The sequence below is a fragment of the Paenibacillus sp. NPDC058367 genome, assembly GCF_042723305.1.
GTDB lineage: Bacteria > Bacillota > Bacilli > Paenibacillales > Paenibacillaceae > Paenibacillus_AQ.
Window position 1 is genome coordinate 1,765,462 of the sequence record NZ_JBHXIZ010000001.1, and the last position, 57,671, is coordinate 1,823,132.

Annotated in this window: 45 protein-coding genes and 1 pseudogene (2 of these 46 only partly in view); 15 read left to right on the forward strand and 31 right to left on the reverse strand. The window is 43.2% G+C overall.

All coding sequences use genetic code 11. The features are described 5' to 3' along the window. On the forward strand, nt 1–605 hold the 3' end of the coding sequence (locus tag ACFWMP_RS07620; protein WP_379422854.1) for an amidase family protein. 2,548 nt of this gene lie to the left of the window's left edge; only the last 605 of its 3,153 coding nucleotides appear in the window; the start codon falls outside the window, past its left edge; it ends in the stop codon at nt 603–605. Nucleotides 606–1,395: 790 nt separating this feature from the next. Here the strand turns inward: ACFWMP_RS07620 and ACFWMP_RS07625 are convergent. Next, nucleotides 1,396–2,460, reverse strand: a complete 1,065-nt coding sequence (locus ACFWMP_RS07625) for a GntR family transcriptional regulator (RefSeq protein WP_076219034.1) — start codon at nt 2,458–2,460, stop codon at nt 1,396–1,398. Nucleotides 2,461–2,723: 263 nt separating this feature from the next. Between ACFWMP_RS07625 and ACFWMP_RS07630 the strand changes: the two genes are divergently transcribed. From ACFWMP_RS07630 to ACFWMP_RS07650, 5 genes are all read left to right on the forward strand, one after another. Next, nucleotides 2,724–4,061: an ABC transporter substrate-binding protein gene (locus ACFWMP_RS07630; RefSeq protein ID WP_042185834.1), complete on the forward strand. Its 1,338-nt coding sequence runs from the start codon at nt 2,724–2,726 to the stop codon at nt 4,059–4,061. A gap of 85 nt (nt 4,062–4,146) precedes the next feature. Further along, nucleotides 4,147–5,043, forward strand: coding sequence for a carbohydrate ABC transporter permease (locus ACFWMP_RS07635; protein WP_379422857.1), 897 nt, complete (start codon nt 4,147–4,149; stop codon nt 5,041–5,043). A 16-nt stretch (nt 5,044–5,059) separates the two neighbouring features. Beyond that, nucleotides 5,060–5,893: a carbohydrate ABC transporter permease gene (locus ACFWMP_RS07640; protein ID WP_042193441.1), complete on the forward strand. Its 834-nt coding sequence runs from the start codon at nt 5,060–5,062 to the stop codon at nt 5,891–5,893. Nucleotides 5,894–5,922: 29 nt separating this feature from the next. Further along, the gene (locus ACFWMP_RS07645) at nt 5,923–6,912 is read left to right on the forward strand and encodes a glycoside hydrolase family 43 protein (RefSeq protein WP_339245950.1); all 990 of its coding nucleotides are present in this window, start codon (nt 5,923–5,925) and stop codon (nt 6,910–6,912) included. Between the two features lie 408 nt (nt 6,913–7,320). Beyond that, entirely contained in the window at nt 7,321–8,886 is a 1,566-nt protein-coding gene (locus ACFWMP_RS07650) for a histidine kinase N-terminal 7TM domain-containing diguanylate cyclase (protein ID WP_076125377.1), read from the forward strand. Nucleotides 8,887–9,249: 363 nt separating this feature from the next. Here the strand turns inward: ACFWMP_RS07650 and sigK (ACFWMP_RS07655) are convergent, their stop codons facing one another. From sigK (ACFWMP_RS07655) to ACFWMP_RS07695, 9 genes are all read right to left on the reverse strand, one after another. Then, nucleotides 9,250–9,780, reverse strand: a complete 531-nt coding sequence (gene sigK, locus ACFWMP_RS07655) for an RNA polymerase sporulation sigma factor SigK (RefSeq protein ID WP_379422860.1) — start codon at nt 9,778–9,780, stop codon at nt 9,250–9,252. A gap of 137 nt (nt 9,781–9,917) precedes the next feature. Continuing rightward, nucleotides 9,918–15,527 carry an S-layer homology domain-containing protein gene (locus tag ACFWMP_RS07660; protein ID WP_379422862.1) on the reverse strand — a complete coding sequence of 1,870 codons (5,610 nt, stop codon included), beginning with the start codon at nt 15,525–15,527 and terminating at the stop codon, nt 9,918–9,920. A 194-nt stretch (nt 15,528–15,721) separates the two neighbouring features. Next, the gene (locus ACFWMP_RS07665; protein WP_379422864.1) at nt 15,722–18,001 is read right to left on the reverse strand and encodes a GH32 C-terminal domain-containing protein; all 2,280 of its coding nucleotides are present in this window, start codon (nt 17,999–18,001) and stop codon (nt 15,722–15,724) included. 14 nt (nt 18,002–18,015) lie between these two features. Further along, a complete protein-coding gene (locus ACFWMP_RS07670) occupies nt 18,016–20,466 on the reverse strand; it encodes a PfkB family carbohydrate kinase (protein ID WP_379422866.1) in 2,451 nt (816 codons plus the stop codon). 28 nt (nt 20,467–20,494) lie between these two features. After that, nucleotides 20,495–22,120: an ABC transporter substrate-binding protein gene (locus ACFWMP_RS07675; RefSeq protein ID WP_379422868.1), complete on the reverse strand. Its 1,626-nt coding sequence runs from the start codon at nt 22,118–22,120 to the stop codon at nt 20,495–20,497. Nucleotides 22,121–22,226: 106 nt separating this feature from the next. Further along, nucleotides 22,227–23,123 (reverse strand): carbohydrate ABC transporter permease, encoded by an 897-nt coding sequence (locus ACFWMP_RS07680; protein ID WP_379422870.1) that lies wholly within the window; start codon nt 23,121–23,123, stop codon nt 22,227–22,229. A gap of 13 nt (nt 23,124–23,136) precedes the next feature. Beyond that, entirely contained in the window at nt 23,137–24,105 is a 969-nt protein-coding gene (locus ACFWMP_RS07685) for an ABC transporter permease (protein WP_379422872.1), read from the reverse strand. A 223-nt stretch (nt 24,106–24,328) separates the two neighbouring features. Beyond that, nucleotides 24,329–25,297, reverse strand: a complete 969-nt coding sequence (locus ACFWMP_RS07690; RefSeq protein WP_379422874.1) for a LacI family DNA-binding transcriptional regulator — start codon at nt 25,295–25,297, stop codon at nt 24,329–24,331. 251 nt (nt 25,298–25,548) lie between these two features. Further along, nucleotides 25,549–26,271, reverse strand: coding sequence for an NADPH-dependent F420 reductase (locus tag ACFWMP_RS07695; RefSeq protein WP_379422876.1), 723 nt, complete (start codon nt 26,269–26,271; stop codon nt 25,549–25,551). Between the two features lie 130 nt (nt 26,272–26,401). On the opposite strand from ACFWMP_RS07695, the gene ACFWMP_RS07700 reads away from it, so the two are divergent. Then, the gene (locus ACFWMP_RS07700; protein ID WP_379423554.1) at nt 26,402–26,767 is read left to right on the forward strand and encodes a winged helix-turn-helix transcriptional regulator; all 366 of its coding nucleotides are present in this window, start codon (nt 26,402–26,404) and stop codon (nt 26,765–26,767) included. A 1,050-nt stretch (nt 26,768–27,817) separates the two neighbouring features. On the opposite strand, the gene sigK (ACFWMP_RS07705) is transcribed toward ACFWMP_RS07700, so the two are convergent. Beyond that, entirely contained in the window at nt 27,818–28,519 is a 702-nt protein-coding gene (sigK, locus tag ACFWMP_RS07705; RefSeq protein ID WP_042125228.1) for an RNA polymerase sporulation sigma factor SigK, read from the reverse strand. A gap of 481 nt (nt 28,520–29,000) precedes the next feature. Here sigK (ACFWMP_RS07705) and nrdI point away from each other — a divergent pair, with 481 nt between their 5' ends. Genes nrdI through nrdF form a run of 3 tightly spaced genes read left to right on the forward strand, consistent with a single transcriptional unit; the run spans nt 29,001 to nt 32,431 of the window. After that, nucleotides 29,001–29,360, forward strand: coding sequence for a class Ib ribonucleoside-diphosphate reductase assembly flavoprotein NrdI (gene nrdI, locus ACFWMP_RS07710; protein WP_042185827.1), 360 nt, complete (start codon nt 29,001–29,003; stop codon nt 29,358–29,360). Further along, a complete protein-coding gene (gene nrdE, locus ACFWMP_RS07715; RefSeq protein ID WP_379422879.1) occupies nt 29,347–31,431 on the forward strand; it encodes a class 1b ribonucleoside-diphosphate reductase subunit alpha in 2,085 nt (694 codons plus the stop codon). Before nrdI ends, nrdE begins: the two co-directional genes overlap by 14 nt. A gap of 40 nt (nt 31,432–31,471) precedes the next feature. Then, entirely contained in the window at nt 31,472–32,431 is a 960-nt protein-coding gene (gene nrdF / locus ACFWMP_RS07720; RefSeq protein WP_042185822.1) for a class 1b ribonucleoside-diphosphate reductase subunit beta, read from the forward strand. Between the two features lie 64 nt (nt 32,432–32,495). On the opposite strand, the gene ACFWMP_RS07725 is transcribed toward nrdF, so the two are convergent. The 5 genes from ACFWMP_RS07725 to ACFWMP_RS07745 all read right to left on the reverse strand — a co-directional run bounded on the left by ACFWMP_RS07725 (nt 32,496) and on the right by ACFWMP_RS07745 (nt 37,369). After that, entirely contained in the window at nt 32,496–32,855 is a 360-nt protein-coding gene (locus ACFWMP_RS07725) for a hypothetical protein (protein WP_042185820.1), read from the reverse strand. 467 nt (nt 32,856–33,322) lie between these two features. Beyond that, complete coding sequence (locus tag ACFWMP_RS07730; RefSeq protein WP_042185818.1) at nt 33,323–34,096, reverse strand: SDR family NAD(P)-dependent oxidoreductase; 774 nt, start codon at nt 34,094–34,096, stop codon at nt 33,323–33,325. A gap of 302 nt (nt 34,097–34,398) precedes the next feature. Then, nucleotides 34,399–34,629, reverse strand: a complete 231-nt coding sequence (locus ACFWMP_RS07735; RefSeq protein WP_379422882.1) for a hypothetical protein — start codon at nt 34,627–34,629, stop codon at nt 34,399–34,401. A gap of 5 nt (nt 34,630–34,634) precedes the next feature. Then, entirely contained in the window at nt 34,635–35,858 is a 1,224-nt protein-coding gene (locus ACFWMP_RS07740) for a Ger(x)C family spore germination protein (RefSeq protein ID WP_379422884.1), read from the reverse strand. Beyond that, the gene (locus ACFWMP_RS07745) at nt 35,855–37,369 is read right to left on the reverse strand and encodes a spore germination protein (protein WP_379422886.1); all 1,515 of its coding nucleotides are present in this window, start codon (nt 37,367–37,369) and stop codon (nt 35,855–35,857) included. Before ACFWMP_RS07745 ends, ACFWMP_RS07740 begins: the two co-directional genes overlap by 4 nt. Before the next feature lie 144 nt (nt 37,370–37,513). On the opposite strand from ACFWMP_RS07745, the gene ACFWMP_RS07750 reads away from it, so the two are divergent. Next, nucleotides 37,514–38,617: a GerAB/ArcD/ProY family transporter gene (locus tag ACFWMP_RS07750; RefSeq protein ID WP_379422888.1), complete on the forward strand. Its 1,104-nt coding sequence runs from the start codon at nt 37,514–37,516 to the stop codon at nt 38,615–38,617. A gap of 79 nt (nt 38,618–38,696) precedes the next feature. On the opposite strand, the gene ACFWMP_RS07755 is transcribed toward ACFWMP_RS07750, so the two are convergent. Further along, nucleotides 38,697–39,110 (reverse strand): zinc ribbon domain-containing protein, encoded by a 414-nt coding sequence (locus ACFWMP_RS07755; protein WP_076286297.1) that lies wholly within the window; start codon nt 39,108–39,110, stop codon nt 38,697–38,699. 287 nt (nt 39,111–39,397) lie between these two features. Between ACFWMP_RS07755 and ACFWMP_RS07760 the strand changes: the two genes are divergently transcribed. Both ACFWMP_RS07760 and ACFWMP_RS07765 read left to right on the forward strand, forming a co-directional pair. Further along, complete coding sequence (locus ACFWMP_RS07760) at nt 39,398–39,616, forward strand: PspC domain-containing protein (protein WP_042185808.1); 219 nt, start codon at nt 39,398–39,400, stop codon at nt 39,614–39,616. A gap of 47 nt (nt 39,617–39,663) precedes the next feature. Continuing rightward, nucleotides 39,664–40,341: a PspA/IM30 family protein gene (locus ACFWMP_RS07765; protein WP_379422891.1), complete on the forward strand. Its 678-nt coding sequence runs from the start codon at nt 39,664–39,666 to the stop codon at nt 40,339–40,341. A gap of 36 nt (nt 40,342–40,377) precedes the next feature. Here the strand turns inward: ACFWMP_RS07765 and ACFWMP_RS07770 are convergent, their stop codons facing one another. From ACFWMP_RS07770 to ACFWMP_RS07785, 4 genes and pseudogenes are all read right to left on the reverse strand, one after another. After that, entirely contained in the window at nt 40,378–41,082 is a 705-nt protein-coding gene (locus tag ACFWMP_RS07770; RefSeq protein ID WP_076286299.1) for a DNA alkylation repair protein, read from the reverse strand. A gap of 22 nt (nt 41,083–41,104) precedes the next feature. Further along, nucleotides 41,105–41,722: a DNA-3-methyladenine glycosylase family protein gene (locus ACFWMP_RS07775; RefSeq protein ID WP_339245914.1), complete on the reverse strand. Its 618-nt coding sequence runs from the start codon at nt 41,720–41,722 to the stop codon at nt 41,105–41,107. A 179-nt stretch (nt 41,723–41,901) separates the two neighbouring features. Beyond that, entirely contained in the window at nt 41,902–42,597 is a 696-nt protein-coding gene (locus ACFWMP_RS07780) for a vWA domain-containing protein (RefSeq protein WP_042193439.1), read from the reverse strand. Nucleotides 42,598–42,684: 87 nt separating this feature from the next. After that, a pseudogene (locus ACFWMP_RS07785) lies at nt 42,685–43,203 on the reverse strand (TerD family protein); the annotation flags it as partial. A 113-nt stretch (nt 43,204–43,316) separates the two neighbouring features. On the opposite strand from ACFWMP_RS07785, the gene ACFWMP_RS07790 reads away from it, so the two are divergent. Further along, the gene (locus ACFWMP_RS07790; RefSeq protein WP_076286301.1) at nt 43,317–43,955 is read left to right on the forward strand and encodes a 3'-5' exonuclease; all 639 of its coding nucleotides are present in this window, start codon (nt 43,317–43,319) and stop codon (nt 43,953–43,955) included. Nucleotides 43,956–44,340: 385 nt separating this feature from the next. On the opposite strand, the gene ACFWMP_RS07795 is transcribed toward ACFWMP_RS07790, so the two are convergent. Then, nucleotides 44,341–45,297, reverse strand: coding sequence for a 3'-5' exoribonuclease YhaM family protein (locus tag ACFWMP_RS07795; RefSeq protein ID WP_042185798.1), 957 nt, complete (start codon nt 45,295–45,297; stop codon nt 44,341–44,343). Between the two features lie 199 nt (nt 45,298–45,496). Continuing rightward, nucleotides 45,497–47,788 (reverse strand): FMN-binding protein, encoded by a 2,292-nt coding sequence (locus ACFWMP_RS07800; protein WP_379422894.1) that lies wholly within the window; start codon nt 47,786–47,788, stop codon nt 45,497–45,499. Nucleotides 47,789–48,281: 493 nt separating this feature from the next. Between ACFWMP_RS07800 and hemH the strand changes: the two genes are divergently transcribed. Then, on the forward strand, nt 48,282–49,295 hold the full coding sequence (hemH, locus tag ACFWMP_RS07805; protein ID WP_379422896.1) for a ferrochelatase: 1,014 nt from the start codon (nt 48,282–48,284) through the stop codon (nt 49,293–49,295). Between the two features lie 92 nt (nt 49,296–49,387). Here the strand turns inward: hemH and ACFWMP_RS07810 are convergent, their stop codons facing one another. The 8 genes from ACFWMP_RS07810 to uraD form a co-directional block, all read right to left on the reverse strand. Beyond that, nucleotides 49,388–49,840 (reverse strand): IDEAL domain-containing protein, encoded by a 453-nt coding sequence (locus tag ACFWMP_RS07810; RefSeq protein ID WP_042185792.1) that lies wholly within the window; start codon nt 49,838–49,840, stop codon nt 49,388–49,390. 321 nt (nt 49,841–50,161) lie between these two features. Next, nucleotides 50,162–51,973 (reverse strand): adenine deaminase, encoded by a 1,812-nt coding sequence (locus tag ACFWMP_RS07815; RefSeq protein WP_379422899.1) that lies wholly within the window; start codon nt 51,971–51,973, stop codon nt 50,162–50,164. Between the two features lie 237 nt (nt 51,974–52,210). Further along, nucleotides 52,211–53,443 (reverse strand): pyridoxal-phosphate-dependent aminotransferase family protein, encoded by a 1,233-nt coding sequence (locus ACFWMP_RS07820; RefSeq protein ID WP_379422901.1) that lies wholly within the window; start codon nt 53,441–53,443, stop codon nt 52,211–52,213. Between the two features lie 132 nt (nt 53,444–53,575). Beyond that, on the reverse strand, nt 53,576–54,832 hold the full coding sequence (locus tag ACFWMP_RS07825; RefSeq protein ID WP_379422903.1) for a M20 family metallo-hydrolase: 1,257 nt from the start codon (nt 54,830–54,832) through the stop codon (nt 53,576–53,578). Beyond that, nucleotides 54,829–56,223 (reverse strand): allantoinase, encoded by a 1,395-nt coding sequence (locus tag ACFWMP_RS07830; protein ID WP_042185787.1) that lies wholly within the window; start codon nt 56,221–56,223, stop codon nt 54,829–54,831. Before ACFWMP_RS07830 ends, ACFWMP_RS07825 begins: the two co-directional genes overlap by 4 nt. Before the next feature lie 33 nt (nt 56,224–56,256). Further along, nucleotides 56,257–56,631 carry a hydroxyisourate hydrolase gene (uraH, locus tag ACFWMP_RS07835; protein ID WP_042185785.1) on the reverse strand — a complete coding sequence of 125 codons (375 nt, stop codon included), beginning with the start codon at nt 56,629–56,631 and terminating at the stop codon, nt 56,257–56,259. Continuing rightward, on the reverse strand, nt 56,631–57,581 hold the full coding sequence (gene pucL / locus ACFWMP_RS07840; protein WP_379422906.1) for a factor-independent urate hydroxylase: 951 nt from the start codon (nt 57,579–57,581) through the stop codon (nt 56,631–56,633). Before pucL ends, uraH begins: the two co-directional genes overlap by 1 nt. A 35-nt stretch (nt 57,582–57,616) precedes the next feature. Then, nucleotides 57,617–57,671 carry the final stretch of a 2-oxo-4-hydroxy-4-carboxy-5-ureidoimidazoline decarboxylase gene (uraD, locus tag ACFWMP_RS07845; RefSeq protein ID WP_379422908.1) on the reverse strand. The gene runs 458 nt beyond the window's last position, so 55 of the gene's 513 nt are visible here — the last part of the coding sequence; its start codon lies off the right edge, out of view; it ends in the stop codon at nt 57,617–57,619.

Consider the following 57,671-nt stretch of genomic DNA (forward strand, 5'->3'; position numbering starts at 1 on the left):
GAGGAGGTACACCTCCAGCAGTAACAACGCCTATAGAAACAACGGCACCTGCAGAAACAATAACACCAGCAGATAAGCCGAAAGTTGTTAGTTTTGTAGATACAATGAATCATTGGGCAAAAGCAAGCATTGACGCACTAATTGCTAAGGGATTATTGACCGGTTATTCCGATGGAACATTCCGTCCAAATTCAGGTTTGACTCGTGCCGAAGCAATTAAAGTAATTGCAACTTACATGGGACTTGAAGGACAAGAAAGTAACTTTATAGATGTATCTCCAACTCATTGGGCGAATAAGTTTATTGGTGCAGCTGCTGGATCAGGCTTGATGAACGGATATAGTGACGGAAGATTCCGTCCAGATGAGAAGATTAGTCGTGGTGAATTAGCGACACTAATCACTCGAGCTTTTAAGCTAACAGGTACTGGAAACACATCATTCAAAGATGTTACAAGAAATGCATGGTATTATGATTCCATTGATGCACTCGCATCCAATAATATTATTACAGGTTACGCAGACAGTACATTTAAGCCTGAAAAAGATATTACTAGAGCAGAGTTTGCAGCAATTGTTTCCAGATTACTAGGAACTATTAATTAAAAGAAATTCAATTAAAAATGACAGAGTACTCGAGTAACCACGTTTACAGAAAGGGCCATCCCGAAAGGGATGGCCTTATAACTTGCCGTTACAGATAGTGCGATGAACCGTACCACAAGTAGAACGAAAAGACTTTTTTTCGGATTATGGAAAGACGGTCTCGTTTATAGCAGAAGTTCCCTCTGTAAGTCGTTTGTTCCTAGCGGGACTATCACTTTTTATGGCGGAAAAGTAGAGTTAGGGACTGTATACCAGGGGACTAGCGGTCTATGAGGCGTCAGATCTTACGGTTGGTAATCACACTATTACTGCAAGCTACAGCGGCGATAATCACTATAAAGATTCTACAAATAGTTGGCTACAAAACGTGAATAAAATATGGTCTCAAATCAGTATGAATATCTTACAATCTACTATGGTGGGGGCTCGGTCGATGTACAAGTCGGTACACTCGGCATGTCATCCCTACTCGATCTTACTCCATCCAGCGCCTAGAAAATTATTTGCTCATATAAACATTTTCATATTTATTTCCTCATTGAGTTCCTGGAGACATTTGAATATTCCTTCATGATCATCATGCTCTGAGATTCCTTGACACTCACTCCCCGACCCGAAGATCGGTTTCATCCGTATGAATCAGCGGTTTTCGTAACAAAGTGGAGCGAATCTCCCGTTTTGGCCGCTAGCACCTTTATGATATATTGTTATACTCTATGCGCTGGAACGCAAAAGAAGACAACTTCTACTGAAGGTGCTCCTAGAGTGTCGATAAAGTCCAATGAAATAGTTAGGGGAAGATGAGCTGCACGGGAATGACGGCATTCTTAGGTGAATATATATTCTCTATTTGTTCAAGTAACAGCTTTACGGCTGTACGTGCCATTTCCTGTTCATCCTGCTGTACATAAGCTACGAATGAAAGATGTGGATTATCGAAAGATAGCAAATCGATATTTGAGTGATTGTTGAGACGGCTGATAGCGGCCGATGTAAGGCGTGCGGTTTCTTCGGTTAAGGAGAAAGCTGCCGAAATTCCACTATGCCCCTGCAAGAAGTCGCTTACATAGTCCAATGCTTGCTTACCGCGTAGAATGTCGAGAGGGATGTGACACCACAAGCTCTTGTCGATTGATATACCTCGATCTGTGTACGCCTTCTCGAAGCCGAGCGTGCGATCCTCGATGGCTGTATTGGCATTCTCAGGTGAGATGAGCGCAATCTGATGATGACCCTTGGATAGCAAATGAGAGACAGCCTTATACGCACCGCCGTAATTGTCTGATGTAATCGTGTATGTCTCAATGTTGCGCAGGTAGCGGTCGATGAACACACATGGGAATTTATCGAGCGACAGACGCAGTAGTGATTCGTTGTACTTCTCATCTTCTGTTGGAAAAACGATCAGTCCCTTCACACCGAGCCCCGTTAGTGTACGAATGGCGTTCGATTCGATAGAGGAGGACTCTCGCGTGATGCTTAGTACCATGCTGAGGCCAGCTTCAGACAGGAATTGTTCCGTGTAGTCGACGAGCTTCTGAATGACACGGGTTACCATCGTCGGAATAATGAAGCCGATGAGCGGCAAGGACGACGCGCTGTGTGGAGATAATGGAGAATCAATGCTAGAAATATCAAGACTAGAAGAGACGAATGTGCCTTTGCCTTGTACGCGTATAATTAATCCTTCGTCAGCTAGCTGGGTTAAGGCGTTTTTGACGGTTATTTTACTTACTTTGAATTCGTCCATTAATTCTTGTTCAGAAGGGACGCGGTCCGTTGGCCGAAGCTGCCCAGATTTAATTTTCTGTACAATATCTTCTTGAATTTGCTTGTAGAGCACCAGCTTTTTCAAATAAGTACATCTCCCTTAAAATTTAATGATTTTTATAATCAATTGGTTATATAAAATATATTACGTATATATTATAATGCAATTTATAAAGCGCTTACAATACAGAATTAGGAAATTTATTACGAAGGTGTCTTTTCATTGAAAGGTTAGAATCATGTTAAGAAGGTTGGTAACGAGACGTATTGAAACCGCTTAAATTAACAGAAGTGACCAGTCACCCAGCATCTCAAATGAGTAACAAAAAAAGAGAGGATGACGAACAAATGAAAAAACGCATTACATTAATCTCCATCGTTACAATCCTTATGATGTCACTAGTTTTGTCGGCATGTAGTAAGTCTTCCAGTTCATCAACGGAAACACAGCAGTTAGGCGCTGATGCCGGTGAGAATGCAACAGAAATGTCATTTTGGACATTCGTAGATTTGCATGGCAAGCATTTGGATAAAATGCTGGGGTTATGGAACCAACAGAATCCAGACAAACAGATTAAGTTGAATGTAACGGTTATGCCTTACGATGATATGCACAACAAGCTCTTATTGGCAGTTACAAGTGGAAAAGGTGCTCCTGATATTGCGGATATCGAGCTTGGTCAGTTCCCTAAATTCTTGGAAGGGGACAACGTTCCACTGGAATCTTTGAATGATGTATTTGCACCATACAAAGACGTTGTCGTTCCCTCACGTGTCGATATTTACTCCAAAGCTGACCAGGTTTATGGCTTTGATTATCACGTAGGTGCTACGCTTGCTTTCTACAACACGGAAATTCTCGAACAAGCAGGTGTTGACTACAAGATGATCAAAACTTGGGAAGATTACAATCAAGCAGGTATCAAGGTTTATGAAAAGACTGGTAAGTACTTAGGTACTGCTGATACATCCGCTACGTGGCAAGCCTCGCTGTTACTTGCTCAGCAAAACGCTGATTTTACAGATGAAAATGGCAATCCAAAAGTTAACTCACCTGAGATGATTAAAGCGTTTGAAATGTTAGTTGACCTGCAGAAGAATAATGTTATTCATACGATCCCAGGCGGACAACCCGACACAGAAGAAGCAAAAGGCGAATACAACAAAGGCAACTACGCAAGCGCATTGATGCCTGAGTGGTACATGTCCCGCTTTGTAAACGAAATGAAGGACCTTAAAGGTAAGTATGCAATTGCTCCATTGCCTGTATTCGAAGAAGGTAATCCTCGTTCCGTTGGCTTAGGCGGTACTGGCACAGTTGTTACTAAGACTGGTAAAGACGTTCAGTTGGCAAAAGAGTTTGTAGCTTTTGCTAAGCTTTCGAAAGAAGCTACTACTGAAATCTGGAATACACTTGGATTTGACCCAATCAATATGGAAGTATGGAAAGATGAGGCTGTAACGAAAAACCCTGATAACGAATACGTCCAGTATTTTAAAACAAATGCATTTGATACTTTGAATGAAATCAAAGACGAAATTAGAGCTATCAAATCCGTAAAAGCTTCACCGACGATCGGCAATGTGCTCAATACGGTTACTCTGAATGCGATCTTTGAAGATGGCCAAGACGTGAAGGAAGCTCTCGATGAAGCACAGGCAGCAATTGAACAAGAATTGAAATAAAAATAATAAGTAAATGGTTATGATTAAGCCTGTCGGCAAGAATGGTGCTCGGCAGGTTTAGTCATAGTCAAGGGAGAGTGGGATTATGATAAAGAAATTTGTATACTCTCAAAAGGTTGCACCTTATGTATTTGTGTTGCCATTCATAATCATATTCTTGATATTCTGGTCTTATCCACTTGTAAATTCATTCGTAATGAGTTTTCAAGATAGGATGTTGGGACAGGATCCAAAATGGGTTGGTGAAGCGAATTATTCGAAGTTATTCACAGATAAAGTGTTTTTGATGGCTATTAAAAATAGCGTTGTATACATGCTAGGAACCTTAGTGCTGTTAATCCCTTTCCCAATGTTATTTGCAGTTATGATAAACAGTAAGTTAATGCTGGGGAGGGAGTTTTTTAAATCTTCGTTCTTTCTTCCTGCATTGACATCTGTCGCAGTGGCGGGTACTATTTTTCGCCTAACATTCGGCGAAATGGATGGTTCATTAATGAACAGTTTTCTAGGTCTATTTGGTGTAGAGCCTACTAAATTCTTGAAAGATGCAGATTGGAGTATGGCTGCACTATTAATTCTTGCATGTTGGCGATGGACAGGTGTTAATATGCTGTACTATCTATCTGGTTTGAAAAACATTGACAATGATTATTATGAGGCTGCTTCAATTGACGGGGCATCTGCTTGGCAGAAGTTCAGATCGATTACAATGCCATTATTGAAGCCGACCACGATATATGTTACGACAATTAGTGTTTATGCAGGTTTGGCAATGTTTACCGAGAGCTTAATGATGTTTAACGGTAACAATTCACCGAAAAATATTGGCCTAACTATAGTGGGATATTTGTATAGACAAGGAATTGAGAAGAATAAGCTCGGTTACGCTGCAGCAGTTGGTATCGTTCTATTAGTCATTGCTATGATTATCAATTTAACGCAGTTGAAATTTAGTGGAATGTTCAAAAAGGAGGAGGATTAAAATGGACACTAGTCAGATGAAGAACAACTTAATTGCTAGAATAGTCATAATTAGTACCTTTATTATACTATTCGTTATAATTATGGTTCCATTCTATGCAGTGGCCCTCTCTTCCTTTAAACCAGGTGAAGCTTTAATAAGATATGGTCTTAACTTAAGTTTGAATTTTGAAATAATGAGTTTTGATAATTTTATCTATTTATTTACTGGACAACATGATTATTTTGTATGGTTTTGGAACAGTATGACGTTAACAATCATTCAGGTTGCTTTAACACTGTTTGTAAGCGCTTTTGTTGCATATGGTTTTGCAGCGTATGATTTCAAAGGTAAGAACTTCCTCTTTATATGTGTGTTGCTCATTATGATGGTGCCATTTGAAATATTACTGGTTCCTTTGTACAGCTTAATAAATGATTTGCAAATGGTGAATAGCTATTCGGCAATCATTCTGCCGGGTATAGCTAATGCCGGGACGATATTCTTCTTTAGGCAATATCTCAGAAGCATACCAAAAGAAATTATTCAATCTGGGCGAGTTGATGGAGCAAACGAATATGCGATATATTTCAGAGTGATTATGCCGATTATGAAGCCTTCCTTTGCGGCAATGGCCATTCTGAATGGTATGAATAGCTGGAATAATCTATTGTGGCCATTCATGGTGTTGGGAGATCAAAACAAATATACACTGCCAATCGGTTTAAAAACATTGTTAACTCCTTATGGGAATAACTATGACCTTCTGATCGTGGGCTCCTTCTTCTCCATCATTCCAATCTTCATATTGTTTATCGCTTTCCAGAAATATTTCATTGATGGTATGACTGCGGGTGCTGTTAAAGGTTAGTATCTATTACTTATGAAATAGGTGATAAGATGGGAGTCCAACAAGAGGAGTTACGCGTCATTAAACCATTGATCGAGCAACGAGCTGATCCTTTTATATGCCGACATTCAGATGGTTATTATTATTTCGTGGCCTCGGTTCCAGAGTATAATCGGATTGAAATCCGTAGGGCACAGGACCTTGAAGGGCTTATTACATCAGCTCCTGTAGTGATCTGGAGAAAGAGAGAGACTGGCATTCTTAGTGCCAATATTTGGGCGCCAGAGCTGCATTTTATTGATGGAAAATGGTACGTATATTTCGCTGCCGCGCATACGTCGGAAACGACAGAAGGCTTGTTTGACCATCGGATGTATGTACTGGAGAATGAAAATGCAAATCCGCTCGAAGGCAGCTGGACGGAAAGAGGACAGGTTCGTACCGCGTGGGAAAGCTTCTCCCTCGATGCCACTACCTTTGAGCACAATGGTAGCCTCTATTACGTATGGGCACAAAAGGATCCGGAAATCGAAGGCAACTCTAATCTCTACATATCTAAAATGAGCAATCCGTGGACGTTGATTGGGGCGCAAACGATGATTACGATGCCCGAATATGACTGGGAGATCATCGGGTATAAAGTGAACGAAGGCGCGGCATTTGTTCGCAAAGATAATCGGGTATTCCTCACTTACTCTGCTAGCGCTACTGATTTCAATTATTGCATGGGCTTGCTTGAAGCCGATGCGGACTCGGATTTGCTCGATGCTGCCTCATGGCGCAAGTCGAAAGTACCGGTTCTCACGACTGATGAGAGCATCTCGATGTATGGTCCTGGTCATAATAGTTTCACGGTGTCAGAGACTGGCGATAAGACGCTGTTTGTGTTCCACGCAAGAACGTATAAACATATTGTAGGAGATCCGCTATACGATCCGAATCGCCATACATTTGTAGCGGAGCTGTTGTGGACGGATGACGGCAGACCTGATTTTCGCGGCTCTGTTGCGGCACTTGCACGTTCTGTACAATACGAATAGATCTGCAACGCCTTACAAAATTCTAAATGGATTTAGTTGACTTATGTCGTACATGGGGAAGCCTTTATAATTAGAAATAAAAACAAGTACCCATCCAATCGATGGGTACTTGTTTGCAATGCAATAGAAGTGATGAATTACGTAATGTTGTACTAACTATTTGGTGATCGGTATAGACGAAATAGTAATCATAGCATTACTGATTGGCTAAATGTGTTGCTACTGTCATGAGTGTCATGCTAAGTTAAAAACAATCTATTTCATGAAGCAATAATCAATACGATGTGGGTAGTACAGACATAATAGTGATGTGGACGGAATCCTGTAAATGGTTCAAGGAACAAATCAACATCTTATATTAATCGTGTTAACGTAAATATATGTATTGTATGAAAGTGGGTATACCTATTGGATTCGAAGCTAGCAGCATATATAACATTAGTTTGTACTTCGGCTGTTCTGAATTTGTCTATACTTGTCTTTACTTATTGGAGGAGACATTATTATACAAATATTGCTAATTTGTTCATGTGGAATACATTAACTTCAATGATTTATTGCTTTGGTTATGCCTTTAGCTTAACATCGACTTCGTTAGAACAGCTTAGATTTTGGAATATTGTACAGTATGCAGGGATGCCATTTTTCCCTCCGTTAGGATTAATGTTTGTCATGCAATATTTGGGTTATAAAATAACGAGAAAAAGAATAATCGCGCTACTTACAATGCCTTGTATTACTTTTCTCATCAATGTAACTAATGAATCCCATCATTTTTACTATAGAATATATGATATCCATTCGGTGCTCGGGGCTCCATATAGTGAGATTGAGTATGGGGCATGGTTTGCCGTACATAATATTTACATTTTCTGTTGTATGTTAGCTGCGCTCTTATTGCTGCTTTCACGCTGGAAGGAAACCGTTAGTGTATATCGATCTCAATTATTTGCCCTCATCTGCGGTCAACTGCTTCCAATAATGACTGCATTTTTATTATTCATAGGAGTGACACCCGATGGTATCGATCCTGTACCCATGGTTATTTGGTTTTCTTCTGTTTTGTACCTTTGGTCTATTACCTCCTCTCGAATGTTATCAATAATGCCAATTGCAAAGGAAACGATCTTTAATAGTATGAACGATGGTGTCATTGTGCTTAATGATACCTATCAATTAATCGAATATAATCAAGCTTGTAAAAGTATGTTTAGTGAATTGGATCGATCAACGTTAGGGCAGCCATTTGATCAAGTTTGGTATATGCTAACGGATCAATCATTCCCTGTTCAATTAGATACGATCTCAGATAAATTGAATGTTACGATTCATCAAGGTAATTATATATATCAGCTACGTATTTCTATGCTTCAACAATCTAATAATAACTCTGGCTTACTAATTATATTTACGGATATAACAGAGCTACATACATTACAACAAAAGTTAGAGCATCAAGCCTATTATGATGATCTTACACAAATATACAATCGTCGTGCCTTTTTCCAGAAAAGTGAGCAAAGCTTAATGAAAGCAAAGGGTGAATTATCATCCTTTGTGATTATTCTATTTGATATTGATTTTTTCAAAAAAGTGAACGACACTTATGGGCATCAAACCGGAGATCAAATGCTAGTACATGTGGCTCAAATATGTAAGGCTGAGATGGGAGAACATATACTATTTGCTAGATATGGTGGTGAAGAATTTGTACTCGCTTTACCTGGTTATACACTAGCGGAAGGGGAAAACTTCGCTAATCACCTTAGATTTTGCATTGAACAGAAGCCTCTAGTTGAAAATGAAAAATTGGTAACGATTACCTCTAGTTTTGGGGTATCCGTAACGACAGGAGCTGTGGAGGAAACAATCCATCAACTTCTTCATAAAGCTGATGAAGCACTTTATGCTGCCAAAAGAGCTGGTCGAAATCAAGTGCGGGTTTTTAATGAAAAGTACGAATATGTGGAATAGTACAGCAAATTAAAATAGAGGCGTACATCGGAGCCGTGCTTAGTTTAGTAACTTGGTGGATTGAGTGCAAAATGCCTATCAAGAAGAAATATACTTATGAGTGACTGTTTCAACAGGATATAACAGTCAGTTATTCTGATATTGAAGGATCATATGCTAGTGATGCTATTAGGCAATTTACAGAAAGGGGAATTGTAAACGGTATAGGTATGAGAATTACCTGTATTTCGCTCTATAGATGTTACGGTGAACCGTATCATAAGTAGGGTGAACCCTATCTACACAAAAAACGACTCATCCTTAGACAAGTCGCTTTTCAAGTTTTATTATTAATGGATTATTACTGTGTAATTGTCATCAGTCTTACCGCTTCGCCTTATAAAACTCATGATACAACTTCATGAGCGCCCTCTTCTCTATCCGCGAAACATAACTCCGTGAGATCCCAAGCTCCTTCGCAATCTCCCGCTGCGTCCTCTCTTCTCCACCTGTATCCAATCCAAATCGCCCAACGACAACCTCTTTTTCCCTATCATCCAGAATATCAAGATTACGATAAATCTTGCTCTTCTCGATCTTAAGATCGACCTCTTTAATGACATCATCTGCTTCGGAGCCTAGGATATCGATGAGTGTAATTTCGTTACCTTCCTTGTCTGTCCCAATCGGATCGTACAAAGATACATCTTTACGAGTCTTCTTCAAAGATCTTAAGTGCATCAGAATTTCGTTTTCGATACATCGGGCAGCAAAAGTGGCCAGCTTTGTACCTTTGTTCGGGCGATAGCTCTCTATGGCTTTAATCAGGCCGATCGTGCCGATGGAGATCAGATCCTCTATGTCTTCCCCAGTATTATCGTATTTTTTGAGGTTGTGGACACAACACGATGTCATTTAGTTAAAGAGTTTTTTGGTGACATCAAAGGCGATTGAGAAAAATAAAAATGTATGTTGATAATACAACAAAGAAAGCCGGAGTCATGGCGAAGGCTGACATCACCTTACTCCCCCGGCTTTCCTTTAGCAGTTATTTATTTGACTTTATCAAGCAATAGCGAGATGACTTGAGCACTTTCTGCACGATTTACATTTTCATGCGGCATGAACAATTGGTTCCCACGGCCGCTGATTAGGCCAAGCTCCTGTACAGCAGCGACTGCATTTGCAGCCCAGACGCTGATCGTATCGGCATCCTTAAAATTACTCATGCGGTTAACTGCAGCGTTCTGTCCTGTATGAAACAGATACGCTTTGTAAATCATGGCCGCCATTTCTTCACGGCTTATGGTTTCCTCCGGCGCAAAAGTATCTATACTTCTTCCGGAAACAATTCCCGCTTCGAATGCTGCAGCGATGGAAGAAGCGTACCACTTCGTGGATCCCACATCCTTGAATGTAGCTGAATTCGATGCTTTTATTCCCAGTGCACGAGTGATCAAGGAAGAGAATTCAGCTCTGCTCACATTTTTCTTCGGTGCAAATGCCGTCTCACTTACACCTAAAATAATTTGCTTCGCAGCCATCTTTTTAATTACTTCATTGGCCCAGTAAGATGAATTAACATCTTCGAACGATTTGTCATAGGTAAGAACGGAAAAATTACTAGAATGGCTCACATTTGCCGTCCATTTATCACCTGAAAAGGTTCCACCAACATACTTCAAGCTGCCGTCATCCGCGATGTAATAAATGCCAGTCAGATCCTGGCGAGAATTCTCCTTTACATTCATCTTGATGGTGACGGGTTTGGAGAATTTTTCAAGCGATAACACCGTTCCATCGGCCTTTACAATAGATAATTTGAAGCCGTAGATTTTTCCGGTTGCAGAAATGTTTGCGTGATTTTTTCGTCCAGTTCGTTCAAGCAGTTCTTTGCTTTGCTCTACAGATAAAGCTTCCAGTTCAAAAGATATTTTCGCTTGTTCAAGCTCGCTGCCCATAACCAGCGCTTGTAATTCCTTCAATATCTCTGCGGGAACTTCGATCTCCACATCTGTGTTTTTAACCTTTAGCGCATTCTTGCCGTCATTTGCTGCCAAGGTTACCGGAAAGAGTACCTTCCATTCTCCCTTTGCCAACTCGAATGACAAGCTGCGCTGACTATCCGGTTTGCTTGCAGGAATCGCAGACTGACTCGGAGGATCAGTTGGATTAGTGGGATTCGTCGTATTCTGCATCTTAACCGGCACATTAAAATCATCAACATTAATATGTCCGAAGCCGCCTATAGATTGGTCAACCACCTTGATATAAAGCTCCTGACCAATATACTGTGATGCATCCCAGATCTTTCGTTGATACTCCTCATAATTAGTTGCAGTTTCTTTAAATAGTTCTTTTCCGTCTGATGCCCGGACCAGCGCAACATACAGTTTATCGATATCACGCCCTCCGCTGACTAAGAAGTTGATCTTTCCATTCCCGCCAAGAACAAAACTCTGCGATTTCAGCGTTCCAGTTAAGCTATCACCACCAGCTTGCTCGTTGAAGCCCCACAAATGATAGCCACCCGGAATTTTATGCGACGGATTGAAGTAGATCGTTTCCCAGAAAAATTGGGCATCGGTCACATGAGCATCCTGGAAAGCGTCTCCTTCTGCAGTCCAGCCTGTTAAATCGCCTGTGGCAAAGTCATGGTTAGTCAGTTCCGTAATATCGGTATACACGGAGTTATCCCAATTGTCAGGTACATCGACCGGAGCAGCCGGTTCACCCGTCAAGGCATTCATATTCCATACTTCCATCGACTTGACCGTAATATTGTTGTCGGCCCAGACCTGCAACCCCAAGGAATCGTATCTTCCTACGTAGACACGTGTGGTCAGTTTTTTCTTGTTATTGGCAAAGGCTTCGACCACTGAACGGTCCAGGAAGATATGCAACTTCAGGTTCTCTCCGTCCAGATCCACATATCCGCCTTGGATGCCATCCACGCGAACATCCGGATCAATGCTGCTCTTAGTCCGGTCCACATTGAAGGTCCCGTCCATCTTATCATAGTAAATAAGCGTTTCCTCCTGGCCGTTATCGGAGCGTCGCACCTTAAGACCGAATTTCTGGGCTTCACCAGGATTAATTTCCATCACAATCTCCAGCATGTCACCTTTGATATTCTGGATCAATTGATTGGCAGTCTGCAAATTTTTGTCTGTAAAATCAACTAATTTTGTGCCTCGTAAACTCTGCAATTCTTGAATCGGCTCAATGCGTAATTCATCATGCTCATCCAGACTTAATGATATCGGCAGTGCCAGATTATGAGCCCATCCAGCTTGATATTCAGCCTGAGGCGTTCTTACATTCTGCACCATGGAATAAACAACCGTTCTTCCGTCGGGGGTGACCATACCGCTCTCTGCAGTTAAATAGCCGTCGCCTACATCCATTTTGGAAGGTGCGTCCTGATCAGGTATAAATTTATAGTTATCCCGGTCCCAGGTTCCAATCCAGTAAAAAACTTCAACATCTCTTTGTACATCGTTTGCCGGCGGTACTTGCTCTGGCTTTTCATGTGGATTGATCATGAAGATATACTTTTGTTTGCCCAAACTATCCTTGCCTAACGGCAGGAGTACCGGCAGTTCCCATACCGTGCCAAGCTCTGGGTACAAGCTTCTGTCACTGACGTATAAAGGTCCTTTATACTCCCAGTTGTACATATCGTCGGATACATATACCAAAGCTGTACCGCTGCTGAAGTCTTTAAGACCGGATGTTACTAGCTGATACCACTTGTCTGTTTCTTTGTCATACCAAACAAACGGGTCCCTGAACTCGTTATGAATACCGTTTCCGTTTTGCTCAGTTACAGGTTCAGGATATTTTTTCCATTCTTTCAAGTTAGGGTCTGACAAATCAGCCGGAGTTGCCAGCCCTGTTCTTTGATTCGGCGACAAAGAATCGTTACCGGCGGTATAGAAAAGAACAGGGTTTCCGTTGCGATCATATGCTGCACTGCCTGACCAAGCGCCATCCGGATCAAGGGTACCCGCTTCTGGTGCAAGCGCAGGTCTCACATTTTCCCAATGCACCATATCATCGCTCACCCAATGCCCCCAATGAATTTGATGCCAGTATGGGCCTTGCGGATTATGCTGATAAAATAAATGATATTGGCCGTTATAATAAATCGGTGCGTGAGCCTCATTCATCCAGTTTTGCGGAGGCATCGCATGATATTGCGGACGATGCTGATCACCGTCAAACACACTGGGGTCCTCATCAATATCCTCATTTGGAATTAACGGAACTGTGCCACCGTGAAGCGTCTTTACACTCTCATATTCAGTAAGAATTTCTTGACCTGTGAGTGCTTTGTTCTGCAGTTTAACTTCATCAATAAGTCCACTGAACATATTGTAAGAAAACAGACCTGCCAGCTCTACAGGTTTATTATTTTTTCCGATAACCAGGCTTGCTGTAGATGATGTGATTGGAACATTGAGGGGGGTTGCCTGAGAAGCTACTTCTTCACCGTTCAGGTACAATTTAATCTGTCCATCCTTCTTGTCGAAGGTAGCAGCTATATAATTCCATTTGTATTTCTCGAGCGGATGATCATTAACCCATACTTGAATCCACTGGCCACCAATCCCTACCTGCATGGACCACGCGCCGTGCCGGTACATCCCAAGGGAGAAGCCTTCAGCCTTATCCTGATCAGACTGATTCAAAATTGCAGACAGCTTATTGCCGTCTCCCCATTCATAGCTGCGCGGAGCAACCCATGCTTCGATCGTTAGCGCATCGCTTACTGGAATCGTATCCTTTGCATTGACCTCAATATCATTCGAGTATCCATCAAACAGAAGTGCGCCGCCTTTTACACCGCGCTGAGTCCATCTAGGATCCTTGGAGGCCATATACCTTGCGTCGCTAAACACATAATTCACATTATGTTGAACATTTTGCATTTCCTCAAGCGCCTTCTTTCCTGCGCCTTCATCAAATTTCATATGAAAAATGTTACCCGTACCATTTGCTTGAAAAGCATCAACGGAGATACTAGCCTGATCAGATTGATCGACAACCTTGATATAAAGCCTCTTATTATAATATTTTTGCATTTCCCAAGAAATCTTCTCATTGGAACCGACAGCCCCAGTTTTTGCAAGTTGGGCGTTGGTGGTAGCATCATATAACGCGACATAGGCATCCTCCGGATGAACGATATCTACAACGGTGAAAGTAATCGTTCCATTCCCCTGAAGTGTGAAGGCACTGGAAGTTAATGAGCCCTCCCCTTCCTTGCTGGACTTGGCATAGTAGCTGCCTTCTTTGCCGGATCCACCTTCATCTGTCACTTGAAATGCATCTCCCTCAACCGTCCAGCCCTCAAAATTTCCGGTTTCAAAGCCGTGATTGGCAATTTCGGTTGGGATGATGTTATCAGCCATAACCCCTTCTTCCGGTACAATTTCATTAAAGGTATTGAAGGCATCCGCAAATATCACCCCCCAATCCGATTGTGCATGGTCGACGATCTCTACATACAATTTCTTGCCGATATACTTGGATAGGTCAGCTTTATACTGCTCCATATTCGCGAGTCTCAAGCCCTGTGCCGGATCTGGGAACCCGGAATCATTAAATTCGCTGTTGCCGTATCTGGCAATTAAGTTTCCTGTATCCGCATCAATGATGCTGACATATGCCTGATCTGTATGCTTGCCTCCGCCTATTCTGAAGGTTATCCAGCCAGTACCTCCTAACTCAAAGGTGCTGGAACGAAGCACTCCTGTTGCCACTTCGTTGTATTTCCAGCCGTTTAGATGGTAAACGCCTTCCTGATTATACGGAATTTGTTCTGCCCACCAGGTGCTTTCGTCTGATACACTGTCTGGTCCAAACGCCTCACCTTCCACTACGGTCCACCCGGTCAAATCCCCTGTTTCAAAGCTTGGATTCTCGATTTGATATCGCTTGAAATCCGGCTTGATATCAGTGGCAATGATCCCTTCGGCAGGCTCGGAATCATAATACATAAAGAATGCATCTGCAAAAATCAATCCCCAGTCCGAGGTCGCATTATCTACTATCTCCACATAAAGCTTGTGCCCCAAATAATTGGACAGATTCGCCTTGTACTGCTCCATATTGGCAAGCCGCATACCCTGAGCGGGATTCGGAAAGCCTACGTCTGTAAATGCCTTATTTCCATATCTGGCAATCACTTGACCTGTATCCGCTTCCACGATATTTAAGTATACCTTGTCAGGATTTTTTGCACCACCAAGCTTAAAGCTGATCCAACCGCTGCCTCCCAGCTCAAAAGTGCTGGACCGGAGCACTCCTGTAGTAGCCTCGTCATACTTCCAGCCATTTAAATGATAAGTGCCTTCTTGGTTATATGGGATTTGTTCTGCCCACCATGTGTTCTCATCCGATACGCTGTTCTCACCAAACGCTTGACCTTTAACAACCGTCCAGCCAGACATATCCCCGTTTTCAAATCCTGGGTTCTGAATTTGATAGACTGCATCCGAAACGGACGATTTTATGTTTGCTTTTGAAATAGTTTCTTCTACCACTGTAGGACCTGGCTCAGCTGCAGCCGAGATACTAGGAGCAACAAGCTGAAGTGCCATAACCCCTATCAGCAATCTGGATATCCAAGGTTTTCTGTCTTTAACTTCTCTCATTCAAAAACCTCCTTCATAATTTTTTATTCATGCCGCTTCGATACCTATTTTCGCGATGTCCCTTGTGCAAGGATGAATAGTCAATGATGATGAAGGGAGAGGAATTAATTAAAGCGCTTTCAGTCAGAGGATTGCAAATCTTATTAATCATTCATTCTTTGAGCCAAATGACAAGAAGCGCCAAGGCGCTTCTGTTACCATATGGATTGCATCTCCCATATTTCTAAATTTTTGACAAAGGGTTCTCCATCTCCCCATATCTCTAACCCCAAAGCATCCTTACGGCTTGGATACACCCGGGTCGTCAGGCTTTTCAACCCGTTGGCATAGGCCTCGACCATGGAGCGGTCTAAATAGATGTGCAGCTTCAGATTCTCCCCTTGCAGCTCCAGCTTACCACCTTGAATTCCGCTACACTTTTCACCAGGGTGCAGTGTCGTTTTCGTACGGTCTACTAAGAGATTGGCTTCATTAAAATCATAATAAAGAAGTGTTTCTTCTTCTCTATCCGGTGTACACCGAACTTTGATTCCTAGTTGTGTAGCATTGCAGGGTTCTAGTTCCACTTGAATCTCAAGCATGTCCCCTTGGATATCACTTAGTGACAGATTAGCTTCAGCCAAAGACTTATCCCGAATCGACAGCAGTTTCGTACCTCGCAGGGACTGAAGTTCCTGAATCGGCTCAATTCCCAGTCGTCCGTCTTCCCTCTGATAGACACTTAGAGGCAAACCACCATTATGAGCCCAACCCGATTGATATTCGAGTTCAGCCGTCCGGTCGCCTTGAGCTATGGTAAATATGATCTTTCGTCCAGTCTTCGGATCTACCATTCCACTCGGGCCGGTAAAATGGAAATCACCTACGTCAATCAGTTCCGGCTCCTCTTGATCTGGAATAAATGAAAGATTGAGTTTATCGAGCTGCCCAATCCAATAGAATACCTCGACATCTGCTCCCTTTCCTACTGGACTAACCAATAGGAGATGTTTATGTTGGCCCGCTTTGTCTGTTCCCAGAGGGAGAAGCACAGGAAGCTCCCAAATAGGTCCAAGATAAGGGAACTTTTGAATATCCGCTTGAAAGAATGGCCCTTTATACGTCCAGTTCAGCATATCGGGTGACGCAAACCCTAGCGCTGCTCCACCTTCACCTTCGATCCCCGAACCGACCAGTGCAAACCAACTGTCACCTTCCTTCCAGACAAAAGGATCACGAAAATCTCCGAATGCACCCATGCCCTTCTTCTGTACAATGAGCGGCTCCGGATGTTTGACCCACTGAATCAGATCCGGGTCTTTATCATGAGAATAAGTGCTCCGGGCAAGAGCAACACTCTGATTTGGTGAAGCACTGTCATTTCCCGCTGTAAAGAATAAGACAGGCAATCCGTCTGCATCATAAGTAGCGCTTCCCGACCAGATTCCGTCCGGTGCCAGCTGATCCTTTTCAGGTGCCAGGGCTACGGGAAGATCACGCCAATGGACCAAATCCTCACTCACCCAATGGCCCCAATGAATATGATAAAAGAATGGTCCTAACGGGTTATGCTGGTAGAACAGATGATACTGGCCCTCAAAATAGATCGGCGCATGAGGTTCATTCATCCAATGTGCGGGTGGAGTAACATGGTACTGCGGTCTGTGTCGATCTCTCAGCAGAGGTGTCCGGTCCAGCTTGATTTCGTCAACATGCAGTTGTGGCTTGACGCCTCCGTGCGTAGAATCTAGCACATGCTGATAAGAAGCGGCTACTTCCTCTGCACTTAAGGCCCGGTTATAAATCTTCAGATCATCAATAATCCCACTGAACATCTGAAGGCTGAACACTTCGATCAGCAAGCTACTGTGATTATTCTTGCCAATGAGTAGATCCGTCTCTGCTGCCTCAGCAAGACGGGAACCGCTCGGCACGTCAGTCGAGGCGATTTCAGTGCCGTTGAGAAACAGTTTAATTTTCCCTTGGGTTCCATCAAATACAGCGTTCACGTATGACCATTCATTCTTGGGCAATTCATAGCCTTCAGGAGACCAAAGCTCCTGCCAGGTTCCTCCTTCTAGCCCAATCTGGAAGGACCAAGAGCCGTGCCGGAACATACCTAGCAGATAACCCTGCTTGCGGTCCATATTGTGACGGTTTACAATAGCAGTCAGCTTACCTTCATGACCTAAGTCATAGGAACGCGGTGCCACCCATACCCCAATACTTAGTGCTGACAAGAATTTTTGATCACAGTTTGTGTCTTCTTCTTTAAACGAATGGGTAATAGAAGTAGAGTAACCATCGAACAGAAGTCCTCTCCCCAATACGCCTTCTCTCCACTGCGGACCCATCCGTTCGGTAAATTCCGCTTGATTAAATACTGACTCAATATCATCACGGATCTTGGATACACTCTCCAGAACACTTGCTCCGGTGCCTTCATCAAAGGCCCAGTGCATCATCAGTCCTTGTTCGCTGTTTATGAGACGCATGCATCATTCCTCCCTTATTTCTGTTCTGAGACAGCATCCGGTATATGAATGGATTTAAGCGTATGGATCTGCAGCGAATCCAATACAACTTGCCCAGATGGAGTACTTACTTCAACTCTATCCATTGGAGCATCAGGGAAGATTTGATCTGTCAATGTAACCAAGCCATGATCTGCATACACTTCAACCGCATTGCGATCCAGCCAGATTTGTAGCTTGATCTTCCCGCCATTCGAGACTAATCTTGCACCATGCTTGCTTGCGAATGAAGGATGGAAATCAGTCACACCTGATTTCGAACGGTCGATGAACAGCCATTGCTGAACAGGATCATATCCGATAACAAGCTCACTCAACCCAGAGGATTTCAGCACTATATGAAGCTCTTCACCGGACCGGATATCGATATCTGCTTCAATTTTCAGCAGATCCTCATTCATTTTCTGTAGGAAAGGTGATGCAGGAGTAACGGTGATTCCATTCCAAACCATTGATTCTTTACGCAACTGCTCTATTTCCCGGACAGGCATCTGGGTAAGCACGACACTTCCGTCCTTGCTGGTCAGGGACAAGGTGCGGGGCAGGGTCATAGCCCCCCTCCAGGAACCGGTAGGCGTCTCATTTGCATACTTCCAGTTACTCATCCATCCAATGATTACGCGACGTCCATCCTGTTCAGGAATATCTGACCAGGTAACTCCCGCATAGTTGTCTCTACCATAATCCAGCCACAGGATATGTTCGGCCGGATTGTCATTAATGAACGTCTTTCCATCGAACTCTCCAATGAAATATTGCGTACGCGACCCTTCTGGACAATTGGGATTATCACCGATGCTGATGATAAGAACCCATTTGGAACGCCCGGTGTCATCTACCGGTAGCTGAAACAAATCTGGACATTCCCAAACGCCGTCATGTGAGCCTTCTTCTCTGCCGAATCTACCAGTCAGTGACCATTCACGCAAATTGGCGGATGCATAGAAACGTACATGATCTCCCGCGACAATAGCCATAATCCACCGCTTACTTTGGGCATGCCAGAACACCTTCGGATCCCGGAAGTCTATCAAATCATTCTCGGCGAGCACCGGATTCCCGTTATACTTTTGCCAGGTTTGGCCTTTATCACTGCTGTAAGCCAGGCTCTGACGCTGGCGCGGTTGCCCCGTCTCCGGATGGGTATCGGCATGCGTAAAGATCGCGACGAGTCCATCTGAATCTTCGAATAAGCCGCTGCTGTTATTCCAATCCACTACACAGCATCCCGAAAAGATCGCTCCATGTTCATCCGGGAATAGAGCAATCGGCGCGTGCTCCCAGTGAATCAGGTCATCACTTATAGCATGGCCCCAATGCATCGGACCCCATTTATTACTGTAAGGATGATATTGATAGAAAAGATGATAGCTTCCCTCATAATAAACTAATCCGTTCGGATCATTCGCCCAGCTCGTGGGAGGTGAAAAATGAAAACCCGGTCTGAAACGATCGGCATTAACCTGTTTTTTGGACTCGGTTTCTATCATGTGGTTAATCTCATCTGTCGTAGGCATAGACCCAAGAGCCCCTTTCCGTGTTGTAACTAACGCTCCACCGGCATTAGCAAATGTTAGTATGTTTTGCAGATTAGTAAGATCACGCAAAGAACTTCCGGTTTCCAGGATTTTATATAATAAACAGCCAAGAAAAGCATCGCCGGCACCTGTTGTGTCAATGACCTTGACTCTAAACCCCGGTACATATCCATCTTGACCAGCTAAACGGTAATAGCAACCCTTTTCAGCTAATGTGACTACGATTAACGTGATTTCAAATTGTTGCTGGATCTCCAGAGAACCTTTTTCAACATCGTTAGTACCAGTTATAAAGGAAAGCTCCTCTTCCGATATTTTCAGGATATCGGCATAATTCATGCCCCAGGTAATATTCTGCCTGGCTTCCTCCTTACTTTCCCATAATGCAAACCGGATATTTGGATCAAATGAGAGCAAGACTCCTGCTTCCTTGGCCTTAAGCACTGCCGTCTTTGTTGCCGTGCGGGCAGGCTCATGAGTCATAGACAATGAACCAAAATGTAGAACTTTACAGCTATCAATCCGATCAAGTGGGACATCCTTCGAGTGCAGGAAGGTATCTGCTCCCGGCTTTCGGAAAAAGCTGAATGATCTGTCTCCCTGGTCATCCAGATGAACAAAAGCCAACGTTGTACTCGCTTCATTCGTAAATGAAATTTCCGACACATCAACACCGCTACTTTGCAAGGTACTATGAAGCAAAGAACCGAATTGATCCTCCCCAAGCTTACTAATAAGAGCAGATTTAGCTCCTAACCGGGATAGCGCAGCGGCTACATTAGCTGGAGCGCCTCCTGGGTTGCATTCAAACTGTTCATTCCCCCCAGTAGAACGCCCTGCCGGCGTAAAGTCTATCAATACTTCTCCTATTGCGATAACATCAAGCACAGTTTCTCCCCACCTATTATCTATTTATTTATTTTTTTAGATTTGCGTTATAACGATCCAGACCAGTTTGATAGATCTCCATTAGTTCTTTCAGACCCATTTTGTCCAGTGTCTTCAGATAGCCGTCCCATGCCGCATCAATACCGCCATCAACAATAAATTTTCCTCTTTGGGTATTTACATACTTAATCAATTCAGGCTCAATTTTATTGATTCTATCCAATTCCTCTGGTTCAAAGAAAATACTAGGATAGTTTTCCTTCTCCATATATGGATTGTAATATTGCTCCAAATCGTTAGCACGCTGCTGAGCCCGAGGCTCCATATCTACAATTTTTCCGAATTCATCGAAAGTAATGACACCAGGTGCACCCGATCCCGGAGCAACCTTTTGACGGAATTCACCTGCAGAGGCTCCTTCAGGAAGTGGTAAATTCACCAACTTTCCGGTCTCATCCTTCTTGTACACAATATCCAGCGGACCCCAGTGGATTTGAGCAGCCATATAAGGTTCAAACTGTTGGTCGATCCAACGCATGGTGATTTCCGGATTGCTGTTCGCTTTGGTGATTACAAAAGATCCGCGTCCTGGGCCACCGCCATTAGAGCGCCCTATCGTTTGATTCCCATCCGAACCTTTGAGCGGAGACAACAGTACATAATCCTTGGCACGTTCGGTTCCTACGACTTCTTCAACTTCCCACCAAACGTAAGATCCCAGCGTCTCATCTGTTGTTTTACCCTTAGCCAAATACTGTGCTGCATCCTGAGTGAAGGATTCCGGATCAATCAGACCCTGCTTATACCATTTTTCATGGAAATAATTTAAAGCTTCTTTATATTCAGGCTGAGTCGCGGTAAAAATCACCTTCCCGTCACGAACAACACGGTGCTCCAGATTATCTGGAAGACCAAAAGCCCCGAATAGTCCCGCAATATCCATACACCATTGCATGTGCATGAAGCTTAGGGGGATCTCATCCTGCTTCCCATTGCCATTTGGGTCTTGCGTTTTAAAGGCTAGCAGGGCCTCAGTGTATTCATCCAGTGTTTGCGGTACTTTCAGCCCGAGCTTATCCAGCCAACTTTTATTAATGACGTGGAAGAAGGGATTGGTTCCTAGGTTATTTTCTTCAAAAGATGGCAGTCCATAAATGTGTCCATCCGGTGCTGTAATAGAGGATTTGATATCAGGCCGGCGGTCGAGAAGCGCTTTCAAATTAGGTGCATACTGTTCAATTAAATCTTCTAGCGGAATAATGGTTCCATCTTTACCGTAATTAATTAACTCGTAATCAGTGAATCCGGCTGTATAAAAGGCATCAGGTAAATCACCGCTCGCGAGCAGCAGGTTTTTCTTTTCTGTATAATCGGTGTCAGGAATGTTCTCCCAGTTAATCTTTACGTTGGTATCCTTTTCCAGACGCTTGAAAATTTCCATTTCCGAGAATTTAGGTGCTAATGCAGCCTTCGGGGATACCATTCTTAAAGTCACTGCTTCGTTAACAATCGGAAGACCGGTTTTATTAAAAGTTGCTTCCTGATTCTGATTGGCAACTTGATTATTTGATCCGTTACCACTTCCCGAACATCCACTCACTGCAAATGCTCCAGCCAACATTACAATTCCCGCACCTTTAAATAAAGATTTCATTCTACATAACCTCCCCTTATTTTGTCCCACAAGCGAAAATCATATATTGCTTTTCCTCAGTCATCCTCTGATCCTGTGCATTCCCCCCTTCAAAACCCTATCCGCCTCATCCCTTGATCGAGCCGATCATTACACCTTTAACAAAGTACTTTTGTAGGAAAGGATACAAAATGAGCAGCGGCAGACTGGATACCATGATGACACCGTATTTGATCAGTTCTGTAACGCGCATCTTAGCTGCATAGGATTCCACATCGATCATCATTCCCGAACTGACCTGATTCTGAACAAGAATGTTGCGGAGCACCAATTGTAGAGGATACTTGCTCTCATCATTCAGGTAGATCAAAGCGTCGAAGAAACCATTCCAGAAACCGACCACATGATACAGCACCATCACCGCCAAGATAGACTTAGACAAAGGTAGGACAATGCTCCAGAAGAACCTCGTGTTGGAACATCCGTCAATCGATGCTGCTTCCCATAATTCATCCGGGATAGAAGACTGAAAAAAGGTTCTAACAATGATAACGTTGAATACACCACCTGCCCCTGGAATGACTAATGCCCACATCGTATTCAGCAGGTGAAGATCCTTGATCAGCAAATAGGTTGGAATCAGCCCACCGCTAAAAAACATAGTGACTAGTAAAAACCACATAATCACAGACTTCCCGGCCAAATCTCTGCGGGCTAACGGGTAAGCCGCAAACACAGTCACGGCTACTCCGATTAATGTCCCGAAAGTCGCATAAAGAATTGAATTTCCATATCCGATCCATATGGAGGAATCAGCAAATATTCGCTCATAACCATCCAGAGTAAAGCCTTTCGGAAACAGCCAGACCTCACCTGAGTAGATATAATTGGGGTCACTGAATGATGCTACCAGAACAAAATACAAGGGATATAATACAAGCAGCATAATGATGGTCAACAAAAAGTAGTTGATTATGTCAAACCATACATCCCCACTGCTCTTTCGCTTCGTTAATTGGTTCACAATAAGCTCCTCCTTACCACAGACTAGTTTCTGTCATCTTTTTGGCGATCCGGTTAACAGTGAAAATTAGGATAATATTGATTAGTGAATTGAACAGACCGACTGCCGTAGAAAAGCTATATTGAGCCTTCTGAATCCCCATTTCATATACATAAGTCGGGATAATATTGGAGGTGGCATAATTTAAATCACTCTGCATTAGGAATGCCTTTTCAAAACCAATGCTCATAATGTTGCCGAGAGCTAGGATCAGCAGGATAACGATCGTCGGTAAAATGCTTGGAATATCCACATACCATACACGCTTCCATTTACTGGCTCCATCCATAATTGCAGCTTCATGAAGTTCGGGATTGACACCTGCAAGAGCAGCAAGGTAGATAATGGTGGCGAAGCCTGTTTCCTGCCAGATGCCTGACAGTATATACAAAGGTCGGAACCAGCCTGAATCGGCCATAAACAGAATGGGATTTCCTCCGAACAAGGTGATGACGTGATTTACAATTCCGCTATTTGGAGACAGAAAAACATTAAGCATGCCGATTAGCACAACGGTTGATATAAAATGTGGTGCATAGATTACTGTCTGAACAAATTTCTTGTATTTTTTCCCCATCATCTGATTTAGCATAATAGCAATGATGATTGGAGCCGGGAAGCCAAACAACAATGAAAGGAAACTGAGTGAGAGCGTGTTCTTGATAATTGCCCAAAAGTTATAGGTATTGAAAAAGTCTATAAAGTGCTGGAAGCCTACCCATTCACTTCCCCAAATGCCCTGACTTGGCGAAAAATCCTTAAATGCAATCTGCACTCCATACATCGGGTAATACTTAAATACGAGATACAGAATAATAATCGGTAGTAAAAATAGGTACAGTTCATAGTCGCGCTTAAACCTGCTCCAGGATTTACGTTTTGGCTTGATCATGGAACGATTTGCCCCGCTAGTAGTTGAATTCACGCTTAATCTCCCTTTCATATAAAAGCATCCTTTTTTGAAACGTTTCCAATTTAGGTTGTGGATAACCTTAGTGAGTCGATCTATACCAATAAACATCCTAATTTGCTGATGTTTTAACAAATATTATATAAGAGCTATGCATTCCTAATTATTTTTGAAACGTTTCCAATTTTATAAAGAAAAACATCAGTTAATAGATTTCTTACACAGGATGCTCTGAAGTTTTTCGATCCAAATGGGATCAGGTAGTTTCACCTTGCTTGAATATAACAGGAATACGATACACTTGCTTATCTAAAGCTACGCCATCAATCTTGTCATAGAGTAGTTTGATTGACATGCGTGCCATCTCTTCCACCGGCTGCCTGATCGTTGATAAGATAGGATGAAAATAAGGATTATCCTGTATGCCGTCATAACCGATGACCTTAACATCTTCTGGAATACGAATGCCCTGCCTGCGTGCTTTGTCTATGTAGTTGGCAGCCAACATATCAGTAATAGCAAAGACACCATCTACATCTTTATGCTCGTTGAGAAACTCGTTAATATAAGCACTGTCATCCACAATGGGATCAGGTTTCTCGTAGATCACATAATCGATTCCTAAAGATTCCGCTTCATGAATGAATCCTTGTCTCCGGTTCATGGTTTCGCTGAAAACCGAAGTGACGCTTCCCATAAAAGCCGGTTTCCTAGCCCCAGCTTTCACAAGCTCCCTTAAAGCGATACGTCCGCCCTCATAATTATCTGAAGTTACACAGGTAATCTTCTTGTTAAAGTGTCTATCGATGCTTACAATCGGAATATCATTGCTCACATTGTTCTCGATATCGTTGTAAGTTATGCCAACAATACCAGCCACTTTGTTCTGACGGAGCATTTCGAGATAATATAACTCCTTTTCGGGTTTCCCACCGCTATTGCATAACATAAGCTTAAAGCCCTCGCGGTCCAGTTCATCCTCAATGTAGTATGCAAGCTCAGAAAAGAATGGATTCCAAATGCTTGGGAGCAGCAGAGCTACCATCTTGGATTTTTGCATCTTAAAATTCCGGGCCACTTCATTAGGAAAATAATTCAGTTCTTGTATGGCTTCCTCCACTTTTATGCGTGTCTTGGGTTTTACAGCCCCAGAGTTGTTAATGACTCTGGACACGGTTCCAACAGCAACGCCCGCTAAGTTAGCTACATCTTTAATGCTTGTCATTTAACACCCCCGAACTCTCTATAAAAATTATAATAGCACCAAGTTGGAAACGTTTCAATATCTTTTTTTGAAACGTTTCCAACTTGATGTCAAACCAACTATTTGGAGGGAGGATATCCCTAAAAAACATTCTCATTTATCCCTTCAATATATGGACAGCTACCGTACTACTGGCTCTATTAAGCTATCCTGTCTCATTAGTGAAAAAATCAATGTATATTGCTCTTTGCTAGTTCGAAATGCCCCCTGAATTAGGAGTTATAAGTTTCTCTGTTTAGCTTCACAATATCTTCATGTGTAAATTCAGTTGAAAAATTTCCTAATACTTTATCCCGTAGGAACGGGGATTTCTCTTTGTTTGCCCTTTTCAAAGCTTCTGTTAGCTCCTCTTTTGTTAGTTCTGTACAGTATGCAGGAGTTCCTGGCTGTTGTCTCCACGAATCACTTAAAGAACCACTATCTATTGGGTCGAAGCCTAGCTCGTTTACTACATCCATAATGATTTGTTTTTGTGATAGATCATTACCAGCAATCGCCATGGCAATGCGATCACTATTACCTTCGAGGGTTCCTTTATTCTCAAGAGTATAAGCTAATTGATTATTGAAAGCTTTGATAATAGGTCTACCTAATTGATTTTCAACCCACACACTTTCAACCTTCCCGGCCTCAATTTCTTCAACTTTATTGTCCCTAAAAGGATAATAATTTGAAGTGTCTACAACAATTACTTCCTTACCAGCTTTATCTACAATACTACGAATGCTTGGCATTGCATGAAAAGGGATAGATACGATCAGAACATCAATATTTTTAATTACATCTTCTACACTCACAGGTGTTCCAGCAATCTCTTTTCCTTCTAAACGTTCAATTCCTCGAGCATCCGCAATTTTGACGTTATGTCTATTCATAAATAGTTTATTAGCTATCGTTGTCCCTATTGGTCCTGCACCTATAATTCCAAATCTCATTATTATTCCTCCAGATTGTGTTTTTAAAATATAGATCATATACTAAGCTCAATACTCTAATTTTTGAAGTAGGCAATAAAAATTGCTGTAGTACACTTTTTCGTACTATAGAGAACATAAAGGTGATATGATGGCTAGAATTTGTAAGGATGGCTATGAATTTGAAAAGGATTTTATTAAAGAAAATAGAGAAGTCTACGGAATTTCTTATACTCAAAGTATTCTATCGGGTCGTTGGAAATGTCTCATCCTTTGGTTTCTAAAATCAAAAGAATATCGTTACAATGAAATTAAAGCTTTTTTATGGGATATTTCACAAGGCTCACTTACAAAACAACTTCGAGAGCTAGAAGCTGATGGTTTAATTGAACGTAATGTGTTTCCAGAGGTACCTCCACGCGTCGAATATTCATTAACACCAAAAGGGAAGGAATTTATTCCCATACTTGATTTGATGGGGGATTTAGGGAATAAATACGGAGAAAAAATAGAATAATAAGCCTGAATAAACTGCAGACCTTGTATCCATAAAATTTCTGATGTAACGTAAAAGAGTCGAATTCTTATAAGCAAAGAATTCGACTCTTTTACGTATATATTTTTCCAACATGTTGGCATTTCAATCATAAGCGTGATGGAATAAGCATTTATTAGCTGTATAAAAAACAATATCTTTCAAATAAATATTTTGAGTAAAGCGGGTATAAATCCTTATCAAACTAACTCTCACTGAGAACAATTGCATCACATAGTCAATATAATTCACCTCACACAGGGATTCCTCTGTATTAAGGAATACGCAGTTGTATTTCATAACCCTAGCCATCGCTTGTCGCATTTATAAAGCCAATTGGGTGTATTAAATATTTTTAACATGTTAACCACCCTCTCTATTTCGAAAAAGGCGATAGCTTACTTATTCATATTCAATCTTCTAATTCAAGACTTATTTCAGATTTGACTTTATTCGATTTTTCAAATGATCTATAAAGATTTGTTTAGGTTCAGATGGATCATTTTTTTGTTAACGGCTTTATGAATTGAATCTATTTCTTTAGCAAAATTGTAAACATTGGGGCCAACCCCCAACTTCTCTTTAATGGTTTTTGATGAGAATTTTCATAGCCTTATCTTTCTCATAGCAAATCCAGACATCATTTAAAGTATTCTTCTGAACACCACTTTATCTTTATTTTTCTACTTTTTCCATGGATTTTAAATAGCTGATTTAAAACAAAAATACGTTGAACTATATCTTCGGCTATAAAAAATTGTCTCTTGCAATAATTTATTTGTGTCTGATATGCACCTTGATATTTCTCATTTTTTTCATATACATGTAACAGTTGAACATGGAGATCATAAATTTCTTAGTATCTCATTGTAGCACTCCTCTAATAGCTAGAAAGTTATTAAACTTCTTGTTCTTATGTACTATTTAAGTAACTTTCCCAACATGATAATGAAAAAGCAACTTTTCCGTAGAAAAGTCGCTTATACACTATCATGCTTCTGCCGATCTAAATTAATTTACTCTATCTTGAATTTATCGCTTCGCCTTATAAAACTCATGATACAACTTCATGAGCGCCCTCTTCTCTATCCGCGAAACATAACTCCGCGAGATCCCCAACTCCTTGGCAATCTCCCGCTGCGTCCTCTCTTCCCCACCTGTATCTAGCCCAAATCGCCCAACGACAACCTCTTTTTCCCTATCATCCAGAATATCAAGATTACGATAAATCTTGCTCTTCTCGATCTTCAAATCCACTTCTTTAATAACATCATCAGCCTCGGAGCCAAGTATATCGATGAGTGTAATTTCGTTACCTTCCTTGTCTGTCCCAATCGGATCGTGCAGAGATACGTCTTTACGTGTTTTCTTCAAGGATCTTAGGTGCATCAGAATTTCATTTTCAATACAACGAGCCGCAAATGTGGCCAGTTTTGTCCCTTTGTTCGGACGATAGCTCTCAATAGCTTTAATCAGGCCGATCGTGCCGATGGAGATCAGATCCTCCATGTCTTCCCCAGTATTATCGAATTTTTTTACTATATGGGCGACAAGTCTCAAATTGTGCTCGATAAGCAAATTTCGGGCTTTAGCATCCCCTTCAGCCATCATGCCTAAGTATTTGCTTTCCTCCTGCTCCGAGAGCGGCTGTGGAAATGCGTTGTTCCTTACGTAGGATACCAGCAACGTCAGTTCTTTGATTAGCAACGCGATCGTACTTAAGAATCCAGGCAACTTGGCGACACCTCCCGCACTTGTACAATGAAACCGATCTGTTAGCCTTACGGGTTCATGGTCATCTTATTGTATGTGGGTAGATGCCTAGAAGTGCATGTACGGGGGAAATTATACAAACCCATTGTTAGTCTCTCCGCTTTAGCTTCATTAATGATCTCATCCATCTGCTCCCAGTTCTGCTCAACGGAGCGACGCTAATTAGTCATGATAAAAATGATGCAGCAAGATCCAGAACGAAAAACAGTACAGCTGCCTTAGCAAACCGCTCCAGCCTGCGTATTTTCGGGATATCAACACTTTAATAGAGCGTTTACTAGACCAGTTTCCAACTAGTTAGGAAGCACTTTTCATGTTGACTTTTCAACATATAGTGATTAAAATAAACAACGCACACTAAATATAGTATGCATATGTTTTTCCAGTATTTATAGCTTATCTATTCAATCTTTACAGTAATATATACAGGGGGAGAGACTCCATGCTAGTCGCATACGATTCAAAAACCGGAAACGTCAAACGCTTCATTGGTAAGCTTAAGCTGCCAGCTGTGCAGATTGAAGAGCATATGACCATTGACGAGCCCTATGTGCTTATTACATATACCACCGGCTTTGGACAGATTCCAGAGAAGGTGTCTACTTTCTTGAAGAACAATTATTCCAATTTGAAAGGCATCGCCGCCAGCGGCAACAAGAACTGGGGCGAGCTGTTCGCGCATAGCGCAGACTTGATTGCAGATCGGTACAATGTACCAGTTATCGGTAAATTTGAGCTGTCGGGCACATTTGGTGATGTGGAACGAATTAAACAGGAGGTGAGCCGAGTTGCGGCATATTGAACTAAACAACATGTTGATGAAGAGAGACGAAAGTGGTTTCTTTCAATTGGATAAAGACCTTGAGGCAGTAGCCGAATTTATGCGGGATGTAGAACGGCGGAGCTTGGTTTTTGAGAATACAAAAGCCAAGGTTGATTATATGATTGAACAGGATTTCTACGAAAATTTTTACGAACAGTACAGCTTGGCTGAGATTGAAGATGTCTACCAAATTACCCATTCTTACAACTTCAGCTTTCCATCCTATATGGCTGCTTCGAAGTTCTATACGGATTACGCTGTAAAAAGCAATGACCGCAAGCAATATCTGGAGCATTATCCGGACCGTGTGGCGGCAGTTGCCCTTCACCTAGGGCGCGGGAACGCCGCTACTGCTGGCATGCTTGCCCGTTCGATGATGGAGCAGCGTCTGCAGCCAGCGACCCCAACCTTCTTAAACGCCGGCAAGAGTCGTCGCGGTGAGCTTGTCTCCTGCTTCCTTATCGAAATGGACGACTCGCTTAATTCGATCAACTATGTGCTCAATACCTGCATGCAGCTCTCGAAGATCGGCGGTGGCGTGGCTGTCAACCTGTCCAAGCTTCGTTCCCGCGGTGAGACAATCAAGGGTGTCGAGGATGCGGCTAAGGGCATTATACCTGTGCTCAAGCTGATGGAGGACGGCTTCTCCTATGCTGACCAGATGGGTCAACGTAAAGGTTCTGGAGCCGCCTACTACAATATTTTTGGATGGGATGTTCTTGAATTTCTCGACAGTAAGAAGATCAACGCCGACGAAAAAACAAGACTCAAAACCCTGTCCATCGGCCTGATCATTCCGAATCACTTCTATAAGCTGGCGAAGGACAATGAACCGCTCCATGTATTTGCCCCTTACAGTGTGTACAAGGCTTATGGCACGCATCTTGATGACATGGATTTGGATGATATGTACGATAAGCTGCTAGCCGATCCACGTGTCAAAAAGAGAAAGGCCATGAGCGCACGGGATATGCTGACCAAAATCGCCATGATCCAGCTGGAATCTGGCTATCCATATATTATGAACAAGAGCAACGCTAATGCGGCCCATGCCCTGAAAAATGTCGGACAGATCAAAATGTCCAACCTCTGCACAGAAATCTTCCAGCTGCAGGAGACCTCAGAAATTGCTGACTACGGACAGGAAGATACCATCCGCCGTGATGTAAGCTGCAATCTGGCTTCCTTGAACATTGTCAACGTGATGGAGCATGGCAAAATCCGTGAATCGGTACATGAAGGCATGATCGCCTTGACTGCAGTCAGCGATATGACCAGCATCTCTAATGCCCCAGGCGTAGCCAAAGCTAACAAAGAGATGCACTCCGTCGGTCTCGGCGTCATGAATCTGCACGGCTATCTGGCCAAGAACAAGATCGCTTATGAAAGCGAACAGGCTCGCGATTTTGCCCGGACCTTCTTCATGACCATGAACTACCATTCACTGGAGAAAAGCATGGAGATCGCTGCTGCAACCGGCCGGTCTTTCCATGGATTTGAGGCTTCTGATTATGCTACAGGAGCTTATTTTGAGCGTTACCTGACTACGGATTACCGCCCTGTAACGCCAAGAGTACAAGAGTTGTTCGGAGATATTTTCATCCCATCCCCTACGGACTGGGAACAACTGCGGGATGCAGTAAAAGCAAATGGCTTGTACCATGCTTACCGTTTAGCAATTGCGCCAACAGCCAGCATTTCCTATATTCAAAATGCTACTTCAAGCGTTATGCCTATTGTAGAGCAGATTGAGACACGGACTTATGCTAATTCGACGACTTACTATCCGATGCCGTACCTGCGTCCAGACAATGTATTTTTCTATAAATCGGCTTACCAAATGGATCAGTTCAAGGTGATCGATTTGATCGCGGAAATTCAGCCCCATATCGACCAGGGCATCTCGACCGTTCTGCATGTGAACAGTGATGTCTCAACCAGAGAACTGGCCCGTTCCTATCTGTACGCGGCGCATAAAGGCCTGAAGTCGCTGTATTACACCCGGACCAAAAAGCTGTCCGTTGAGGAATGCCTCACCTGCTCGATCTAACTGGAAGGCTAATAGCCGCAGAAAAGGAGATTGCCATATTATGACCGCTATCCAAGCCGTTAACTGGAACCGTCCTGACGACGATTTCTCATTGATGTTCTGGAATCAGAACATTATGCAATTCTGGACGGACGATGAAATTCCATTATCCGATGATAAAATGTCCTGGCTCACGCTCAGTGAGCAAGAAAAGGACTCCTATATGAAGGTACTCGGCGGACTCACACTGCTGGATACGATTCAAGGCGGAGTAGGTATGCCGCAGATTATGGAGCATGTCGAAGGTCTTCAGCGCAAGGCTGTGCTTGGCTTTATGGGCATGATGGAACAGATTCACGCCAAATCGTACAGTAGCATTTTCACCACTTTGTCCTCCACAGAGGAGATTGACAGTGTGTTCCGCTGGGTTGAAGAGAACCCTTATCTGCAGTTCAAGGCAGAGACCATATCACAATATTACAAAAAAATAGATTCACCCAAAGATCTGTACCTTGCCATGGCAGCCTCAGTGCTGCTCGAGAGCTACTTGTTCTACAGTGGCTTCTTCTACCCGCTTTATCTAGCTGGCCAAGGCAAAATGACATGCAGCGGTGAGATCATCGACCTTATTCTGCGGGATGAGAGCATCCATGGCGTATATGTCGGTGTGCTGGCGCAGGAGATCTTTGACGGGCTACCAGATGACGAGCAGCGTGAGCTACACCAGAAGCTGGTAGACCTCCTTAGACTGCTACATGAGAATGAAGAACGTTATACCGAGCAGATCTACGCTCCCATCGGACTGGTGGACGAGGTCAAGACCTTCCTTAGATACAATGCTAACAAAGCCATGATGAATCTGGGGCATGATCCGCTATTCGACGAGGAAGAGATCAACCCGATTGTTCAGAATGGCATCAGTACCCACACCAAGCAGCATGATTTCTTCTCGAAAAAAGGTAACGGATACGTCCGGGCGCTTAACGTGGAGCCGCTGAAAGATGAAGATTTTCAATTTTAAATATAGATAAAGCAAAAAAGTGCGGAGAAAATTCTCCGCACTTTTTGCTAACTGTAAGATTAGATTATTGCAAGCTTTTCAGGTATGTTCTAGCTTCTTCGTAGGTATCGTAAGCATCTGCAAAATCTCTACCAAAAATACGTTTCAATTGCATCTTCCAAATTGGGTTTTTAGTTACATAAGCCCATCCTGCTTGACCAGCTTCACTCGCCATAGCACCTGTAGGGGCTAGCATAGCTGCAACCTCAGGAGTAAGTACACTTTTAGAATCAGTTACATCAGTTGTTCCTGTAAATTTAGGTTTAACAAGCTTCATGATATTTTCAAAATCTTTCAGGTATCCTGGAACATCTTCAGCTGAAAAATCAATAGATACTACATCGATATGGTTCTCATTTTGGTTGTACTTAATTGTGTATGACATAATTATTTTTCCTCCAAGTTTTAACGTTATTTTTTTAATAATAGAGATGAAATGTATGTAACTTCACAGACAAAAAATACCCACCCCATGCTTTTTCAGGGCGACGACATCTACTTCCTGTATCGTTTTTATAACAACACCCTTTCTAGAATATTAACTAATACATATTACCTATATTATTATCGACAAATTTCTTTTTTTATTTATATTAAAATACAAATTTCTACAAATTCCAACATATCCATGGTCATATTTTCCTTAATTCATTCATTTTTGTGTATCTACTGTCTCTTGCAGCCATTCATTTTGCCAACATACGAAGAATCTATTTTTTTAGACAACTAAAAAAGGCTCTGCGTGCGACTTCCGATTCCAATCCAGTCATCCTTCAGGTTTTTGGAATCAGAATACGCCGCAAAGCCTTTAATAATATATATTAGTTGTTATATAAGTAAATCAATCCGTGATTACTTTGTTGCGGAATAGCCCCCGTCAATCACATGTGCTGTACCTGTAATAAACGAAGCCTCATCACTTAGTAGGAAGCATGCAAACGCAGCTACTTCCTCAGGCGTACCGTATCTACCCAGAGCCGTTCCAGAAGCGATAAGAGATTGAAGCATCTCTACATCATCAGACAACAGCTTTTCATATCTGTTCATGGTTGGTGTAGGGATAGGTCCTGGGCAAAGGGCATTTACTCTAATGTTACGGTGACCCACTTCTTTGGCAACCGATTTAGTCATCCCCACAATAGCATGTTTACTTGCTGAATAAGCTGCATCATTGGCCATCCCGATAAAAATACCATGCAAAGAGGAGCAGTTTAGAACGGAAGCTCCAGATTTCATATGAGGTAATGTATAATGCAACATGTAGAATTGGCTAGTGAGATTTGTCTGAATCACTTTTTGAAACAACAACGGATCATAGTCTATAACATCCGTATTGTCTCCTGTAATTGCTGAGTTATTATATAGGCAATCAATTTTTCCATAAGCCGCTAATGTTTGATCTACGATATTTTTGCAGTCTGCTTCGAGAGAAACATCTGACCGAACAAACATCGCTTCCCCACCTAGAGCCTTAATTTCCTCAACTGTGTTAGCGCCGGCATCTGATCGATTGGCAACTACTACAATACCGCCCTCTCTTGCTACTCTTAAGGCTGTAGCTTTTCCGATTCCGGTACCTGCACCTGTAATAATAACTACTTTGTTCTCAAATCTGTTGCTACTCATATGCGCACCACTTTCTTATGTCTTTTTCAGGAGGAGGATTCGAACCTCATAGACCCTAATATCGCCTGATGCAATATGGATTGGAACATTTTTGCAGAAAAATCGACAAAATTATCCTCTATATGACAACTTTATTGTATTTAATTGTATATAGCAATGAATATTTTAATCTGTTTTTACAACAATTGAGAATTTGGTTTTGATCGTCATAAAAAAATACCCCTTAGAATTTCATCAGATAAACCAGAAGTTTTATCCGATGCTTATTCTAAGGGGTTTGATAATTTGTAAATCCGTCGTTGTTAATGAAACCACACTCCAAATAAATTATTTATTGGCTTATAGATAAGAATAATCAGAAACAGAGGACTCGGAATGTTCAATTTTAACAACGCACATACGGTCGCGCCAAGTCCCAAAATCCAAAATATAAAATATACGCTAAGATCACGTACTCGGCGCTTTCGCATTAATTTAGGCAAATCAAGTGCCATACAACCTAAAGCAAGCGCCAAAAAAAACAATAACACCATTAGACTCACTCCTTGATTTTTTCAAGAAAAGAATTATCAGTTAGACCTACGCGGTTAATAACTACTGAGGCACTATAATGGATGGGCAATGATTTAAGGTAATCGTCGCCCTTTTTTTGCTGTAGCTTTGTCCAAGCTTTAGGACTGGCATGGTAGATCGATTGTCCAAATCCCATAATATCAACATTGAAGCGATTAGTTACTTGCTCCACAGTGTTTTGCATCCGCTCTATAATCCGTTCCTCTGTTTCCTTTTCCAAACGTTTTATGGTGCTTTCCGATTCCAAATTTTCTGTACTTTGCACTTCTTCAATGTTGCAAAGCGTCTTAACGTCAAGGTAAATATGCGGCTCCCCATCAATAATTTTCACTTTGCGTTTGGTTGAAGCCTGGATCGCTTCGATAACAATAGGCTTTTCGTCTTCCCCTGCTATCGCGCCAGAATGTGAGGTTACCTTATCATTGATATAATTGTAACCAATCGTTTCACCCTCGTTTAGCCAACCGATCAGTTTGTCTTTTTTGAACACAGCTACAGTATGGTATTCCAATCTCGCCTTAGGCATTGTTCGCTCTACATTGCTTTTATCTCCCCCCTCTTTGGGATCTCCCATAACTTCCACTCCGGTCAGTACAGGATGTTCACCTTCAGCCAATAAATTTTCAATAAAATCATCCAGCGTGACAGCGACTGTTTTTGCTGAATCTTTATAAGAATTATCTAGGGAACTAAATAATTTGTTCGCTGGTAATTTATCCATAGGTGTAAGGACATTCAAGACATCGCTGGCGGTTGTATCTCTGGCAACCATGACGTAGAAATCCATTCGAGCTTCCCGACTTCTTTTAAATACGTCGAGTATCTCGCCCACTCCGGAGCGTGCAAGTTCCTCTCCAATCACTAACACCCGGATATGACCAAGATAACTCGTCCTGGAACTATCCAAATTCAACATACGTTGTGCATCATAAAACGTAGGTACCGTAAATTTATAAACAACCACTGGGACTCCAGTGCCTCCCCCTCCTCCATTCGATTGTGAGGAAATCGCAGATGGAATAACGACTTGCATCGAAACTGTATAACCAGTTTCAGCCTTGTCGATCCCTATCCCCAGGACAAAGGCTACCTCATTTAGCTCCTTTCTTTCCCAACAGCCACTTAGCACTAAAGTAAATTGGAGAGCTATCATCAATCGGAGAGCGCCTCTAACTAATTTTTTATTCATTGTGTCGATTCCTCATCACTGGATGTGCTTTGACGAAATAGGTTCTGCGTCTTGTTCTCAGCAGGTCTTGTCTTTAAAAAAGGCCACGGAAAGCGAAAGATAGAGTCTTTTAAGTCTTTTGAATTATAAGGTCCGAGCGGACTCATATAAGGCATTCCGAAAGAACGCAAACTCGACAAATGCAGTACAATGATAAAAATACCGAATAGAATTCCATATAATCCGATAAATCCGGCTAAAGCTATAAGCACAAAACGGATCATCCGCGCAGCTATTGACATTCCTGTCTCCGGAATAACAAAGCTAGAAATGGCTGTAAGCGATACAATAATGACCATTGCAGATGAAATAAAACCCGCTGCAACCGCTGCTTGTCCAATCACCAACGTTCCGACAATGGAAATTGCCTGTCCAATATTTTTAGGTATCCGCACCCCGGCCTCCCGCAAAATCTCATAAGTCATTTCCATGATCAGCGCCTCGACAAAAGCAGGAAAAGGGACACTTTCCCGCTGGGCAGCTAAACTAATTACAAGATTGGTCGGTATCATCTCCTGATGATACGTAGTAATCGCAACATACAATGAAGGTGCAAGCAAAGTGATAAAAAACGAAATAAAACGAACTAATCTCAGCAATGTTCCAATATCGGCCCTTTGGTAATAATCCTCAGCAGACTGAAAAAATGCTACAAAAAATGTGGGTACCAAAAGTACAAAAGGAGTTCCATCAACAATAATGGCCACTTTCCCTTCCAAAATACCTGCTGCAATCGTATCTGGACGATCACTGTTGTATACGGTAGGAAATGGTGTAAATACCGTCTCTTGAATAAATTCTTCAATATATCCACTCTCGAGAATACTGTCCGTATCAATTTTATTCAGACGGCGTTTTACTTCTTGCACCAACTCCTTATTCGCGATGTTGCTTAGATACATAATGGATACGCTGGTTTGAGTTACCCTTCCGATCTGAACGGTTTCCAGCCATAAATGGCTATCTTTTATTTTCCGCCGAACCAGTGCCGTATTCGTCCGTAAATTCTCAGTGAATCCTTCCATTGGACCTCGAACAACCGATTGGGAACTGGGCTCCCCTACATTGCGATCTTCCCAGCCTGGTAAGCCGATTCGGAGAGCGGTGGATGTCCCATCGAGCAGCAGCATTACACTACCGGACAGCAATTCGTGTACGAATTGGCTGTAATCAACGATAACGGTTAGATCACCGGCTATTAATATCTGTTTCTTAATAATCTCAATCTTCTGCTCGGGCTCAAGCTTTCCCAGCTGTTCATAAGGAATATGTTCCTGCAAAGAATACAAAATTGAATTATGCAGTACCTGAGTATCCACAAGACCATCTATGTAAATCAAAGAAATATTAGTATTTTCTTCTATCTGCAACTCTTTTATCACTACATCAGAACTTCCGCCCAGCAATCCGTTCAACTGATCAATATTGGTTTTCAATCGCTTTGATAGTGTACCCGTCTCCGAACTTTTCACGATGTAGCCTCCACTTCACTTAGATTAATGAGTATAGTTTGATGTTAATTTTGATAATTATTCCTTTCTGATTAAAATTCGGAATGGCATAATTCTGGTAACTACAACCATACTAAAACTAGTCCAATAAATTTGAGGGGGTATATGCATTTGGAGAAAGATCGAATTAGTACCAATCAAATGATTATACTCGGGCTATTCACATTTATTGGGGATATGGCGCTTGTATATCCAGCGTTAATGATATCAGGAGCGAAACAAGATGCATGGATTGCTGCTTTGATTAGTATTCCCTTGGGCCTAGCGACCATAAAACTGTTGCTCTGCTTAGCAGACATTGAACCAAACAAGAATATTATCGAGCTTAGCCTACAAATTCTAGGAAAATGGGCCGGAACTGCTGTAGCCTTGTTCTATTTAGTGTTCTTCCTGATTGCCGCTTCCACTTACATAAGAGAAATTGAAGATTTCATGTGTACACAGATTTACGAGAAGACACCCGGTGGGGTTATCCGTTTTATGGCCATTTTCCTGCTGGTATATGGTGTACGACTGGGTCTGGAAACATTGGGACGGGCAGCTCAGCTTTTTTTCCCTTTGTTTGCAATTTTTTTGATCGGTCTGCTGCTTCTGCTGACTCCCGATGTCAAAATGGAACGTTTATACCCCATTATGAACACACCAGTACCGGACATGCTCCATACTTTGATGTATGGTGTTTTTTATCCTTTTGGTGAATTATGCGTGTTTCTTATGGTATATCCTTATGCTCAGAAGAATAGCAAAACAAGCCGGGATATTTTCATAGCCCTGATCATCGGAGCTCTCGGACTTAACCTCATCTTATTTTTTTCCCTTACCGTTCTTGGTGTTTACGCTTCTGAACATCAATTTTATGCCGCATATATTCTTGCTCAAAAAATTAATATTGCTAATTCTCTACAACGTATCGAAGCGCTTATGGCTACAGCATGGATTATCAGCACGTACTTTAAAACAGCCATTTATTACTATGCTTTAACATTAGGTACAGCCCAATTATTTAAACTCAAAAGCCACCGTCCTCTGATCCTACCCACTGGATTTTTGTTATTTGGTATGTCACAACTGATTGCCAAAGACATCATTTTTTATGTAAAGGAAATCCCCACCTACTGGGTAGATTGGGATTTCACCTGTGCATTTGTTCTGCCGCTTATGTTGCTAATTGTGTATTATTTAAAAAAACGTTTTGCTGCCAAGGTTTAAACGACTTCTCTCCTAAAAATAAAAAAAGGACAGCTATTAAGCTGTCCTTTTGTTCATGAATTTCTTACATGCAGTAGCTTTATTCCTTCTTATCCAAAGTAATCGACGATGGTGTTACATCACGAATTGGCTCTTGAGCCACTTCAAAAGTTGATCCGCAACTCGGACAAAAGCGAGCCTCGATTGCCACATTGCCACCGCACGCTTTACACTGCTTCACATCAGACAACCCCGCAATTTGTTGCAGATTAACCTCAATCTCCGATTTCAGTTCAAGAATACGGGAAATATTCTTCTCGATCTGCTCACTCGGCAATGGTCCTGCTCCTTGTGTTACAGCTTCAAACAACAGTTTACCCATTACCTGATACTGCTGGTCAATGTCATTCTGCTTGCTGTTGTTCTGTAATTTCAAACGATTGATCTCCACCACTGTCTTTGCTTTATTGCCAGCCTCGCTCACGCCTGCCTTTACCTTGTTAAAAAAGCTCATGTTCAGCCCCCTATTCCGTAGTAGTCATATATAAGCATATTTCGACACCACCACAAGTATTCCTCTCTTTATTGTACCTAACTTCAACCGGGATTTGTAGTTCATCCACAATCATGAACTTATTTCCCCCGCCTTCCTGCGGGAACGAACCTCGACTCAGGTCTGGTATATAAAACCGCCTTCAGGCCGTTTTGCCGCATTTAAAAAGACTATACAATGAGTACATAAGCAAGCGGGTTGCAAGATTTAAACACAATTACCCCCATTAGAGAGGATGACAATAATAAATGAAAAAATTATATCGTTCCAGAAGTGACCAGAAGATTAGTGGTGTATGCGGAGGTCTTGCCAGTTGGTCAGGCATCGATGCCACAATTCTCCGTCTCGTAACTGTTGCCGCAGCACTTTTCAGCTTCGGTACCGTACTTATCTTTTACTTTATCGCCAGCATCATCGTCCCTAAAGAACCTTTTGGCAGCTTTTCGGATGGACATGATTTCTATTAACAGATCGTCCTTTCATACCAATCAAACATACTAAGGAGAGATATAATATGAGTTTATTTAAAAGAATTTCCACCCTTACTAAAGCTGCCCTACACGAAGGTCTGAACAAATTAGAAAACCCAGTGCTACTGACGGGTCAGTATCTACGCGATCTTGAGAACGAAATAGCTACGGCAGAACGCAATGAGCGGGATTTAAAAGTTACAGCGAGTGTATTGGAACGCCGTAAGCAAGAATATACTCAGCTGATAGAGCAGAGCGAAGCTGAAGCCGTTCAGGCGGTTGAGCAAGGAAATGAAGAAAGAGCACGCCTTGCACTCATGGCCAAGCTGCGGTATACAGAACAGCTGGATGAGAGTATCAATAGTCAGGCACAAACTCAGCAATCCCTGGCAGAGCTGGAGATCAACATCGCTAGAGCTAAAGAAGAGCGCGAACATCTTAAAGCGAAAAGAACTGAGCTTATCGCTCGTGCCCAGCAAGCTACAGAAACACTAAGCTCGGCTCCTCATAGCAACAGTGTAAAAGGACCGAATGTGGGTACCGCTTCACGTGGCTTCGAACGAATGGAAGAGAAAATTTTCGAGTGGGAAGCATTGGCGGAAAACTCCAAGTATAAATCCAACTCAAGTGCAGGCTCGTCTATTGATCCCAACCTACGTAGTGCTGTTGATGATGAAATTGAACGTATCCGCAACCGGAAAATCAATACCGACAAAAAATAAATATAATAACAGGTCCCTTATTTCTCAGCTACTGAGCTATATAAGGGGCTTGTTTTTTCTGTTCCTCTTCATCCCGCGAATCATTTTTTTCGATTCCGGATCTACTCGGTAAGACTCTGTGATTTTCTGCAAAGCTTTGTTATAGGTGAAATCATCTAAAGTGTTAGTTCTCAAATAATCTATCGTAGCCGCAGGCAGCTTCACATAACACATCGATAGCGCCCAAGAAACCGCCATTTTCACATAATACCCCTCATGTCTGACCTTATCGAGTAGTTGTAGAATCCGACTGATGTACGCTTCTTCAATAAAGAAATTAAGCATCATTACTACCGCAAATCGAATCTCATATTCTTTGTCAGATAACAGATACGGCACTATAAAGTCCCACATCTGCTCTTTATTCTTCAAGGTAAACTTCAGCCCTGTGCAAAAGCTATCACATACCGACCAGTTATCGATTTTAGGAATAAAGTCCGCAATATAATGCAGAATTTCTTCAGGATCTGCCTTCACATAACCAAGTACCATACCTTGCAGCATTACCTCTTCAAAAAAATCAGAGTCGGCGTGCTCCAAATAGGCTCTCCAGTCACCCTTTGCAATGGTTTTGGCGAGTTTACGCAGCTCCGGTAGCCTGACTCCTATCACATTATCGATCGTCGGAAGTAAAGCCGCAGAAAACTTCTGGTAGTCCGCATCTGCCAACTCCACTAGCTGTTCCTTTATTGTTTTGTCCACTATAGTGCTCCCTACGTATTAATTATTGAAATGAAATCTCCCATAAATATATGGAAGCTACCGAACCATGTGGTGAGTACCTGAGACGGTATTGTTCGAATTGCTTTTTGGTAAGCGTATCAAGCCCATACAGCTTCATCATGCCGCGACGAATGGCGATATCTCCCCAACTGACTACATCTGGGCGCTCCATACAATTAATTAACATCATCTCTGCTGTCCACTTACCAATACCTTTTAACTTCATGAGTCTTTGAATAACCTCTTGATCGGACAATCCATATAATTCCTCCAGCTTAAACTCTCCATCAGCAATCAGCTTGGAAATGTCATGAATACAAACCGCCTTTTTCATCGTCATACCGCAACCCTGAATCTCATCTGCTGTGTGTATAGCTAGCTGCTGCGGAGTTATTTCTCTGAATTGAACCTGCATTCTTGTCCAGATAGTTCGAACCGCTTTGACTGATATTAGCTGACCTACTATGGCATAGATAAGTGCAGTGAAAAGATCCGGAATAATCACACGTTCCACTTTCCCCATTCGCGCCATCGCCGCACCTAGCACTGGGTCCACACTTCCGAGGTAATCGATTTCTGCTTGCCCATATTCAAAAAATTTAGTGATTACAGCTCCCAAAGTATTTCCTCCCGTATCTGAGCTTAACAATAATATACAACATCTATTTTGCAGTGTACGGATTCTTGAATAGGATAGCAAGATAACGAAACTTGAAAAAGCCACAACACTTCTACTCGGGTAGATGGTTATGGCTCCATGTATAGTGTCCGATTATTCTGTTTAGATTTTTTCATTATTTATGCTCGAATAATTCGCTTTTCCTTTGCTGCTTTTAGCCATGTGGGAAATTCATTTAGTAGCTGATCGTAAAGCTCTTCATCCGTCACTTGTTCAATCCGATCCAGATGAATAAAATTAGCGTTATCCACCAAACGCCCCTTCATGGTATCAAGTTGCATTAAGACTTCGAAATCGGAATTTCCAATCCCTACAAACTGCCAGAAAATCGGTTGAACAGAAGCCGCCATAATCACCTTCTTAGTAGGCTTCACGACACCACCATCGTTGATGAAAATAATAAATACCGGTGTAGAATCCGGCTCTTCTTCTGTGTATTTTTTAATGATATCCTCCATTACTGGTGGTTCATTATTACGGCCAAATTTATGGATTGTATTATTATTCATAATATGTGTAAACACATAACTTCCTAATTCCTGCTCTGTCACAGGTGGTAAGCGACTGAACTCGGTATCGTAGACCCATACATCCAGTGACTGGTTATCATCGAATTTACAGGCAACAGCTAAAATACGCTCTACCACTTCTTGCACTGTCCCATTCGCATAAAGGCTTCTCATCGAGCCTGTAATGTCCAGTACGATTCCTACTCTCGCTGTTACACCAGTCAATTTCTTTTTTTCTAAGGTGATCTGGACAATCTTTTTTCGTAAGTCAATGTTGGATAGCACGTTCTTCTCTTCCGAAAGAATCGGTACTAAAGGAATTGTTAACTCAGGAGTAGCAGCTACCTCATTACTTCCCTCGGCTTCTTCAATATCTAACCCATAGTGGGTGCATAATGCAGCCAATCCCCCATCAAATCCACTAGCAATAGCACTAAATTTCCACTCTGATCCATACCGATAAAGTTCTCCTACTACAATCGCTGTCTCCTTGGAAAGATCAGAACCGTAATCGAAAATGAACAATTCCTCATCACTGTCACCATCTACTAAACGTAGATAAGGAGCAGAGACTTGCTTCATAGAGTGCCCTGATTGTTCTCCTTCATAAATCGTTAATGTTAAAGCTATTCTAGTAATGTCCACAGGAAGCCCGGAGAGCGTTATGACGATAGCTTCTTTATCAACTCCTTGTTGTAAGACTGAGTGACTTACCGCTTCGTCTATAGACACCGGATTTCCGTAAAAGATAAAGTTCTCATCGCGTTCGCAGCGATTCCGATCAGACAACAAAAAGGCAGCCGCATCTATGCTAATCCTAGCATCAGCGGTCATCCAACCAAACTTCAGTTCCAGCTTGTTTACACTTCGCCCTTTCGTGAGATCCACCTTTTGTCCTTTTATAAGCCGCAATCTCTCATCTCCTTATTATTAACTCAACTACTATATGTAACTTGTACTAGATTGTATTTATCATTTTACTACTTTAATATAAATGTATATATGATAGATGAGGAGCTTTACGAATGGACTTTATAGCAATTGACTTTGAAACGGCGAATTCCAGTCGATCCAGCGCCTGTGCTTTGGGACTTGTGGAAGTTAAAGATGGCGTAATCACGGCAGAACATTCTTGGCTGATCGATCCGCAACAGCGGTTTGACGGCATGAACATTTCGATACATGGCATCACCCCCTCCATGGTAATCGGTCAGCCTACTTTCCACGAATTGTGGCCCACCGTTGAACCTTTGCTGCACGGACGAATCGTTGTAGCGCACAATGCCGCTTTTGATATGAGTGTACTGCGGTATTGCCTCGATGGGATGTCCATAAGCTATCCGAGCTTTCAATACTTATGTACTTATTTACTAGGCAAAAAAATGCTGCCCGAGCTTCCCTCTCATAAACTTAATGTAGTCTCCGAGCATTTCGGAATTGAGCTGAAGCACCATGACGCTCTCGATGACGCGCGCGCAGCTGCCTTGGTTCTATTAATGCTTATGGAGCGAGAATCACACCTTGACCCGCTTTTGCTCTCCAGCAGCCAAGGATATACTAGCGGAACAATGTTTGCTGGTGGATACACTCCTTTTTCTGCTCGAAAGAGTAAACCTGCTAAGAAACCTGTGAACAATCAAAGAACGAAAAACTTCTATTTGTAAGAAACTATTAAGTTATTTAGCAAAAAACACCCAACAGGCTCATTACAGCTGGTTGGGTGTTTTGCATAGATGGAGGAATATAGCATACAAGTCGATTCATTCACTACGAAGAAATCTGACCTTGCTGGTCATTATAGGGAATAGCTCCCTGTAATTCTACATTTAAGCTCTATACGACAGAGTTATAGGGAATTTATCCCTATAATTCATAAGGTTCGGGTGTAAATGAAGCATTTCATAAAAATTATAAGGAGAAATTCCGTATAATGACTTCAAATAGACCCTTATCGTGCTAATTATAGGGAAGAATTTCATATATTTTATCAGCGATCGGTGAACATCCCATCGGTTCATCCAGATCACCAACCAAGATCAACACAACACGCTAGATCTTCATCCGATAAACTGCTTTGTTCTCCAGTCCTCTGATGAATGGCGTCCATTCTTCCGTTTCTGGTGTGGTATCCAGCGCATCCTCGACCATCTGCAGCTTCGCATCCATCGCATCAATATGATGCAGCGCTACGGCCTCAGCCGTTTGCGGCTGAACAGGACTGCCCCATTCGCCCAGGTTATGGTGTGATAATACGAGATGCTGTAACGCCAGAACCTTCTCCGAATTCAAATCAATGTCTAAGCGGATGGCCGCTTCTGTAATCCAGTTAGATGCCATCGAGATATGACCAATCAACTTCCCCTGAACGCTATATTCTGAGACAATTCCGAGCTGAGAGATCATCTCCTCCGGCTTCGCGATATCATGCAGAATAATTCCAGCCTTCATTAAATCTGGATTCAGGAACGGACGCTGCTTGCACAGAAAATCCCCGATCTCCAGCATGCGAACCATATGATAAGCAAGTCCGGCAAAATAAGCATGGTGATGCGTTTTGGCAGCCGGATAATGCATCAATTTCTCTTCCACTTTGCTTACACAAAAGGAGACAATCGAGGCAATCTCCGGATCTGTGATGCTTGCCATCACCCCTTTAATCGTATGAATAAGGTCTACTGGACGAATAGGAGCGGAGCGAATAAAATCCGTTAGCGCAACGCCATCCTCATCGTTCACCAATCTGATTTTGGTTACTTTAATTTGCAATTTCTCACGATAAGTGTGCGCAATCCCGCGAACCTTCACCAGTGCCATAGGAAAAAAAGTTTCTTTATCGGTTGTACTGGCATCCCAATATTTCGCGGACAATTGTCCACTGGAATCCCCCAAGACTAGGTCGAAATAATCCTTTGGAGGAGTACCGTTCGTTTGTTTGATCGCTAGCTCTCTTAAGAGATAAAAGCCAACAAATTCATCCTGTGGAGCGAGCTGTTTAATTTGTGTCATGTTGAAGCCTCCTATTAATAACAGGCTTTGTACCTGCTCTCTATATTAAACTTTAGACACTCACGTCCAAAATCCCTTTAAATCACTATACGATCTATTTTCATTTTTATGTACAGGTAGATAAAGGGGGTTACTCCACAGGCCATAATATGGCTCTAGAATAACCCCCTTTATAGATTAACTATTGATTAAAAATTGCTTATTTACCAGCGGATTCAAGCGCTGATTTAATAGCTTCTACCACTTTAGCAGATACTTCTTTCTCAGCATCATTATTTCCGAAGGCTGCTGCGCGATATCCATACTTGTGTAAGCTATAGCCCGTTGAAGTCGACTCAATCTCGCTCTTCACAGCCAGCTCAGCGTCAGTCAACTGGTTGACCGTTCTTGTACTTCCGTTTTTATCTAAATAGTAAACGAGCATTTTAACAGGAACACCATGTTCTACATACGTCATAACATTTACAAGCTTATCAGCACTTACACCAATGAAGATTCCATCGAAGTAAGCCGCTTTGTTAGCTTCAACAATTTCAGCTTTCCCGTATGCTCTATCCACCGCAGTCTTGAGAGCTACACTACTACTAGTTGCACCGGAAACAGCGTCTACATCTTGCACAGCTTCTCTAGTACCTGCTGCAAGGAAGCTAGAAGTCAATTGCGGAATTGCTTTTACCACCTCTGGGTAAGCAGCTTTGCCTCTATCCACAAGATTCATTCCTACACGATACAAAGCAACATTTACGATCTTACCGTTACGCAGTGTAACGTCTGCTCTGTTTGTTCCTTTATCATAGGCATCACCAAATGCAGTGAAGGTTCCGTCTTTATAGGTTCCTTGAACCTTGGATGCGTTAGTCAAAGCATCAGTCAGAGCAGCTTTGGCAGCTGCGGATAGCTCTTCTTGACCTGTGATATCGGACATTTGCACACCTTTTTCAAGTAATCCTGAAGTAAGTGTACCCACCAGCGATTTTTGTTCTGCACTTAGTTTGTCATCAGCGATCAGCTTGCCGTCAGCTCCGAACAAGCTTAATTTAATGTTTGTAACTGCATCTGAAGCAACATCAATAAGCAGTAATACTTTAGATTGGTTATCTACACCTGCGAATTTTCCGTCAAAATATTTAACTTCATCTGGAACTTTCAGTGCTTTTTCGAAAGCTCTTTCTACGGCTTGGTTCCAACCGTGACTGCTTTCTGTAGCGCCAGAAATTCCATCTACTTTCTCATCATAGTTAGCGAAGTAAGATCCATTAGCAAGCAACTTAGCTGTCATCGGAGCATTAGCTTTTACAACTTCTGCATAAGCCGTTGCACCTCTGTCAATGAGGTTGTTCCCAAGTCTGAACAGCTTCACATCCACTAGCTTACCGTTGCGGATCACGATGTCAGCTCTTTCAACACCAACACTTCTTGCAGTCCCATAAGAGGAATAGAATCCGTCTACATAAGCAGAAGTATTGTTAATCTTTGCATTCTGCTCAGCATCCCAAAAAGCATTAATCGCAGCCTTAAAGTCGGCTTCGAGTCCTGCAACAGGCTCTGCAGCTGTTCCTTTAGCCAGCAATGCTGGTGTTATAGCTGCAACTGCTGCGGATTGCTCAGCTGTGTAGGCCTTCTCATCCACGAAATCACCAGCACTGTTCAGCGGGTACACTTTAACAGCTGTGAGCTTATTGGATTCGTAGGTTGCAAATACTGCATATTTACCTGTAGGATCTATGCCCATATGAACACCATCAAAGTAAACTGCATCTGTATCTTTCACTGTTAGAGCTCTTTCAAACGCTCTGTCTACAGACAATTTCCATCCATTACTAGAGCGTGTTGCTCCCGAAACAGCATCTACTGCAGCTGCTCCATCTCTTGTCTTGCCAATCAATTTATTCGTCATCAATCCATAAGCTTGCCATAAAGCGCTATAATTGTTACGAGCATCTCTGTCGATCAGCTTAGGGCTGGTTCTCAGGAGATCGATGCTAGTAATTTTCCCATCTTTAATTTCGATCTTAGCGCCTTCAGTACCTTTGGAGTATGCATCGCCATACGCTACGTAAACTCCATCTTGATATACATTTTCCTTAACTGTAACCGGCAATGCTGTAGGCACAGGCTTAACAGTCGCTGCTGGAACTACTGTAGCCGCTGGAGCAGCGGTTGCTTTTGGCGTTGTAGCTGGTTTTGTCGTTGCTGCTGGTGCCGCTGTTGCCTTTGGTGTTGCTACTGGTTTTACCGTTGCTTTCGGTGTTTCTACTGGTTTTGCTGTTGGCTTTGGTGTTGCTACTGGTTTTGCTGTTGCTTTTGGTGTTGCTACTGGTTTTGCTGTTGCTGCTGGTTTTGCTGTTGGTTTAGCTGCTGGTGCATCCGCTTCTTCAGAAGCTGCGGATACTGCATCCACCTTCAAGTTCAAAGCAGGCACATTAAGTGTGTAAGCAAATGGCGCTAACAATATTGCCGCGCTAACCGTTAAAGAAATTAGTTTTTTCAATAAAATTCTCCTTTACCAAGTCCCCAGTGATATATAGCTTTTCTTAACCAAACTTACCTTTGACGGCGCCCCTTCTCTTCTTATGAAGCATTACATCTCTCTTCATAAGAACCCATCCCCCCTCTCATGCCTATGCGCGAACCATCACTTTCCAAAAAAATAATGCCTTAAATCTATTCATTCCTTTTTACAATAAACCGCATCAAAGGTGAAATAATTCACATATAATATCAGAAAAAAATGAAGGCGCTTTTTTTAATCAATTTCTGGTTTGATACTACCAAACTTTTCCGCAATTCCTCTGTATCTAAAATCACATACCCTATAAGAAACATCACTATTTGCTCATAAATGTGATTTTTCATTATTTTTCCCAAACAAATACACCCACTTCCTATTCCAAAAGTAGATAACGTGATCTCGATTATTGTGTATCCAAGAATAGATATGTTATTTTAGAACGATCTCTAACATGGGAAAGGAGTTCAAAGTTTTGAACAAACAGCCACCTATTGGAGTTATTCTCGCCCAAATTGGCACACCTACTGCACCTACTGCAAAGGCGGTACGTCCTTATCTGAAACGTTTTTTATCCGACCGCCGAATCATAGATTACTCACCAATGCTCTGGCAGCCTTTGCTGCGAGGCGTTATTCTGCGTACACGTCCTCGGCGGTCGGCTGAGCTGTACAGACAAATCTGGACAACAGAAGGATCACCTTTACTCTTCCACTCATTAGCTCAGCGATCTGGTTTGCAAGCGCTTCTAGGTTCTCGGTATCAAGTAGAGCTTGGCTTAGCATATAGCGAACCAAGTATGGAACAAGCGATGAGCGCATTGGAAGCTAACGGAGTCACACGCATCATCATTGTGCCGCTATTCCCGCAATATTCGTCCACTACGACGGCATCTGTCTTCGATCAAGCGAGTTTTGCTGCACTAGGACGCCAAAGCTCCACTGGACCGGTAACAAAGCGCCTTATTCCTGCTCTCAGATTTATGGATGCTTATTATAATGAACCCGGTTATATTTCAGCCATGAAGTCGCATTTACTGCAGCAAATAGAATTTCTGAGCTCTAATCCTGATTTTTTCGTACTGACCTTTCACGGGATCCCCAAACGATATGCAGATACAGGCGATCCCTATCCGGAGCAATGTATGGAAACTGCGCGTCTTCTCGCTTCAGCTATGAATTGGGAGCCTGAACGCTGGCAGCTTACTTTTCAATCACGCTTCGGACGCGAAGAATGGGTAGGTCCCTCTACAGCAGATGTTTTGGGAAAGCTAGCGGGACGTGGAATTCATAAACCTTTGATTTTCTCACCGGGACTTGTAACGGATTGTCTGGAAACGCTGCACGAGCTAGCCATAGAAGGGCGCGAGCAATTTGAGGCTGGAGGAGGACATGCTGAAGACTTCACTGCAATCCCCTGCTTGAATAATCATGAGGACTGGCTTCATTTTTTAGCTCAGCATGTTGAACGAAATGCCATGGGCTGGTAATACAAAAAAAACCGTCTTGTCCGCAGATATTCTCTGAAGAGATAAGACGGTTTGTTATGTCCGTTCATAAGATCTAAGGGTCACTAAGATGCTTATGCTGTAAGCTGCTTATATTTAGTAGTGAGTTCATGGAACCATTGCTTGTCCTGTAAGGTCAACGCAAAATCGATCAGCTCGGCAATCTCACTCGGCTGCAAATCAGCTGAATCATTAAAAGATACTTCAGCGGTTGCAGTGGCTTCTCCATTCCCATCCTCTGCATAATCATAAGAGAAGCATATCTTGATATCACTTTCCAGAAATTCGTTACGCAGGAAATATAACACTTCACACATTAGCACAGGTCTAACATGATCATCAAAGACACATTCCATAACCTTCGCCCAGTACTGCTGATTGCTGAGGTGTAGCTTATCATTGGTTAAGAGATATTTCTCACCCTGAAAATCAGTGACAAATCTCAGCTCAAGCGGCTTCATTTTAAAAATAGTAGCAATTTGCTTCATGCTAATATTCAGAATGTCTTGCGTTTCTAGTCTGATCATCTCTCATGCACCTCGTCCCTCTTAGTTGGGTTACCTGAAACCTGATGATATCTATAATTTCGTTAATGCCAATAATGTAAAATTAACTCTATCCAATCACTTTAATTTTTATCTAATTTAACATTATTATCGTCAACTGACTACGCTTTGTTAATATTTTTTCATTAATTCCACAGAAAAATGTTTCAATCTTTGTCCATCTGTTTAATATTTATATTTAAAAACTTAGTCTTTCTTATTTTCACAACAAAAAACTGTTCTGAATGGTCATCATCGACCTCAAAACAGTCTTTTGCCTAGTTATTAATCAGTTAACTTTACTTAAACAAACAATGGCACTAACTGTATTCCTTCAGGCGAGATCCGAACAAGTCCTTTATCCGTGATGCGTAGGGTCGGGATAACCGCCAATGCAAGCAGCGATAAAGTCATAAATGCGTAGTTCAAAGTACAGCCAGCATCATATAGCGCTTTGCTGATCGCAGCTGATTTTGCAGCAGCAATTTCGAAGGGTTCCGTGGACATTAGACCTGCAATAGCCAACGGGAATAATGTTTCCCCACTGGATGTGATCATGCAAACACCACCCTGGGCATCCGCCACCGCATTTGCAGCTTTAGCCATTAACTCATCATCATTGCCGATGACGAGTACATTATGACTATCGTGAGCAACCGTCATTGCAATGGCAGCCGGCTCTTTAAATCCAATGCCTTCGACAACGGCCACTGATTTATTGCCTGTACCTTTATGACGTTCGAGCACTGCGATTTTGCACAAACCTTCTATAGCATTTACATCCAGTCGCCCCTCCACTACAGGTATCGAAACCATACGCTCAATAGTCTCCACATGATTTTCTCTTACTTTAATAACTCTTGTAGTAAGTTCACCTGTATGAATTGGAGCAGCAATGATGAAATCTTCTGAAGTAGGACGCTGTGGCAAATGAACCGAAGCCAACACTTCCTCCGGATAAGTGAATTTAGCAAGTTCTGCCGTCATTACTCCGTTCTCCGCAACTACTACACCTGCGGCAATTGTCAGCACTACATTAATATCCGCCAAATTCCCGTCTAAAAGGATGATATCTGCAAAAGAACCCGGAGTAATAGATCCGATATCCCGCGCTAAACCAAAGCGTTCAGCAGTATTAATGGTAGCCATTTGGATAGCCGTTATAGGCTTAACACCTTGAGCAATAGCATCACGCAGGACGAAATTCATATGCCCTTCATCTCGTAAGGATTCCGAACTACGATCATCCGTTACCAGCATCATTCGGCGTGTATCAATGCCGTGTTCTGTATGGGCCGTAATTGTTTTAGCCACATCATGCCAAGCGGAACCCCGGCGCATTTTGGCATACATCCCCAGTCGAACGCGCTCAATCACATCGTCTGCCGTCACACACTCATGATCGCCAGACACACCTGCCGCAGCATACACGGGCAGTCTCCAGTCGCTGGAAGGCCATGTGAAATGACCATCTACAAATCTGCCCGCCCGCAGCGTAGCTTGAATTTCGCCAAGCATTTTCTCATCGCCATAAACAACGCCAGGAAAATTCATCACTTCACCCAGCGCAATCACATCGGGTCCCCAAGTAAAGGCTTCTGCCACTTCTTCTGGTCCAATAGAAGCTCCCGTTGTCTCGAATTCCGCACCTGCCGCAGGCACACAAGAAGCCACCTGCATGTAAGCCGCTAACGGTGTTCCCCGCATCTCATCGAGCATCAATTGAATCCCCTTCAGCCCAAATACATTAGCAATCTCATGAGCATCAAAGAAACCACCTGTTGTACCCAGCGGCAGAACCGCACGGGAGAATTCAGTAACGGTCAGCTGTGTGCTCTCAATATGACAATGGCCATCGAGTAGTCCCGGAGCTATATACTTACCGTTCGCCTCAATGACCTGCGTTCCTTCACCAATCATATGTGTCACATCTTTACCAACATAAGCGATACGTCCACCTTGTATACCAACAGACATTCCTTCTAAAATTTCACCAGAGCATACATTAACCAGCTTTCCACCTGTAATTACTAGTGTTGCCGGTTTATCTCCTCTTGCCGTAGCCACAAGCTCAGGTACACAATCTGCTAAAGGCTTTCTTGTAAAAGTTGTCATTTTCATCTCTCCCCCGTTAGTATCCAAGTGCGTTCTTGATGTAGTGAATAGATTCATAATAATAGAGGATTGCTTAACCATCGGCTGTGTTGATATCATAGTTGGCAAATCTGATATTGTACGAAAAAACGGCTCCGTCATCCCTGTAGATGATAGCCGTTTTCTTAATCCAAAGATTGTCCAACACTCCGGACATGCCCCTGGTATGAACTCACCCGCCAGCATCTATTCCAACGATTATCTTACGTTTTCCTCATATACGTCAAGTGCCGCTTGAACACCAAGTCCGTAAAAAACTTCAAATCCGTGTCGCAGCAACGCTGCTTCCAAAGCTCCAAGCAAACGCAGCACATTATTCGTACGGCAGCTAAAGCCCATCGTGCCAATGCGCCAAATCTTTCCTTTCAGAGGTCCAAAGGAGCTGGCAATTTCAATGCCGAACCGCTCCAGCAGCAGCGTGCGTACAGATTCCCCGTCTATGCCCTCAGGAATCAGCACACAGGTAACAACGGTAAGTTTGCAGGAGGGCTCCCCGTAAAGTTCAAGCCCCATCGCTGTTAATCCAGCTATAAGTGCCTTTTCATGGAGCTGATGTCTGGCGAATCTGGCATCCATTCCTTCTTCAAGCGCAAGTCGCAAGCCCTCCCGAAGTGCATAGAGCATAGAGGTCATCTCTGTATGATGATTGAGACGTTGCGGGCTCCAATAATCCTGAAGCATGCCAAGATCGAAATAGTTGCTGCGGACAAAAGACAACTCACCAGGCTGAACATCGCTGATTCTAATCCCACGTTCTACTCGTTTACGGGACATAAGCTTAGCCTCAGCGCGGTCATTATATGTTATTGGTGCCATACCGGAGGGGACGGACAGGCATTTCTGTGTACCTCCTACGACCGCATCCAGCATCCAAGCATCCGTTTCGACAGGAATGCCCCCAAGAGTTGCAACTGCGTCAACTATGAAAAGAGCATCCATTCGGCGGCAGGCTCTGCCAATTTCCGCGAGTGGCTGCACCCGTCCTGTAGAGGTCTCACCATGCACCATCGCTACCACATTTGGCTTAAAAGTCTCCATAGCCGCTATCACTTCCTCCGGTTCAAACACACTTCCCCATGGCTTTTCCAGAACGAATACCTCAGCGCCACAACGTTCGGCAATCTCATGAAGCAGGTGTCCGAAGCGGCCAAAGATCGGAATCAGCACACGTTCCCCCGGCAGGATTAAGCTGACCATCACCGCCTCAATACCAGCGCGAGAGGTCCCATCTATAGGGTAAGCCCATGCATTTCGGGTAGCGAACAGCTCCCGCAGCATCTCCATCGTTTCATTCATCATCTGGGTGAACTCTGGATCAAACTGACCCAGCACCGGAAAAGACATCGCCCGCAGGACACGCGGATCAACCTCCACCGGACCCGGAGTCATAATGCAGCGCAGGGATGGCGACAAATCTTCGTAACGCTTCATGATGATCCTCCCTTCAAGTAGAAACGGCTAAGCCGTCCTTTTAGGGACGGGCTCCGTTTCAGCGAGAAATATAAGGATAAAGTATAGAGTAAACATATACTTCCTTATATTTAAAAGTTCGGCGAACTCTTTTTAATAAGCTAACTCATATAACATCGCAGTCAGAACCTCAAGCCCAGCAACGAGCTGCTCAGGGGAAGTATACTCTTCCGGAGAATGGCTGATGCCAGCTCGGCTTGGCACAAATATCATCGCAGTAGGGCAACGCCGCGCAAACAGCTGGGCGTCATGTCCCGCTCCACTTACCATCATGCGGTACGTCTTCCCCTGTTGGCGGCAGATATTTTCCAGCATTGTAGATAGCTTCGTATCCATAGGCGCAGGGACTGTGTGGAGCACGGGTGTAACCTCAAGAGTCACCCCACGTTTAACGGCAATTTCATTACATTCCGCAAGAAGCTTCTCACAGAAACGTTCCAGTTCGTCCTCTTCACTATGGCGGATATCTAATGTAAAAAGAACCTCACCCGGGATCACATTTGGCGTATTCGGGTACACCTCAAGCTTGCCCGAGGTTGCTACAAGAGGTTCACCAGCCGTTTTAGCAGCACTTTCAAGCACGTACAGCATTTCAACCGCACTAGCCAGTGCGTCCTGCCGCATAAACATCGGTGTCGTGCCCGCATGATTAGCAATACCACTGACCTTGACCATATAGCGTCTCTGTCCAACAATCCCCTGAACTACGCCTATCTGCGTATCTGTTTTCTCCAGAATAATTCCCTGCTCAATGTGCAGCTCCACAAAAGCGCCAATATCATTTCTGGCTCCAGTCCGCTTAGAAGCTTTCTCCACCGTTATGTCCTGTAAGAAGCTGAATTGTGCCATTGCCGCTTTTAACGTCACTCCCTCTGCATCTATACAGGTCTCGGCCTCGCTTCCGTCATACCTTTCCGTGACATGGCCCGAGCCCCAATAAGCAAGCGGAAATCGGCTCCCCTCTTCTTCACAAAAAGATACGACCTCAAGCGTCCGCTGCGGCTGGCCAAAGTTTCTCTGCAAATCTTGAAGCGCAATCATAGCCGCAGCGATCCCATAGGCACCATCATATTTTCCGCCATTGACTACAGTATCGATATGCGATCCGGTTAAAATAACCTTTTGCTGCGGATCGCGTCCACTCAATCGTCCATATACATTGCCAACCTTGTCTACGGAAACTTCTAAGCCGAGTCCAGCCATTTTTTCCTGCAAAAAAATCTGCGCCTGACTCCATTCCTCCGTATATAGCAGTCTAGTAACTCCTGGCCCAGGTGTGCTGAATGCCGCCAGCTCCTCCAGTAGCTCGAGCAGCTTCTCGGTCGATGTTTGAACGCTGGAATCGTTCATAAGCTATACTGCTCCTTCCTAATCCGCAGCCACTGTCCACCATCATCGGCAATTACTCCTTCTTCAGAGGTATAGACCACCCGCCCACGACATATCGTAGCAGCTACCTTGCAGGATAAAGTTCTTCCGATGTAGGGGCTGTGCTTGTGGCGATACAATAAATCCTCCGCAGTCAGCGTATAGGTTGTGCTTGGATTCAGCAGAACTAGATCGGCATCTAGACCTAGAGCTATAGCGCCTTTGCGATGCTCTATTCCAAAACGTTTTGCGGGTTGCCCTGCAAGCAGACTGGAAATTAATGTAACATCCAAACCCCGCACATTCACGCCTTCATGGAACATAAGCTCCAGACTGCTCTGCGCACCCGAGATCCCACCCCAAGCTGCAAAAAAAGACAAGTCCGGCTTCACCTTCAATTCCGTTGGACAGGGGGAATGATCCGAAGCAATCAGATCGATTTTGCCTTGGGCCAGCATCTCCCATAACTTCTCCTGCTCCACCGCACTTCGCAGCGGAGGCGCACACTTCGCCACAGGGCCTAAAGCCTTCATATCATTTTCAGTGAGGACCAGATAATGTGGACAGGTTTCAGACGAAACGTCCAGACCTCGAAGCTTAGCTTCATAGATTTTCTCAATGGCAGCAGCCGTGCTGATATGAACAAAATGCAACCGGCAGCCCGTACGTTCACTGTACAGCAGCGCCCTGGACACTGCCTCCAGCTCTGCTTCAGCTGGGCGGCAAGCCGCAAAATCACTTGCGCTGGTTCTGCCATTTCGCACTGCATCAGCGGTCAACACCGCCGTGATAGCCTCACTTTCTGCATGAAGCGCCAGAATCCCGCCCAGAGAAGCGATTCGCTGCATCCCTTGATAGAGGGTATCCTCATCCACTTCACGGAATCTACCTTCGCCCTCCCCTCCAGGATTGGAGAGAAAGGCTTTAAACCCAGTGACGCCAGCGGCTGCCAAAACTTCTAAATCATCCAGATTGCCGGGAACGAGCCCACCCCACAGCACATAATCAACGGCAGAGTTTCCAGCCGCAGCATCTACCTTTTGACGAAGCGCAGCCTCGTTCACAGTAGGTGGATTGCCGTTAAGCGGCATATCTGCATAGGTTGTGCAGCCGCCAGCTGCCAGCGCCGCAGAACCGCTGCGAAAGCCTTCCCAATGTCCAAACTTTGGTTCATTAAAGTGGACATGCATATCAATCATACCGGGGAGCACATAGAACCCATCTGCGTCGATGACTTTGGTTAGCGGTGCAAGCGAAAGTTCCTCTCCAAGTGCGACAATCTTACCCTCTGATACTGCAATATCCAGCTTGAGTACCTGATGGGGCAGCACTACATTCCCGTTCTTAATTACAAGTTCATAGGATTCCTTCATGAGCTGCCACCTCCTAAGGTCATCAACTTTCTCCTAACTTCCCCGATACGTACTATATCCACCAGGAGCTACTAGCAAAGGTACATGGTAGTGTTGCATGGAGCTCTCTATATGAAAGCGAATAGGTATCTGTTCTAGAAAAAAAGACATCTCACGTTGAGTATCTGCTGACGCTTTGGCATCAGCTCTACGGTAGTAATCGCCGACCATAAACAGCAGCTCGTAACATCCAGCCTCCATCTCTCTCCCTTCCAGCAGCGGAGCATTGAGCCTCCCGTCATTGTTCGTAACCTCTTCACACAGAAGCTTGCTGATTCCATCCGTAAGCTTCCAGAGCTGAAGCGTCAGACCTGTAGCAGGAATCCCCCGCGACAGATCCAGCACATGGGTGGTAAGACGCCCGCTCATTACGCTGTCTCTCCGGCCAGATCTGCACGGCTGACAGAAAAGCCCTGAAAACCATAGGGTGGACGAGGTTCGGTGAACACTCCACCTTTAGTTTCTTCAGGCTCAACAATGGTTTCCCAAGTCCGGTTATTGGACTCAAACGAAACGGTAGCCAATTGAGGGAAACGGGACAACACGCGCAGCCCAATTTGATAAATCAACGATTGGATTGATGGACTGTTCAGCTCATGAAAAGCGCTATGGGCGATATCGCGAACCTGCTCCGCAGCCACATATTGGCCTAGATCTCCATCCAGAGCATGCTCAACACCACTGTAGGTCCAGTTAATATTCAGAAAAATATAAAGCGGACGGTCAAAGCTCTCCGGCAATGTTGTGTACTCATCACGGACGAATCCATAAAACGAGCTTCCACTCACTTTTATCAGCTGTAAATCCTTCAACCGGCATTCATGAGCGACAATCTCCGTTCCATTCTCCCCACGTTTTACTGTCAGCGAAGCGGAATAAGATTCATTATTGGAGTGACGCAGCACTAAATGACTCTGTTTAAGCCCCTCAACCCCGGGCACCATCACCTGTTCAAAAGGTAACCGGTCTGCGGAAACCGAAACTGCGGTGACATGATCGTATTTATCGAGAAAACGGCTGCTTAGAAGCTGCAGTAGCCCCTCCGTTGTGCTTCCAGTGTAGTCCGCGGTATTGCGCAGGATGAAATTTTTCATAGAATCGGTAGCAACGACCATGGAATTATCCCCCTCTGAAAAAGAAGGAAGAAACGCTTCGCCCGTGACCGCGAATGTAATATTATGTGCGAATATAATGTTGTCGCAGCCCGTGAAGGAAGATTCGGGAACGTGGGTAACGGCCAGCGGTTTAGCATAGGTACGATAAGTTAACACATCACTTTTCCCATAAAACATTGTACGTCCGTTAATTGGTTCCAGCATGGCTGACACCCTCCCCGTTTATGATGAATGAATAATTAAATAATTAAATCACTTAGGCGAAATCTCGTAATTGTACCGACTTCAGAAAAG

Coding starts and splice junctions, on each gene's coding strand:
- ACFWMP_RS07630 (WP_042185834.1), top strand. CDS start 2,724: ATGAAAAAACGCATTACATTAATCTCCATCGTTACAATCCTTATGATG.
- ACFWMP_RS07635 (WP_379422857.1), top strand. CDS start 4,147: ATGATAAAGAAATTTGTATACTCTCAAAAGGTTGCACCTTATGTATTT.
- ACFWMP_RS07640 (WP_042193441.1), top strand. CDS start 5,060: ATGAAGAACAACTTAATTGCTAGAATAGTCATAATTAGTACCTTTATT.
- ACFWMP_RS07645 (WP_339245950.1), top strand. CDS start 5,923: ATGGGAGTCCAACAAGAGGAGTTACGCGTCATTAAACCATTGATCGAG.
- sigK (WP_379422860.1), bottom strand. CDS start 9,780: ATGACATCGTGTTGTGTCCACAACCTCAAAAAATACGATAATACTGGG.
- ACFWMP_RS07660 (WP_379422862.1), bottom strand. CDS start 15,527: ATGAGAGAAGTTAAAGACAGAAAACCTTGGATATCCAGATTGCTGATA.
- ACFWMP_RS07665 (WP_379422864.1), bottom strand. CDS start 18,001: ATGCGTCTCATAAACAGCGAACAAGGACTGATGATGCACTGGGCCTTT.
- ACFWMP_RS07675 (WP_379422868.1), bottom strand. CDS start 22,120: ATGAAATCTTTATTTAAAGGTGCGGGAATTGTAATGTTGGCTGGAGCA.
- ACFWMP_RS07685 (WP_379422872.1), bottom strand. CDS start 24,105: ATGAAAGGGAGATTAAGCGTGAATTCAACTACTAGCGGGGCAAATCGT.
- ACFWMP_RS07690 (WP_379422874.1), bottom strand. CDS start 25,297: ATGACAAGCATTAAAGATGTAGCTAACTTAGCGGGCGTTGCTGTTGGA.
- ACFWMP_RS07695 (WP_379422876.1), bottom strand. CDS start 26,271: ATGAGATTTGGAATTATAGGTGCAGGACCAATAGGGACAACGATAGCT.
- ACFWMP_RS07700 (WP_379423554.1), top strand. CDS start 26,402: ATGGCTAGAATTTGTAAGGATGGCTATGAATTTGAAAAGGATTTTATT.
- nrdI (WP_042185827.1), top strand. CDS start 29,001: ATGCTAGTCGCATACGATTCAAAAACCGGAAACGTCAAACGCTTCATT.
- nrdF (WP_042185822.1), top strand. CDS start 31,472: ATGACCGCTATCCAAGCCGTTAACTGGAACCGTCCTGACGACGATTTC.
- ACFWMP_RS07725 (WP_042185820.1), bottom strand. CDS start 32,855: ATGTCATACACAATTAAGTACAACCAAAATGAGAACCATATCGATGTA.
- ACFWMP_RS07730 (WP_042185818.1), bottom strand. CDS start 34,096: ATGAGTAGCAACAGATTTGAGAACAAAGTAGTTATTATTACAGGTGCA.
- ACFWMP_RS07735 (WP_379422882.1), bottom strand. CDS start 34,629: ATGGTGTTATTGTTTTTTTTGGCGCTTGCTTTAGGTTGTATGGCACTT.
- ACFWMP_RS07740 (WP_379422884.1), bottom strand. CDS start 35,858: ATGAATAAAAAATTAGTTAGAGGCGCTCTCCGATTGATGATAGCTCTC.
- ACFWMP_RS07750 (WP_379422888.1), top strand. CDS start 37,514: ATGCATTTGGAGAAAGATCGAATTAGTACCAATCAAATGATTATACTC.
- ACFWMP_RS07755 (WP_076286297.1), bottom strand. CDS start 39,110: ATGAGCTTTTTTAACAAGGTAAAGGCAGGCGTGAGCGAGGCTGGCAAT.
- ACFWMP_RS07760 (WP_042185808.1), top strand. CDS start 39,398: ATGAAAAAATTATATCGTTCCAGAAGTGACCAGAAGATTAGTGGTGTA.
- ACFWMP_RS07765 (WP_379422891.1), top strand. CDS start 39,664: ATGAGTTTATTTAAAAGAATTTCCACCCTTACTAAAGCTGCCCTACAC.
- ACFWMP_RS07790 (WP_076286301.1), top strand. CDS start 43,317: ATGGACTTTATAGCAATTGACTTTGAAACGGCGAATTCCAGTCGATCC.
- ACFWMP_RS07795 (WP_042185798.1), bottom strand. CDS start 45,297: ATGACACAAATTAAACAGCTCGCTCCACAGGATGAATTTGTTGGCTTT.
- ACFWMP_RS07810 (WP_042185792.1), bottom strand. CDS start 49,840: ATGATCAGACTAGAAACGCAAGACATTCTGAATATTAGCATGAAGCAA.
- ACFWMP_RS07815 (WP_379422899.1), bottom strand. CDS start 51,973: ATGACAACTTTTACAAGAAAGCCTTTAGCAGATTGTGTACCTGAGCTT.
- ACFWMP_RS07820 (WP_379422901.1), bottom strand. CDS start 53,443: ATGAAGCGTTACGAAGATTTGTCGCCATCCCTGCGCTGCATTATGACT.
- ACFWMP_RS07825 (WP_379422903.1), bottom strand. CDS start 54,832: ATGAACGATTCCAGCGTTCAAACATCGACCGAGAAGCTGCTCGAGCTA.
- ACFWMP_RS07830 (WP_042185787.1), bottom strand. CDS start 56,223: ATGAAGGAATCCTATGAACTTGTAATTAAGAACGGGAATGTAGTGCTG.
- uraH (WP_042185785.1), bottom strand. CDS start 56,631: ATGAGCGGGCGTCTTACCACCCATGTGCTGGATCTGTCGCGGGGGATT.
- pucL (WP_379422906.1), bottom strand. CDS start 57,581: ATGCTGGAACCAATTAACGGACGTACAATGTTTTATGGGAAAAGTGAT.